Raw genomic sequence first — 57,671 nt, 5'->3', positions numbered from 1 at the left:
TCTGTCAAAACTAAGCCTGTTCCAACATTATGGAATAGATAGTCATTATCCTCCTGATCCGAACGGAAAATATCAATATAATAACCACTAAAATCCGATGTACGAACCAGAACTACCGTTCTTCTTTTCTCTCCCGCTGAAACATCTGCAAAATTCAGAAACGGAGTGAGTGCTCTATCATTTATAAATTTTCCCTGCTCAACGGTTGGCTCCATCGCCTCAATCACTATTTCACCTTCTGAATAACCAGGCAATATCGTATTTGCTCCTGTAGGTGACTGATGATACACATGATCTTTACTCCAATAAGACTCGTAAGCGGCAGCATCCGGTGCCAAAGCATAGCCATATCCATAAAACTGAAGAGATAATCCGTTAGGAGTCAAATGATAACCATTTGTTCCGCCATACAGAGTAGCCATCATCTTATAGGGAGCCTCCCAGTTCTTCATAGTAATAAAACGGTGATGTGGCGAATAAGAAGCTCTCTCATTATTTTCCATCCCCACTGAAGGAATAGCAGCAACATAAGTACATATGCCAGTCCAATCTGTATGCAAACGATTATATTTCCCCAGCAGAAATCCTTTATTCAAAGCGCCCGCAACAGATTCAACACCCTTTTGATTAGCAGTCTGTGAATAATATGTCAATAGATTCTCAAATGTAAGAAAGTTTGCACTTCCTCCTCTTGAATCTCCGAAAACAACCATATTGGCCGCATCATCCATCCAAGGGAAAACTGCCAAAGCTGCTTTTTGTAATATAGGATTATCAGCTATAATATCTACTCCCGAACGTTTCAATAATATAGCCCATTCCAATAACATCTGAATGGTACCAAAAGAATACCCCGGAGACTCCGGCCATAATCCCGTCACCGGATCATACGTCTTCAACATATCGGGGATAGCATCATGATATTCTGTCGATTCACTTGTGAGATAATGCAAATAATATTCCTTTCCTTTGCCATCGGCATAGGCATTATTTTCTTCAAGCACAAGGATAGGACGCAATAACATATTCCAACCATTCACATTCCAATTCCCTGATTTTGCGCCACGAATAAAACCAATATCAATAAAGCGTTTGAATACGGCACCTGCCACATCTTTCGTTTCTTTACCAATTTCTTTCAGGTGGGCATGTGAATTCGTTTTCAGATAATCATAAAGAAAATCATATGCTGCCGCCGCATGTAAAGCAAGATCATCATGTATCTGTTCATAATCATAATAACCACAAATTCCACCCGCTTCCCAGCCACCAGGTCCTCCTGTTGATTTTTCAGGATCAAGAATCGGATTCATATAATACGTACCCACTAACCATGTATTAAAAATATCGGCAGCAAAGCGGGCAAATTTTTCTTCATCTGTCACCCAATAAACAAATGCTGCATTCTCGGCGAGTGTCAGTATCTCTACATTATTACCACGTATCATGTGTCCACTTTCTTTATAAGGCACCAAGACAGGCGATTCTGACGGATTCTGCTTATTAAGCCCAAGCATATCCCCCGTTTCATTATATGGTTGCCGGTTTTCCAAAGGCACATTATAATACTTATTCCAAGTACGCATACCAGGCATACGAACGGTAGGAACAGGAGCATTCCCTTCGCCCCTCTCCCAGTTCTGCTTTTTCAAATAACATTGCGTATAGCGCTCTCCCTCTTTCCAGTACATAGCAAGACGTGAAATAATCCATTGAGGATCTGTCACATGACGATCTACATATTTCTCTACTTTTCCTCGTATCTGTTGGAATGATTCCTTAGCCCATGCTTCATTCGCTATTTTTTGTTGAATAGCAATCTTATCTGATGCAGAAACATATATACAAGGATGATCCTGTGCTTTTAATGCCCACATACTGCCTGTCCAAATGGCTATAAATAATAAAATGTTCTTCATTGAATAATGATTTATCTTTAATAACTAATTTACCGTTCAAGTCTATCTAACCAAAAATACGAATAAAACACCGCCGACACGTAATGAATAAAAATAAAATTATCATCTAAAAAATGATTGTATAACTTAGTTTTCGTTCGTTTTTACATAATATAATAAAAAAGTCCCGATAACTTAATATACTTACAAGTTACCGGGATCTTTTTTTATTATGTTATTTCACAAAAATCAAGCTGCAATCACACTCTTTCCTTCCTGCAGACGTTTTAATCTTAACAATGCTTCAATATAATAATAGTCTGCATAAATAATAGAAGCATCTATCTCGGAATGAGCAGGCCAGTGTCCTACACTATGCAACAGGAAAGAGGGGTTACTTTTTCCACTCTGATAATTATCAGAACTTAGACTCGTCAGCATTTCCACCGCAGCATCCCTGTAACGTTTGCCCGTACCATTCGGAAGATAAGTAGATAATTCGAGCAAAGAGGAAGCCACCACTGCCGCAGCCGAGGCGTCCCGTGGGGCATTCGGAATAGAGGGGTCATCGAAATCCCAATAAGGGACTTTGTCTTCGGGCAGACGTTCGAGATAAACATCTGTCACCTTCTGCGCGAAATCAAGATACTTCGGGTCTTTCGTTTCACGATAGACTACGGTATATCCATAGATTGCCCATGCTTGTCCGCGTGCCCACATGGTGCTGTCGGCATATCCCTGATGAGTGACTCCTTTAATGAGATTACCCGAAATCGTGTCATATACGGCTACGTGATATGAAGTATAATCAGGACGGAAATGACATTTCATTGTTTTGTCGGCATGAGAAACGGCAATATCATACAAATAAGGATTGCCACCATTCTTCGCCGCCCAGAACAACATTTCAAGGTTAATCATATTATCCATGATTGTGTTGTGAGGCCAGTTGCGCGGTTCCACTTCACGAGGCCATGAAAGCATTGTTCCCACTACCGGATTAAACAGAGCAGACAAAGAATCGGCAGTATCCAGAATCACTTTCTTATAAGCTGGATTCTTTGTCAAACGATAACCATTTCCATAACTGCAAAACACGAGGAATCCCAAGTCATGGTCATAGGCGGGAATTTGAGAAAGAAACTCCAATGAGTTCGTGAATTTCTTAGCTTCTTCCAGAATATGTTTATCCTGTGTATATTCGTAATCATACCAGAGCACCCCCGGCCAGAAACCGGCACACCATTCTTCTTTCGTTGCTTTACGGCAGTTCCAGTGATGTTCGTCAGCCATGATATTACGCGGCATCATCGTATAGTCAATTCCGGAATCTGTTTTCAGTTCCGTAAGTGTACGCTGTGCTTGTGCCGCACAGTAGTCCAATGCCTTATTCACATCCAATGTACCGGATGGCTTGTGAGTACACGTACAAAAACCTAACATCACAGCCAGACCTACTACAATCTTTTTCATCTTCGTTTAATATATTCGCGTTAATTCTTATTCTTTATTTCTCTTTGTCGATTACTTAGTCATTCATCAGTTACTTAATCATACACCACTTATTCAGTCATCCGGAACCAGTCTATATCTGCCCATCCGCGATTACCGTCATTCGGAGTTACGCAGAATACTCCAACTTTGGCTCCAATCCATTTGCCTTGTCGGGCTGTGAAAGGCTCTCCCACTGTCGTATATTTCTTTCCGTCCAGACTATAAGCGAATGTACAAACGGCTCCTTTACAAACCTTTACTTGTAAGTAAACTGTTTGCCACTCATTATCTGCTACTCCCGGCATCTTCAGATGTTCCACCGGAAGGTTTGCCAATTCTTTTATCTGTTCGGGATTTTGCTGTTCCGCATCCTTGCAGACTGCTTGTTGCAGAATAAACTGATCTCCTGCCTTACGAATGGAAAGATAACTATAATCCCATCCCATCACAATGATTCCGGTTTGTTCACCGTCCTGCTTGGCAGTAAATGTCAACTTGGTCGTAGCCGTAAACTCTTCAGCCGGAAACTTTTGCATCAACAAGTTAGGAACTTCCCAGAAGTTCACAAATTCTTTTGAGAGGCTGCCTGCATAAAGACGGATATATCCTAAGTCAGTAGTGAACCCATAAGTGTCTTTTTTATTAGCGTGCCATTGCCACTGTAGTCCCAAATGCCGGGTATTGAATTCATCACTTTCCGGTGGAGTAGTTACCGGATATGTCTTTCCCACATTCGGTTTCTTATAAGTAGTCACAGGTTCACCGCAGCCATCTTTATCCTTGTCTACTCCGATTACGGGCCAATCATTTACCCAAGTCATCGGATTCAGATGAATCACACGTCCGTAAGCTCCTTTATCTTGAAAATGAATGAACCATGATTCTCCAGTGTTCGTATCTACCCAGCCGCCTTGATGAGGACCGTTGATATTTGTCTTTCCTTGTGCCATGACAATCTTCGATTCGTAGGGGCCGTAGATATTCTTTGAACGAAGAACCAACTGCCAACCGGTAGCTACCCCGCCTGCCGGAGCAAAAATGTAATAGTATCCATTGCGTTTATAAAGTTTCGGGCCTTCCACCGTATGGTTCTTTCCATCATTTCCGTCAAATACCATCACCGGATCAGAAATAGCTTCCCGTACCTTCGGCATTCAACTCGCAGATCACGGCAATACTATTTACTCCACTACGACTGGCAGCATATGCATATACAAGATACACCTTACCATCTTCATCCCAAAGCGGCGTCGGGTCAATCATTCCTTTTCCAGCCTTTACCCGTACGGGGGTACTCCATTTTCCCTTCGGGTCTTTTGTCTTTATCATGTAGATTCCGTAATCCGGGTCACCCCAGTAGATATAAAATTCCCCGTTATGGAAACGGATAGAAGGCGCCCATACTCCCTTACCGTGCTGTGCCTTATCGAAAAATTCTTCCGGCTCCTGCACCGGTAGTGCATAATTCACCAACGACCAGTTCACCAAATCGTTGGAATGAAGAACAGGAATCCCCGGAATACAATTAAAGCTGGACGCTGTCATATAGAAATCATCTCCGGCTGCACAGACATCCGGATCCGAATAGTCGGCATGAAGAACCGGGTTCTGATAAGTACCATTTCCCTTATCAGCCACCCAGGTCTTAGAAATTTCTTGTGCACCTGCCAATGAACAGCAAGCCATCATTCCTGCTAAAAACAGAATCTTTTTACGCATACTACCTAACTAATAATTCTTTTCTAAATTCAAGTGTTATTCCTAAAAAACAGGTTCTTTCTACCTTATATAAAACTAATCTATCAGAAAACTGAATGTTATCTCTTTTTCTAAAGCAATCTATTTACTGACCTATTTGCTTATATATACGAAGGGGATTAGGTAAATACCTAATCCCCTTCATAACTTTTTCCTAAATATTCTTTTATCCAATAAAATTATTTAGCAAACATCAACGTTCCGAATCCTAATTGGTCATATCCTCCACTGTTAGGTCCGTAATCACCTGCTCCACCATCAGAATATCCACGACCGGCATTTTGGCGCATAAGTTCCACCCATTCTTTCGCATAACGTGCCGGACGATTATGATCTATTGCATAGCGATAAAAAAGTTCCCATGCAGGACGAACCGAACCACGAGTTTCATTGCCACTCTTATGCTCTTCATAAGACATACTTGGCCAAACACCACCCTCACAATTTTCGTAAGTAGTATAAGGCAAGCTGGATACGTCATATTTAAAATTACTTAGATTCCAGCTAGCAGATGCACTGCCTGTTTCTGTCGTACCATAATTATACTTGGCTATATACTCACACATGGACAACGCACGATAATTATCATAAGCAAAAAGGTCTTCACCAATATTCTTCGCCATCTGACAGAATACTCCCATCAGACTGACACACAAGGTTGCATGTCCCTGGTCGCGACCTGATTCCTGACACTGTCCCAGCAATTCTTCACTATCCGGATCTTGATGAACAAAAGGTACGCCATTCACAATGTTACCTGAACCAATGCCATACTTAAAGTATTGTATAGCTTCATTGATCTTAAAATTATCATCAGTCAGAATACCAATAGAAAGAATAGCTGTCATATTCGCTAAATCCCAATTAAGCCAATAATGCAATGCACACTTATTTCCTTCATGAGTACTCAGAAAACTACTGGCAAATGGATAGAAAACATCAACCATCCAAGATTTATATTTTATAAAATCAGAACTAGTCCAACCTTCATAGTCACGAAGAATCTCAGCCGCGTTAGCCAATTGATAAATCTGGATAGCTATCAAATTTTCATTCGGATCTACAAATTTCCCATCTGAACCAACAAGGTATCCTGTACAAGTCTTTGCCCAATCATTTAGAATATCAATACCAGCTTTTGCATATTTGTCTTTATCAGATTCATCGGATATCTTCCAGCGTAACGCTAATTGATAGGCGGAAGCTGCATCTTTCATTAAATTAGTATAATTACTATGATCTGAATATTTATCTCCCCATACATCCGGATTTAAACGCTTCAAAACCTCAACAGGATCGGCTTTCCAGTTATCTTGCGCATGCTTGCTCTGGCATAAATGATCATAGGCACTTTTCCAAGGTGAGGCACCCATACTTACCTTCTCTTTCACAAATTGAAAATCGTCTTCAGTATGCAGCATACAAGGATGTTGAAGTTTAGACGTATAATCTATTACTTCCGGCCAACTATCAATGTCGTTATAACCATCTTCTATTTCACTACAAGCAAGCAGTGAGGTAGAAGTCAGGGCTATCAGCCCTGCTCCTATCATATATTTAAATTTATTCTTCATAATATATTCTTATTTATTTTCGTTATCAACAAACTGCTGTAATTCTTCTACTGTCTTAAATGTCCGAATCCAATATACCGAATACGAGTCACCTGCACCGGAATTAGGATTAACATCAGCGACCACAATATTAAGAATTGTCAATTTAGTCGGTCCGAAAGTACCATCTTCTAAAGCAAATGTTCCTCTCTCAAAGTTACTTTGCAAATCGTAATAATAAACAGCAGTTTTTCCGGTTCCGGGTTCTACTCCACCTAAAATACTATAACTATTGTTGTTTCCTCCAACTGCACCCAGATAAGCTCCATTTGAAGTATCCAGTTTCACATTACCCTGTCTGCTATCATTTACAGAAGGCCTCACCATTTTAATAGCCATATAACGATATTTACCCGGATCTATCCAAACATATTTACTATCATTCCATTGAGCAAATTTTAAATCTCCACGATAATTTCCATCTTGCTTCATTTTAATAATAGCTTTTCCATCCACATAAGATACGCTACAACCATCATCTAAATACCACGGCAGCAAACTACTTGCAAACGAATAACACATACGTCCGGCAGCTACATTCACTGTTATTGACTGGGATATATTGCCATACGATGCAGTAATCGTTGCAGTGCCACTTTCTACTGCACGTACATGTAGCTTTCCTGTTTTGTCTACAGAGACAATCCCCTCATTATCACTACTCCATGAAAGCAGCGTCGCAGTTGCTTCTTGAGGAGTCAGTTTATAATTAATCTGATAATCTTCACCATATCCTAACGCAGACAATTCACCATCATTTATTAGTTCAATACCCGTTATCGGAACAATTACTTTTACAGATATATCAACCGAGGCCACAGCGGGAGCATCCGGATTCATATCATCAGCTGTTACCGTTATTGTTGCCGTTCCCTTGGACAGACCAGTAACAAGTCCATTTTTATCCACACTGGCAACTTCCGGATTACTACTTTCCCATTTATACCGTTGAAAAGTTGCATCAGCAGGAGTTGCATTTACTTTTAATTGCACCTCTTCTCCACCATCTATTTCTTCCGGAGCTTCAATAGAGAGAGATTCAATATACGTAAATGCCTCTAATACTTGAATGGTACGCGCAGGAGTCGCAGCAGATGCACCAAAGCCTATTTCCGGTGTCACACGTATGACGGCTTTACCTATCTTATCTTTAGTGACTATTTTTCCATCTTGAGTAACCGTTGCAACAGATTCATCTGATGAAGTCCAGCTAACCCCCGGATTCGAAACATTTTCCGGATTTATTTTATAAGAGAGTTGCAACTCCTTATTCTTTAACATATAAATCATGTTATCACCCGCATCATAATCCGTCTCTTCAATATCAATAGATGCTATTGTAGTCACTTCATCCATTTTGCCGCCCCAATCCTTATCATCAGAGCAAGAGGCTATACTGCAAGTCATGAAGAATAATGCTCCCCAATATGCTATTATGCTATTCTTTTTCATAAAATAATTCATTATTAAAACATTCAAAGGTTTATTATTACCATCCCGGATTCTGCCCCAAATTAGGGTTTAACTGGATTTGATCAGCCGGTAACGGATAAAGATCATTTTTGCTACCCCAAGCACGACCACTTTCCATAATTAAACATCCCTCTTCATTTCGAGCCATAGAAGAAGCATTGTGCCAAGCTGTTTCAAACTCCGTACCCTCCCATTTGATACCTAATATATCTTTAGGCATTTCAGTAATAGCCTCATTCCAGCGTTTCAAATCGTCAATACGGAAACCTTCGTTGTAAAGTTCTACTGTGCGTTCTCTACGAATCTCCTCTCGCATATCCAAATTATTATCTTCTACAAAGTCATTACTCAATTCCGGCATTTCCGTATTTATACGCTTACGAACTAAATTCAGAGATAGATTCAAATCCGAATCGGAGATCTTACCGTCCCGCTCATAGATAGCTTCTGCATAATTCAGTAATACTTCCGCATAACGAATGATCGGATAATCATAGCCTTCTTGCTCATCTTTCACTTTACGCTCTGCACACCATTTTTGATTTTGATATCCCGAACCTGAACGGACATCACATGTCATCGCATGCTGTGCATCTTCTCCTTCCAAACCTTTCCAGTCAATACGACATTCCGCATCTTTATTTGCCCAATATACAGTTCCATTTGCAAGCAAACTATTCTTCATACGATTATCACGATTTTGGAACTCTGTATTCATTTTCGCATATCTACTCAAATCAGACTTATCTATAGGCAAACCATCACTGCAAAGATATAGATTCACAAATTTACGACTGATATATTGCACATTTTTCAAACAATTGTGAGTTATATTCTTTCCTATCGGTGCAATCGTTTCATCATGGCGACGAGAGAAAATATACTCTTTGTTATCACTCTTAGTCAGATTGGCCGGATTAGATTGAACATTTTCCAATGTAAACAAGTACTTATAAGCCATTTCACCTAAGGCAGCGGGTTTAAACAGTTCATATTGCTTACTGTCAATCACTTTCTTTGCAGCATCCGCCGCAATAGCCAGCAGAGGCTTACCCCGTGTTTCATTATTGCGGAATTTTTGCCATGTACCTTCATAAAGAGCTACTCTTGATAGGAAAGCATATGCTCCCCATCTGGAGATTTTACCGGCATCTTCCGTACCAATCGTTTCCGGCAGTTCGGGTGCCGCTTCCTGCAAATCTTTAATTATATAATCAATAATTTCTCCACGGTCATTACGGGTAGTTCTCAATTCCGGAGAATTAATGTCCAGTGGTTCAGCAGTCCAAATCACATTTCCATATAATTGTACCAAATCAAAATAGCAATATGCACGGAAAAACTTAGCTTCAGCCACATAACGGCTGATTGATTCAGCACCCGAATAGGAAGCCGCATTCTTCAACAGAAGATTACAACGACGAATATGCGCATAATTACTTGTATAATTACCATCCGACGTAGGAATTGAATTATTACCATGACTATATTCGTTGATCGTGTTAGAAGTCATCAAATCCGAGCGCGTATCGGAATGAGGAGCATCATAGACCGCAGTAGAAAAATCACGTGTCCAACCATAAAAGTTATTGGCGAAGTATTCGAAATCACTGGCCGACCCCCACAAATTACCATCAGCCAACTGGTCTTGCGGATCAAGATCCAGGCAAGAGTTTAAAGTCATACCGAATGACAGTAATAAAAGAGCTTTTTTATATGTTTTCATAATTATCATTCAATTAAAATGTTACATTCAATCCAAAAGTTACAGTACGTACAAATGGGAAACGTCCGGCATCCGAAACCTTACGACTTGCTTCGGGATCCCATCCATCATTAATTTTTGAATGTTCCCAAAGGTCTGCGCCCGTAATATACAAGCGACAAGCACTTATGGATTTCAATTTATTCAAGAAAGAAGCAGGTACGGTATATCCCAATGTCACATTCTTCAAGCGTATATAAGAACCATCCTCAACTGACCAGGAAGAAGCCTGATAGTTGTACGTATTGATGGTATTATTATTGGTATATGAAGGATAAAACGCGTCACGATGTTCCGGACTCCATGTATTACCGACTGATTGATTGGAGGTATTCATATAAACAGCCTTCATCGGAATACGCCAGGTTTCATTGCCATCGTTACTATTGCCGCCACCCGTACGGAAGATCGTACGTTTAGCTACTCCCTGAAATACCAAAGACAGATCAAAGCCTTTCCATTCCGCACCCAGATTAAATGAATAAGAGATTTTCGGATCGTCTGTTCCTAAATACACGTAGTCATTATAATCCAATTTACCATCATTATTGATATCCGCGTACATATTGTCTCCCAAACGTATGTCGTTGGTCAGGCCAATAGAATTACTCGATAAGAAACGATACAAATATTTCTGACGCTGTTCTTCTGTCTGAATCTTGCCCGCATAGCGCAAACCGAAAATACTATTTAACGGATAGCCTTGCTGTTGCTCCTTAAATCCTGACGAAAGAACTGTCACTCCTCCGATATCAGTCAGTTTATTATTGGCATAAGAGAATGTACCCCCTACATGGTAACGTACATTTCCTATCTTGTCAGACCAATTCAGATTTCCTTCCCAACCATAAGCTTTAAACTTACCACTATTGGACATACCGGCATTATCTCCCAATATTCCCGGATACGAAACGTTGATCAACATATTATCATTGCGTTTCATAAATACTTCTACAGTACCGCTCAAACGAGAATTCAACAAAGAAAAATCGACACCTACATTGTAGTTTTTAATCCGTTCCCACTCACGCCCTATGGAAGCAATCTTACCATTCGTATCAATAATAGTAGCTTTACCAGCACCCAGATATGCTCCACTTTGAGACTCAAACTTATAGAACTGTGCCCCATCATAGCGGTCTACCCCACTCTGATTACCAACTTCACCATAAGACAGACGGAGTTTTAAATCATTCAGCCATTTAATATTCTGCATAAATGATTCTTGAGTGATGCGCCATCCGGCAGACAGTCCGTAAAAGAAATCCCACCGATTTTCCGGTTGGAACTTGGAAGATCCATCATAACGCATATTCACTTCAAACAGATATTTCTCGTTATAATTATAGTTCAGACGAGAATAATAAGACATTACAGCCTCATGCCATTTGGTTCCATGCTTATCTTTCAAGGAAATTTCTCCGGCACCGTTAATCGTTTCCAAAGAGTTCTGAATATCCTTGACTGAAACACCAAAGTAATCATATTCTTTGAGTTCGTACTGTGTACCAACCATAGCACTCACATTATGTTTTTTCGCAAATGTATTGTGGTAGTTCACATAGCCGGTCATTGAGTAGAAATCAGTGCGGGAGCTGGTTTTTTCGTAAGAGGAATTAGCCTGGTTAGAAACAGACGGTCCTCCATTAACTTCCGTACCGGCGTAATTGTAAGAAGTAATAGCCATCTTCTTTATGTCACGCGTAGCAGTACCCGAATTATAACCGAAATTAGCAACCACATCCAAATATTTATTTATATTGTAGGTAAACTTCTCACTGATATTCACTTCGGACACCTTCAAATTATTATCACCGCCTTTCTCTGCATACCAGATAGGAGACATCCAAGTACCCCATGAATAAGGTTTGCCATCAATAGTGGCAGCCGGAAGACCTGGCTGCGGATATCCCGATGTCAACGTGTTTCCTATCATAGAAGGGGAAACCTGATCCTGACGATTATATGCAATAACAGATTCAATCGTGAAATTATCAAAGACTTTCAGCTTGTTAGTCAAACGAAGATTAAAACGTTTGTTATTGTTATTTCCCCATTTCAGGTTACTGTCATCGTACATAAATCCGGCGGACAAACGATACAAATTCTTTTCCGTACCACCGGAAACTGCCAAATCGTGTTGTGTAGAGGCAGCATTTCCAAAAAGAATATCTGTCCAATTCGTATCCATAAACACAAAGTCTTTTACGTCTGTAAAGGCTGATGTAAACGGATTAGCACTGTGGCTCAAATCAATATATTTCCCCTCATTGGCCAAAGCAAGTTTCGCATATTGAACCCAAGTGTCCGTGTCTGTATATCCGTCATTATAACGAGCTTGCAATACAGCATTAGACCACTCGCCCAAACTCATTAGCTCCGGTTGAAGACCTACCATTTTATAAGTATACGAACCGCTGTACTCCACTTTGGCTTTTCCTTCTTTAGCTTGTTTGGTAGTCACCAATACTACACCACCGGCAGCACGTGAACCATAGATAGCAGCCGAAGCATCTTTCAAAAAGTTGATAGACTGAATATCTGAAGGATTTATATTACGTAACGCATTTACACTCTCATAGGCCACTCCATCAATAACAATTAATGGTTCCGTTGAATTAGCCGAAACGGCACCACGCAATTTCAATCCCCAGCTTTCATCACCCGGAGCCGAAGAGTTTCGCGTAATCATAACGCCCGGAACCTGTCCCTGCATCGCTTGCAACGGGCTGGACATAGTCCCTTTCTCTTTCAGCATCTTATCACTCACGACCGTCACAGCCCCCGTCAACGTTTCTTTCTTTTGAGAACCGTAACCAACCACAACCACTTCATCAAGTACTTCCGTGCTTTCTTTCATTGTCACGTTCAATATAGTTTGATTAGTTGTATGAAGCACTTGATCCTGATATCCGATATAGCTGAATTTCAACTGTGCACCCGCAGGAACATCTATTGAATATTTACCGTCAATATCCGTTATAGTTCCCCCTGCCTGACCGACGACACTTACGTTTACACCAATCAAAGGTTCGCCCGTAGCGTCAATCACAGTACCTTTCACTTTCTTTTGAACCTGTGCCACCACCTGGCCATCGTTCATGTTTGTATCGGCCCATGCCTTTGAAACAGGACAAAGTCCCAGCATTAATCCTAACGCAAACATTGCTGTCTTGTTAGGCCGCGAATTAAAAATTAATCCTCTTCGTTTCATAAAATTAAATTTGAGGTTTAAAAATAGTATTAAATTTTTGTTCTCTAAAATAAGATGAGGCATACAAATACCTCTTTGTAAATTCTGACTCCTTTTCCATAAGCACAAAAGGTTATTTATTAATGAATAAGATTATATACAATTCCGGAAGAATTCGCGCATTTCACGACGTCCCAGAAACAAGTGGTTTTCTACCGTCCTACGGCTAAGATTCAGTTCATTGGCGATTTCCGGGGAGGTTTTGTTTTCAAAACGGTTTAATGTATAAATTAACCGACGTTGTTCGGGCATGGCAGCCAGGCGTGTCCGCTCCATTGTCATCAAATCATCACCGATAACTTTTTCTTCAGTTTCATTGGTAGAGGTGGACATAGTATCATAGATGTAGCTGTCTATCTCCTGTTTCTTATAATAACGACGGATATAGTCGGTTACTATATTGCGGGCAATGGTGAACAGGAAATACTTCACTGTGTCCGGACGGAGCATTTGTTTGTAGTCCAGCAGACGTACAAATACATCTTGGGTTAAATCCTCCGCTTCGTAGCGATGAGTGATACGATAAGTAATATAGGTAAGAATCACCTGATAATATTCCTCGTATGAACGGGTAATGATGTTGTCGGAAGTGTTAATCGTTGTCTCCATAATACTATCTTTTTCGGTTTTGATCACGATGCAAATATAGGGGGGATTCCGGATATAACAGCCGGAAAATAAGGCGGATCAATCTCAACGAATCTAGATAGACTTATTTCAAACTAAAAATATAGTTATCAACAACTTACACTTAACAAAAATAGAGTATCACTTTATAAAATGAGACTCCATACAGTAAAATCGACGCCTTTTTGCTCAACTTTTACTCAATTGCTTTCATCTCCTTCACCCATTCCAATCTTACTATTGTCTCTCTACTGTCTTATTGACTCATCAAAGCTGTTAATGAAGCACAAACATTAAGAGATAAGTTTCATTTCATTAAAGATAAACTTGCTGTGAACTTATAGTAAAGTGACTTTTGATTATGGATAAACTATAAATGCAAGTTGCATTTATAAAATTGCAAGCTTTGTTTTTATAAATGCAACTTGCGTTTATAAAAACAAAGCTTGCGTTTATAGATTACTCTCTATGAAAAGTAACTTTGCAATAGAAGCAAAAGAAGTTTGTAAAGGGAAAAGAACAACTTTTCTATTAACAGATTAGGAAAGATATTACTCTTCTTTGGCAGTTCCGCCTATACTACGGATATATTCATTCGGAGTGACTCCCGTACTCTTTTTGAATGACCGGAAGAAAGAAGCACGCGAACTAAAACCGCAAAGCTCTGCCAATGCAGTCAGTGTATAGCGGGAATAGTGGCTATCCGCTACCATTTTCTTGAATTGAGTGACACGATATTCATTGATAAAATCGTAATAAGACTGATTGAGATACTGGTTCAAAAGATACGATAATGAATGTGAAGAAGTATCCAACGCAGAAGCCAAGTCACCCATTTTCAAATCGGGATGAATATAAGGCTTTTCTTTTTCCACATAAGCTACCAATTTCTTGTGAAGCTCCTTACATTCTTCTTCAGTCAACCGATTGGTCTTATATTTCTCTTCGGCAGGAGTAGAATGTTGTTCAGAAGTTACTTCCAATTGTTCCTCCAGTTGCTCTTTCTGCTGTACCTCCTTTACTGATGCCGAAATTGCAGGAGCAGGAGAAGCAAGTAAACGCCTCAAACGTTTCCACACATAATATCTGACAAGCGCCGCGGTTCCCATCATTAGCAGAACTGAAAGTGCCCATCCCCACCAAGGTATTATGGGGCGTACTGTCAGTTGATAAGTAGCTTCCGACTGCTCATTACCCGGAAGCCGCACACGGAAAGTATATGTCCCGGAAGCAAGTCCATAATAAGAAACTTCGTTTTGCGCAGCCAATAATTTCCAGTCCTTGTCCACTCCCTCCAGTCGATACTCATACAATAAGGCAGACGGCAGACCGTAAGCAAAATCCGTGAAACAGAAAGTCAGATTATTCTGGTTATATTTTAAAGAAGGATCAGTGAAAGGAACCCCATTAGCCAGTATATCTGTAAACACAATCGGGCGATTCTTACCACGCACTTCGTCCACACGTTTCGGATCGACATAAATCAATCCTTTGGTGTTGCCAAACCACAAGATTCCTTTTTCATCTTTATAGGCGGCTCCATTCGTAAACGTAGGGCCCGGCACTCCGTCATTGAAAGTGAAAGCGTCATACTCCTCTCCTTCTTCCTTTATACGCAGCAATCCGTCATTGCAAGCCACCCACAGCCAGCCTTGGTTATCCTCTATCACGGACATGAGCGAATTGTCCGGAAGTGTGGAGAATACAGAACGATTCCGGAAGCGGTCCATCGTTAAAGTGGATGTAAACAAGCTCCCTTTTTCACGAATAAAATAAAGGTTATGTTCGGCATCTTCGTAGATAGTACGCACTTTATCCTGATGCACAAATCCTTCCGGAAACACATTGGAACGTAAATTCCGGGAAGCCGGATCATAAATACACATACCGGTTTCCGTAGCAATCCATCCTTTGCCGGTGGAGTCAAAACTCACCTCATAAACGTTACCTTCCGGCAGCTGTGAGTTGGCACTGGTGAAATGCTTAATCTGCTTCGTCTGTCCGTTATAACAGAACAAGCCTTGTGAAGTACCTATCCAAAGATTTCCTTTTTCATCCGGTTTCACACAAAAAATATGCCCTTTCTGAAATAGTTCTGTATCGCCTTGGGCAAAGTATTTCAGAGACAAGGTCTCCGGATTCAGCACCATCATACCTCCGCCATAGGTGCCGATATAGTATTCGCCTTCATAAAAAGAGATGGTCAAGATCAAATCGGAAGTCAGGACGGGTTTCACAAAACTTTTCACGACGCCGGTAGTCTCATTGATATAAAACAAACCGTCACGTGATCCAATCACCTTTTCATGCCCCCCGGTTCACAAAAGAACGGATGGAGAGGTTTGCCGAGTTAAATAATGGAGGATAAGCGTAAGTCCGGAAAAGACCATTCTGGTAAAGTGAGTAGTCCAGACCGGCCTGAAAATGTCCCACCCAAACAGCACCTCTTTCATCTACGAGCAGCGAGTAAACGGAATTACTGCGAATCCCCTCTTTATCATTGACATCATGATAAAAACGGCGTGTCACCTGTTGGGCTTTATGCGAAAGGAAATGGACGCCATTACCGTCTGTTGCTATATATACGGTTTCTTTTCCATCACTGGAGATATCGGAAATGACATCACAGCCCAAAGATACCACATGGGAGAAGGTCTTCTTTTTTATGTCGAAACGGACGACCCCTTGACTCATCGTACCCAGATAGAGTGTTTCGTCAATCCGGGTCAGGCAACGGAAGTAATCGGCTTCGGGCACGTTCTCATGGAAATGCCAAGAGTCTATTTTACCATCTTTCAGTGAATAAAAGAACAGACCTTGCACTGTAGCCAGCCACAACGCACTTTTATCTTCGTTCAGGCAAATATCCATGATTCTGTTACAGGCGGCGAGCATATTACGGTCTGTCAATACCTGAAGCAACTGACCGTCTTTTTGAATGAACAAACCTTTCTCTGTACCAATATAAAGAATGTTGCCATCTGCCAGCAACGTATTGACAGCGAAGTCTATCTTTTCGGGAACGATTCTCTCCAACTGGTTGTTTACACGATTCAACCGCCAGAGTCCTACACCATTTCCTATCCAAAGTTGATTATTGGCTGTTTCCGTGATACTGTTTACCCGTTTCTTTCTGCCGGACTCCATTCCACGAAACTCAAAATGCCGTACTTTCACACCATCAAAACGGTCGAGGCAATTATCAGTTCCCAGCCAGACAAACCCCTCCGAATCTTTATAAATGGCATTCACCAACAATCCGGAAAGGCCGTCGGACATAACGACATTACGAAACGTGTAATTCTGGGCTTGCAGATTTACACCACAAACCAAATATATTAATAAAAGAATCAGATATTTAATTGTGCTTTTCACCTACAATGGGCTTTTTCATATTAAACATGTGACAAACTTACATAAAAATCTCCAAAAGAGAGTACTTCTAATAAAAAAAGTCATCCCTCCGCATTTGCTATACGCGTATAGACAAATACGAAGGGACGATTATATTTACTCAATGTAGCCTGAATAAATTATCAATCAATCATTTTCTCCACAAAGCAACCTTACAGGCCCTAATAATCCCGCTTCCAGTAACGGATCATTCTTTGTATAATATTTCCACGGGGCAAACAGGATTCGAAAACTGTAATTAGATATATGTAACCACCTGCATACAACGAGAAACAATTGCAGATAAAACGCTGAATATCAGCTATATTTCCTTTTTAACACTTTTCTGTTGTTTTTTGGTGCTTCGACATTTTCCGTATAATTTTGCAACGTATTTCTACCGCGGAGAATGTGCGAGGCTTTATTTTTGCCACGAAATCACAGTCAGTTGACATGGGTTGACAACGGTTCACAAACAGAGACAGGAATCTACCTGACACGTCAGGAATGCCACAGATGTTGAATCAGTTGACAACAGGCAACAATAGTTGACTTCCGTTCACTCCCCGATAGACGTGTTGCAGGGCCAAGGGCAAGCGCACACGAGATACATCAGTGTATAACCTCTAACAAAAGGGAAAGAATGAAGAAGACAAGACGATGTGCATGCTGCGGCAGGGAGTTCACTGCCTACAGCGGAGTGCAGAAGTACTGCTCTGTCGGCTGTGCCGATGAGGCAAAGAAAGAGAGAAAGAAAAGGCATGAGGATTTCCTAAGGGCAGCGGAACCTGTTGTAGGACTGAGACAGCAGGAGTATCTCACTTTTTCCAGGGCGGCTATCCTCATGGGATGCTCGCGCCAGTACGTTTATAAGCTCGTGAATCAGGGCAAGCTGAAAGCCTCACGCATCAGCAGCCGCATGGCAATCATTCGCCGTGCCGACATCGAGTCTATGCTGGAAGGCAACCCATATAATAAGGTGGTGTTCGGCAACAGACCGAAACCCACGAATTCCAGCAGGAAGCTAAGGAAGCAGGAAGCAGAGACTGCCAGCAATGAACCGCTGACCTACATTTCAGGAGAAGAGGTCATTGCCAACTACAAGGTGAAGCCGTCATGGCTCTACACAACCGCCAAACGCAACCAAATCCCCATTTGCAGGATTGGCTGCAGGAACTACTACAGCAAGAGTCACGTGGAGGAATGTCTCGGACTTACGGCTGACATCGCCTCCATCACAGCCTGGCTCACCACTGAACAGGCCTTTGAGGAATACGGGATGAGTGCGACCGCCATCCATGCCTATGCCTACCGCCACCGCATCCCGACCAAGAGGGAGTACGGCATTGTTTACTATTCAAGGACACACCTCGATGAGCTGCGGCAGACGGAAGTACTGGCTGATGACCGCTATTGTACAGTGGAAGAGGTAGCTGAGAAATACCGACTGTCAAAGGCAAACGTCCACCATATCACCAAAGTGCATGGAATAGCGAAGAGAAAAGTCGGTGTGAGAAACCTGCTGCTGCGTGACGATGTGGAGCGTGCAATGGCAGAAAGGGCTGAAAAGGGACTGTAGTTCCCGCCATTTCCCGTTGATAATGCATTTATCTGACAATTATCATCAATAACCGTCATCAACGGCATATCATTCAGTTCCTTTGCACCGTGGAGAAGGTCTCCACCCTGTAATATTCATCAATAATCATAAAGAACAACAATGAGTAATATCTGTAAGACCGTGAACCTTTACACACGGAAAATCAAGGGCGGCAAGATGCTGTCCTACTTCCTCGACTACTACCCCGGCTACCGTGACGAGACCACCAACAAGGTGATGCGCCATGAGTCGCTCGGCATCTACATCTACGCACATCCTAAGACGCAGCGCGAGAAGGACTACAACGCCCGCATGTCGGAGAAGGCCGAAGCCCTGCGATGCCGCCGCTACGAGGAGATAGTGAACGAGCGATACGAGTTCTTCGACAAGAACAAGCAGAACGGCAGCTTCATCGACTACTTCAGGAAGCATGCCGCCAAGAAGAACTCGCGCTACGAGCATGCCTTCCGTCATTTCAGCAGTTTCACGGGCGGCAAATGCACCTTTGCCGAAGTCACCGTTGAGATGTGCAACAAGTTCCTCGAATACCTGCGCACCACGAGCCAGGCTGTCCACACCAACCGCAAGCTGCACACCAACACCATCGCCAGCTACTGGTCAGCCTTCCTCGGCACGCTCCATGCCGCCCACCGTGACAGGAAGATAAAGGAGAATCCATGCCCCTATCTGGAGCGTGTCAAGACCATCCCGACCGACAGGGTGGGACTGTCAGCCGAAGAACTCATCCAGCTGGCGGAGACCCCCTGCGATGTGCCCATCCTGAGGACCGCCTTCCTCTTCTCCTGCCTCACGGGACTGAGGAAGAGCGATGTCAAGCCATTCTCATGGGAGCTGATACAGCCCGAAGCCGACGGCACGCTCTACATCACCGACCGCATGCAGAAGACCGACCAGATTGTCCACAACCCTATAGGAGAAGAGGCACTGGCACTGATAGACGACGGGATAAGGGAGGGGATAGTCTTCCGCGGCTTCAAGGACAGCATGACGCAGGCACCGCTGAAAAGGTGGGTGAAGGCTGCGGGCATCACCAAGCACATCACCTACCATTCAAGCCGCCACACCTTCTGCTCGCTCCAGCTTCATGCAGGCACGGATGTCAATACCGTGAAGGAGCTTGTCGGACACAAGAACATCTCCACCACGCAGCAGTATCTTAACAGTGTTGACAGCAGGAAGAAGGATGCCGCAAACCGCATCACGATAAAGCGCAAAGAAGAGCATCCCTGATGCCGTAATTTGCTTTCGCACACACGGTTTAAGTCTGATTTTCAAGTATGAAATCGGACTATTTGCTAATTTGTCATAAATAACGGCAGATATTTGCTACTTTCTGCGCATACAACCGTCCAGCCTAAGTAACTTTGCACTGAATAACTGTCACCAAGACGTATCATTGACCAATATAAATACATATAGTTATGAGAAATCTGAATACGCTTATCAGCAAAGAGACCTGCCTTATCTACGGTCTCCCCGGCACAGCCATCCTCGCCGTGTCGCTCATCCTCTCCTGCAAGGTCGCCTCTGACTTTGCAGGAAGCACGTTTGTAACCGCAGTGTCCTTCCTTGGCAGTAACGTCCTGCTGTGGATGCTTTATCTGCTCCTGTTCCAGTACATGCCTCTTGACCTCATGAGAATCTGGCAATCAAGGAAACCTCTGTCAAACACGGAAGAGACGGACACGACAGCAGCCAAGCAAACCTCCCAGCCTCCTGTCCAGGCTGTGCCGCCCATAACTATGGAAGAGTACAAGGCGCATTGTTACGACTTTGAGCGCAGGAAGCAGGAGGAGCACCGGCAGCTTGTGGATTCCATCATGGACTATGTGGGCAGGGTGATGTCACCTTTTATGGGAATGCCCGAGATTGACCATATCCGTGGTGAAATCCGCGCATGGTGCGATGACCCTAACTATATTCCACAGCCTGCGGAACTGAAGTGGACGGTTGACCTAAATGACAGGCTTAAGACCATCTCCTTCAAGCATTTCGTCTGGAACATCGCCGTGAGGCTCGGCTTTGACAACGGATATACCGGGGATATACAGGCCAAGTTCATCAAGAAGCTGTTCCCCAATGAACTGGCGGGCATCGAGATTGATTCGCTGAAAGCAAGCCTTTCCAGCTATCCCGACAATGGACATATCAAGCTTGACAGACCTAAACCAACCAGCAATAACGTTTTTCACTTCTAACCACCACCATCTTACCCTAATACATTCAACTTGGACACAGGGAGGCTCTTCGGGGCTTCCCTTTTTCGTTACATGCCATAGTGTCCTGTATTGCTTATTGGTTGCAGTACGACACAAGCTTTTTATGTCTTTCCTCCCTCTTATCCCCTCTTTTTTACCCCTTGTTCCTTAATAGTGCAATTATTCAATGATTATCCGCCGATTGTCATCAACAATCTGTATCACAGGCATATCATTCAGTTCCTTTGCACCACGGTTCTCAAATGAGCCGTCATTTCTTATGGACTATTCAAACATCACATTCAATGACCTTCCGCGGGTCGTCGCCGAGCTTCGGGATGAGGTTGTCGGCATGAGGCAGATGCTCAACCGTCTGCAAGAAGAGAACATACAGAGCAAGGAGAACACCCACCGTCCCATGTCGGTGGAGGAAGCGGCGGAATATCTGAAGATACCGCTACGTACCCTTTATATGAAATTGGGCAACGGAAGCATCCCTGCCACCAAGCCAGGCAAGCGCTATGTCCTCTATCAGGACGAGCTTGACAAGTGGCTGGAGTGCAACCGCAGGAATCCCGTGCCGCTGACTGATGAGGAACAGAATGCCGCCGTGCTTGCATCCAACAGGCGCAAACCAAACAACAGGACATGGTGAGTATGGAGAACAATGTTAAGGAAATCAGCCATGACGTGGCTGTCAGCCTGTGGAAGAAGGCAATGCTCAGCGTGGAGACGGAATGCGAGCGGCAGCCGGAGGTCATCATGGTCAAGGGTGTCTGCATCGCCACACTCGGCAACTTCAGCGCATCCACGGGCAAGGCGAAGAGCAAGAAGACCTTCAACCTCTCCGCCATTGTCGCCGCCGCCCTGTGCGACCACCCCGTGCTATGCTACACTGCCTCATTCCCGGAAAACAAGGACAACATCCTCTATGTCGATACGGAACAGAGCACTTACCACTGCCAGAAGGTGATGAAGCGCATCCTTCGCCTGGCAGGTCTGCCCGAAGACAAGGACTGCAGCCGTCTGCAGTTCCTTGCCCTCAGGAAGAACACGCCAGAGGAACGCCTCGCCATCATCGATGTAGCCATCAGGAGCACGGAACACCTCGGCCTTGTCATCATCGACGGTGTGCGCGACCTCATCCACGACATCAACTCCCCTGCGGAGTCGTCCCGCATCATCTCCAAGTTGATGCAGTGGACGGACGAGTACCAGCTGCACCTGCACACCATCCTCCATCAGAACAAGTCGGACGACAACGCCCGTGGGCATGTGGGTACGGAGCTGAACAACAAGGCAGAGACCGTCATGCAGGTGGAGAAGGACAAGGCGGACAGCAGCGTCAGCGTGGTCGAGGCTGTCCACATACGCAGCATGGACTTCGAGCCGTTCGCTTTCCGCATCAACGACGATGCGATGCCGGAACTCGTGGCCGGCTACACACCCTCTGCCGCCAGCGTGGGCAGACCGAAGAAAGAGCCTTTCGACCCTTACAGGGAAATCCCCGCCCAGATCCATCTCAATGTGCTGGAACGGGTATTCGCCGCCAGTCCCAGCTACGACTATGACGGGTTCTGCCATGCCCTGCAAGACGCTTATCTGGAGGAGGGTGTGAAAATCAACTACAACAAGGCGGTGAGTGTGGTCACCTTCCTGCGCAACAAGCGAATGGTGCTGCAGGACGACAAGAGGAAGTATATCGCCAATCCTGAGGCTCACTATTGAACGCCTTTGATACAAAGTCATGCTGACTTGACTTTATTCCAAGGGCATACATAAAAGTATTTTATAAAGTGAAACATAAAAAAAGAAGTAAACATGAAGAGACTGATTTTCTCAGAAGACATCTTCCACACATTGGCGCAAATGGAAGACAAGGAAGCAGGACAGATGGCAAAGGCTATCGCCTGCTATGCGCACGACGGTACACTGCCGAAATGGAGCAACTCCATACTGATGGCTCTGTTCTCCCTGTTCAGAAAGCAAATCGACATGCAGACCGACTCGGAAGAGAAAAGGCGCATCGTGAACAAGGAAAACGCAAAGGGTAGGAACAGACAGAAGCAAAAGGCGGCGAAGACGATGCAGCCGACAGACCAAGTACCCATGGAAAGCGATTCCGCTACCATTCCCTATGAAGGCAGCGAACCGCAGCCAGTCGCTGCGGAAAGCACGCCCTTTGAGCGAATGACATCAATCTATCCCAAACTCGATTCGCTCGACTCCTGCCTCAGGGAATCGCAGGTGCTGTGGGAGTCGCTTGACGAAAGGGCGAGAAAGGAAGCCATTGGCTATGTCTGCAAGTTAAGGAACAATCCCGATGGAGCGGAAGAACTCGGCTATCTCCGCCAGTATCTTACCGCCAGACCATGGGAGAAGCAATCCGGCACACATGACTGACATATCCGGCATGGCGGTCTTTGACTGGAATAGTGCTTTTGCCACTTGCGGATGCCTCCATTTTTAGCAGTTAGCCATCGATAATCGGTAAAACCATCATAGCAAGAGACAGGACGCGCAGCGTACACCGCATTCCTGCTCTTGCCATTTGCTTGCCAGCGTTGGGCTTGCCCATTGTACAAATATCGCATAGGAGGGGTAGCCTAATACCCCTCCCGCTCTCGGAGCGTCGGGAGGCTGACCACACAATACAGCAAGCTGTGGACAGGTCGATATACACACCACACACATCATTTCACCGTCTCCACAAACCTTATCTCCTTCACGCCCCATCCGTTGAGCCGTGGACTGCTGACAAGCACCGTCCCTGCCAGTCTCCAACCGGACAGCGGGATATGATGGTAGTACAAACAACCTCTGTTGTTGGGAGGGGAGCTGGCGTATTTTGGGAAATGACTTATATGCAAAAACAATCGAGGCGGTTTGATACACCCCGACTGTTATTGATATTGGGTCTTTACGAACTGTCAGAAGTTGTTCAGCTTGTCCTTTGTGATGATGCACTTCACGTCGTCGTGGATTAATCCGCTGCTGTACCAGCCCTCTCCATCCTTGTTGCAAGTCCAGTTGAACCCGACCTCCGTGCCTTTGGATATGGATTTCACCTTACCTTTCACATTCACACCGAAGCCTGTGACATACATACCAGCATCTGGATAATTGTTCACATTGCGCATCTTGATGGCGAGATACCTGTCTTTCAGGCAGCCGGTAACGCCTTCATTCGAATTGCAACCTCTTATCTTCCAGTCGCCGTCGGCAGCACCCTTGCCACAGAACTTCATGTCAACTACAGCATTGTCGGTAAGATGTCCCAATGCGTAGTAGAAGTACATCTTTCCTTTTGTAGCACCCTTCACGTGGTCGTACATGTTCTCGTCAAGACGGAAGAATTTACGGCGGATTCCGTTTATGTCCTCTGCATATATGTAGTCCTTTGCGCTTCCCGACTTGATATGCATGGCTATGGCATCAACGATGACCATATTGCGCTGTTCCGCTTTCTGTCCGTAGGTGTCCATGTATTCTTGCAGGGCATCTTTCATTGCCTGACGGCGAGGATCGGTGGAGTCCAAGAGACTGTACAGTGGTATCAGTCCGCTGTCGGTTGCGGTATCTACTCCCAATGAATAGCCGAGAAGGGCGCAGTTGTTTTTCTCACCTTTCGCACAGCTGTTCATCCAATCATTGACATCCCTGATTGAGGTGTCACCACCATATCTGTGTTCTGCAGTCTCAACATTGGAGTTGCTCCGACACTCCTTGTCTTTTTCCGAGAATGTAACCTCTTCTGTCGGATTTACGGGAGCGACAGGACCTATGGCAGGAATTTTTGCGACCGTGTCCATCTTCAGAAGTTTCTCTATCGAGGTTTCCCAATCGTTCTGCTCACGGCGCATGATGTATTCATACATGCACCCATAGAAAGTTTTGGTGGTGACGTGAGTTCCGTATTTCCTATACAGCTCTATGATGCGCTTATGGTCAGTGCGTTCTGCAGAAGAAGGATTGTTGGTGTCGGTTGCATTGATTTCTTTCCATACGTCTGCAGAGATATAATCTCGGAGCGAATCCTGGATGTGTGGTTTGATGTTCAGGGCATACATCTTGCGAATGATCATCTTTTCTGCATATTCGTAGATGTCCACCTGTTTGGTGCTCTTGCTGAATGACCTGTTCAGGTTGCTTCCAAACGAAAGCCCCCTCACTCCGAGAGAAATCTTGCCGGCAAGACAATTGTTGATGGCATTTGTCATCTCGGAATAATCCTTTCCCGAACGCTCCACATTGTAATACATCTCAATGTCGTCAATCTCAACGAGAGCATTCTGCACGAGCAATCCGTAATCAAGAATTTGTGTCTTGACAGATTCGTTGGTTCCAAGTACTCCTGTGATGTCAACACCACAGCCCAGGCCTGTTTTTGAGACGAGGTTAGCATCTTCTGTGTTAACCGTCTTGAATGTTGTTTTTACTTCGTTACTCATATTGATTTCTTCTCGCTATGCTTGTTGTTGTCAAAGATTACACTTATATTTCTTCGTAACGGAATTCTCGCGTGTTGTATCTTAAATAATTTACCTTAACAACAACAAATTTTTCAACCATACAGCTCGGTATTATAACCTCTGTTCTCTTCGAGTCATCATGAAAGCATTCAAACACATATCCCTTATTACCTAAGAAAGTCATAAAGGGACCATCAACCTTCTCCTGCACAAATTTGGAAATCTCTTCTTTTGTGCTTTCTGGTGTGTATTGCCCGCAAGATGAACTGGCATAAATAATCTCATCCGAATAAAAACAAGGTATAGGTTCCTTGGCTTCCAATTCTATGATACACCCCTTTTCCCCATCTTGACAAATGTAACCAAGTGCTACATCCTTGTATTGTGATGTATATAAAGAATTACCCCAATCCGAATTCTCATTGCCCTTGCTGCTATCAGATAATGTCTGTAGGATTTCGGTGTAATCTTTCCCTCCAATATTATCTATCTGCATGGTTGCGTGATAAAACTTTTCACCTTTCTTAAAAGTCTTTATTTCCATAATCTGAAGTATTATTATCCTTACTCTCTTTACTATTAGGCTTTTCAGGAACCGCCTTGTCAACGTTGATAGTGCAAAGTTAAGACAACCCACACAACTTACGAAACATGGTTTGTAGTTCACTGGATTTGGTTTGTAATTTGGATGTTTACACTGTTTTACTGATGTCTATGTAATATTTTGAGAATGACTTCCTGTATTTTGCACTTACAGACAAATTTGTCTTGCCGATGAAGAGTATGTAGCCGCATCGTCCCGTTATGTGATAGAGATTTACCGCATGAGAGTTATGAATGCGGATAATGTAATCAACTCCACCTGCACAGAGTTGGAGCATTACAGCTTGCAAGCTTCCGCTCATTATCTTGCTTGTTCCATTGACGCAATGAAAGCGCACGTAACTGCCATCTGCCTGAATCCAGACTAAATCCTTCAAGTTTACACATACGTCCTCTCCCTTGCCTTTCAAAAACAGCAACTTTGGCTTTTCCTCACAACCACAATTCATTCCGCCCTCAAACTGCGACATCATGTCGTTTACCAAATACTTATCCGCTACAAAGAGTTTTATTGCCTCACGAAATGCCTTAACCACGAGTGACACAGGCATCAGTTTCTGTATATTATTCATAGTCATTTGTTTTAACCAGAGTGCAAACAAACGACTATCTATGCCTATTGCCAAAGTTAGTTTGTGGTTCACGGAAGTTGGTTTGTAGTTAGCATATACACAAACGCAAAGAAGGCTGCAAATGGCATTTCGTTGCCGCTTGCAGCCTCCTACTATTATTTGTTCTTTTTTATGGGGTCGTGTACTGGATAGTTGCCTGACCATCTCTCCAATTGTCAAAAAGATAGGCACGGTTGATTAATTCATCATACACTGAGCTGTTATACAATATCAGTGTACGAGAAGACGCTTCAGTGCCTGCATTAAAAAGCCAATCATCGAAACACCCATCTGCAGTTACATCCGTTGTGAGCATTTTTACCTTAGACAACTTGGTGCAACTGGAGAACATCATAAAGTAACACCCCTCTGCCAATGTCTCGGCTGTAAGCTCAGGTGCTGTGGTGAGAGAGGTGCAACCGTAGAACATTTGGCGATAACAGTGATCTGCTAGTGTCGTAGCAGGTAATTTCGGAGCGGTGGTGAGAGAGGCGCAATTATTGAACATGCCCTGATAACATCCCTCAGCCAAAGTTGTGGCAGGTAGTTCCGGTGCTGTGGTGAGAGAGGTGCAACCGTAGAATATGCCCTTATAACATTGCGAAGCTAGATTCATGGCAGGTAGTTCTGGGGCAGTGGTGAGAGAGGCGCAACTATAGAACAAGAAATGAAATCGTGCATTGGAGGTATTTGCAGTATTGAAGTTCTCATAGTCAACAAGTGTGCGGATGTCACCCTTGCAGCTAACAGGAATATTTGAATTTCCGAAAGAGATAGATGAATAACAGTAAGGTACTAGAGATGTAGTACCCTGGCTGCTTTTGCCACGCAGACGGAGGTCACCCAATGTGCCTCCAAAGGCAATACCACTGACTGAGTTTGTAAACCGTTGCCAGTTACCATCGCCTACGGAGTACTCGAAATATTCGCCCAATCCCAAAGCAAATGTACCATTCACACTATATGCATCGAAATTCATTCCGAACGTTTGCTGGCTGGCGGCAGAGAATGTGATATATGGCGGAAAATCAATCTCTTTGTCTGTAGTAGCCCAGACATCGTTGATGCTGATGTTGAACGGCTGATTTACGTTCACGCTGAACTTACCATTGATATTGGTTACGTAGTTCGCCTGTACGGGCACGTTGGAGATTGTCTTCTCTGCCTCGCTGTTGTACTTTACCTTGAAGTCGCTCAACGTACGCTCGTTACTGCTTGCCAATACGAAGAAGCTGCCTACTTCTGTTGGCTGTGAGGCTGTACCTGTGATGGTGTTCTGAATGATTATCAGTTCGTTGGCGGTAGCCTCGTTTAATGCATCTCCACCGCTCACATTGAAGCATTGTGCAGCGTTGTAGGTGATGTTTATTCTTCCTGCCTCTAATCTGTCAGTTTCCTTCAATACCACTTTTGCCACGGCACGGTTGAGCGTGACGTTCACGGTTCCGCCATCGGTGACGGTGATGCCTTGCTTGGCATAGAAGGCTTCGATGTTAGTCGCCGAACCCCTATCCAGAGTCACGTTCTTCAAGTCGGTGGCGTTGTAGTTTTCGCTGCCATAGTCAGCCCAGAAGAGACAAGTGTATTTGCCCGGGTCGAGGCGCACGGCAAAGGTGCTGCCGTTGTACTCCGTGGCTGGATACACTACTGTCTTTCCTGCTTCGTCATAAATAGCCATAACGTAACGCAGAGTGCCAATCGCGGCACGGGTCTGTGTCTGTCCATCTGCTGTGAGCGAGAACGTCACTTGTTTCGCAGTGTTGCTTTCGTTCAGCAACTCTTCACTTTGACTGCACGATGCCAGCATAGCTACTATGCCCAGCATCAAAGAAAGAAAATTCTTCATATTACTGATTATTAAATTTTTATTATGTTATTTTCTTGTTCAAAACCATACTTCGAAGCTGCCGTTCCAGTCGGTGTTGATGTGTATTCCGCCGCTGTTGGCACCCGAGGTAAGGAATCTGCCACTGACGGTGGTCAGATGGTTGCGGCGATAGTCTATCTTCACACCGGGGATGCGGCATATCACATTGCCCTTGCCGTCGGAGACGATTACCGTGGCATTGACAAACGACGAGTTGCCATTTACAAATATCCAGTCGCTGCCCAGTTCCAGTTCTTCTGTGCCGGTGTAATGGCTGAGAGAACCTGAGTAGCAGATACCGCCCACGGCATCGTTGGGCTTTTCGGTAGAGACATTGAAGCCAGAGGGGAAGTAGCCCTCATACTGCACACCGACCGTCAGCTCTTCGATAGGCGGGAACTCGTTTGGATTGGTGTCACGCAACCGCAGATATTCCTCTATTTCTTCTTTATCAACAATGATGCGGTATTTCGCCAACGGTCGCTTTAAGTCCATCGTTATGCTTGCGCCTTCGCCCGACAAGGCTATGCCGCTCTCGTTGCCGTAAGCCGCATCCTTGCCGTCGGTGTTTGCCGTGTATGGCTCGGTGAAGATAGTCACGGCTTTCAGGCTCTCTGTATTGTAGAATGTGTCGGCAAGTGGCGTATCAGTATGGGCATAGTCTGCCCAGAGACGCAGGTCGTAGCTGCCTTCCGACAGTTGAAGTTCCAACAGGTAGGTACCGTCGGCTTGCAGTTCGGGTGTGACCACCTTGTGTAGAGCCACTTGGACAGTCCCCTCCTTGCAGACTTCCGCCACACAACGCAGCGTATAGCCGGCTTCGGCTGCACGGACTTTGGTTTGCATCAGGGTAAAGTCTGCCATGTCTGTCTGTGGGAATGTGGAAGCGCACGCTGAGCACCGGCAGAGAGAAATCTCCTCGCGTCAAAGGCAGGGTGACACGGATTATTCTCCATTCCGCCACGTCTACATCCGCTATGCTGGAGAGCAAGTCGGGGTCAAGACCTTCCTGTGCTGCCACCCATTCGTGCAAGGCTGTCAGGGTGGCTGTCTCAGCCGGAGTCTCATCGGCATTGATGATGACTGCTATCGTATAGTGTCCCACCTCTAACGGCAGCAGGGCAGAAGCCACGGCATGCGCATCGACATAATCGTATGTGGCGCATAGGTTGCCGCTGGCGTTATAGACAAAAAGCCTGGTGTGCCCGATGTTGACATTAGGGCACTGACTATTGTCAAGGGCTATAGCCACGCCGCCCTCGTCTTCATGTGGGTCGTCGTTGGCACAGGCTGTAAAGCCTAAGAGAACTGCTACCATGAGCAGCATATTCATGAGGTAATTCATCATTGTCTTCATGGCTGCACCTCCTTTCTTTCCTTTTCTGCCACAACGACACGGCGTGCCTTTGAGGCATCTGGCTCATTACTTTCAATGCCCATTCCATATATATTCATACGCGAAGGGTCTATGCCTTGACCGACAAGCCATGCCTTTACGACTTCGGCACGACGGAGCGATATACGCTTGTTCACGGCAGTACCGCCCACAGTGTCTGTCCATCCCTTGATACTTACTTTCATGTCGGGATTGGATTGAAGTATATTGCAGATCTCTTGGAGCTTGGCAATCTCGCCACTCTTGATGTCAGTCTTATTGAAATCAAAGTAGATGACGGGGAAGACAATCTCCTTTTCCATTGTCTCAATGGTCGTCTTTTCTTCTTTCTTATCAGTCGTTGTCTCCACTTCCGGCTCCTGCGGCTCAGGCGTTTGTATCTCCTCGACAGGAGTTTGCGTTATTGTCGGTACTGTTTCCTCTGTTTGCTTGGTCTTCCTGCGGCATTTGCCTAACGACAGCCCTATACGTACACCGCTTTCCCAAAGGAAATTGCCGTTGTGAATGTCTTCTGTCACACCGTCCATGCCCTTGCCTGTCAGGCAGGTGATGCCCGAATAGATGCCGAGATGCAGCTTGTTCGTCACTGCGTAGGAGGCCTGCACGTTGCCACCAGCACCAAGATGCCAGCGTGTCTTGTCCTTCATCAGGCTGTTGCCGCCAGCAATGGTCTTCACGTCAGCCTTTGTACCCACGGCTGCGAGCATTGGCGAGAGTTCCAGCCTCCATCGGCTGTCACGCAGGGAATGGAAGAAGCCGAGCAGATTCACGTTCAGCCTCACTCCGTATTGTTGCAGCGACACACTGCTTTTCAGGTCGGCATAGTCGGCTCCGCCGAATCCTGCCACGGGTGCGTGATAGGTCTTACCGTCAGCCCCCAACCAGTAGCCACCCTCTGTGCAGCAGTCACGTGCAGAGAGATTGGTTTTTCCCCACTTGGCGGTCAGCTCCGCTGAGAGGACAGGATTGAATCGGTAGCCTCCGAACAGTCCCAAGGCATATCCAGACCTTGTCTTGTCAGCCTCGAACGAACTGAAGGTGCTCACCCCGAAAGGCACGCCGCCCTCTATGCCGCCATACCACGCTGCTGCGGAATTGTCATTTGCCGTACGTTCCAAATGTTTCTGTGCGCATACATTCTGCACAGCCAATATCATGATGAACAAGAGACAAGTTTCAATGACTTTTGGTGTATTCATGTTCAAATTTCAATTATATGTATAAAACGCAAAAGCCTCCCGCCGATGTCCTTGTCTGACACCTGCGGAAGGCTCTATTCTGTATCTATATGTGAACGAAGACGTTACAGCAAAGCTGATACCCCTCCCCTAAATCTCTAAGGTTCAATGGGTTGCAATCAGTTTTTGCTATGTGTGTCATTGTCTTCATGTCTATAATGTCTAATGTGGCGCATCGCTCATTCACAAGCGAATACACCAAGATGCGCTGCAAAGATACAAATTTTCCCTCAAACAAGCATCAAAATGCTTAGAAATTTATTCATATTTGTGACAGTTTAACGTTTAAAGCCACCTTTCCGCTATAATTTCGTTTATAATCAGCTGCAAAGCAAATGCAAATCGAGAGCAGAATCACCAAGCTTGAGTGTTATGCCGAGATGCAGCTTTGCTTATCCAAAGTTATCTCCATCCTTCCACATTCCCCAATCTGGTTTGTATCTTCCCCACTTTGGTTTGTAACTGCCGCATTTTGCACGTCCAAACACCCAACAACTGTTAAAACACCCGTAAAATCATCACTTTTCTCCCCAAACTCTTGCACAACTAAAATAAAAGTCGTACTTTTGCATCGTCAGTCCTCGCCAAGCCTCTTAACAATGCTCAAATCGTGCGAGGCGTTTTTTGTTTATGGCACATCTTATTCCATTCATAAAACAGTTCTCTTCATCAGCAGAACTTGTCACCTTGCTTCGTTCACGAGGCTTGTATATAGAAGACCAGCGGAAAGCCGAGGATTATTTGGATAATATCGGTTATTATCGCTTGTCCGCCTATATGTACCCTTTGCTTAAGACTCCAAAGACTGCCCATATTTTCAAAGAAGGGGCTACATTCAAGAAAGTCATGATGCTGTATCGTTTCGACAAGAAACTTCGACTTTTGATGTTCAATGAGATTGAGAAAATCGAGATAGCAGTTCGTAGGGCTGTAATGCAGATACCCGCAGAAATGACTAACGATCCGTTTTGGCTTACCACACCGACATATTTCCTTGACAGTGCAAAATTCAACGAGACGATGCGAGCCATAAGCGGAGAATATGCCAAGTCCAAAGAGGAGTTTATACAGCATTTCAAGAATACTTATTCTAATCCATTCCCACCGTCATGGATATTAGGCGAGTTGCTTACTATCGGCAACGTGAACGCCATTTACAGGAACATCAAGCAGAACCGCATACGCAAGCGTATAGCCAAAAGATTCGGATTGCAGATGGGGGTCTTTGAGTCATGGATGACCGTCATAGCTGTAACTCGCAACGCATGTGGCCACCACGCAAGGGTATGGAACAAACGGAATGCCATGCAACCTGCCATACCAAGCAATCCTATCGGATGCTGGATTACCCTACCGACCGACTCCATGCGCACCTATTTTGATCTCTGCATCATCAAATACTTCCTCAATATCATATCTCCGGGAAATGACATGCTGGACAAGATGCAGGCACTCTTCGCAGAATATCCCGAAGTTGACCTCGGCGCACTGGGCTTCCCATCAGGCAACTGGCAGAACGAACCATTGTGGAGCACCCGATAACGAAGACAGGAACTGTCGAAAAAGAAAAGATGGGGTGGCTTGTACCCACCTCATCAGCGCATATCGAAACAATTTTTGCCGTCAAAAGACGAAAAGGCCTGCCACCTCACCAACCCATCCCCTTTGCATCACTTGACTTTATACCTCTTGTATATATACAGACAATAAAGTAAAGTTGTCAACCAAGTTCTATACAAGCAGATGAGGTCGTTTCAACCGACACCATCCCTAACATTCCACTTGACTTTATACCTCTTATATATATACAGACAATAAAGTAAAGTTGTCTGTATATCCATATAAGAGAATGCGTATCGTTACAACAGCAACCCATCCTATTTTCTCTTTTCACTGCATCCCTTTATTTCTCTTCTCTTCCCTCATTTTGTCATCCAAACCGCACATTTGCACGTAAAAGCAAGTTAAAATCGTTAAATCTTCACTTTCCGTGAACCCACAAATAGAACCCAATCCACTTTTCTACCGTATTAACTGCAAATAATTGGGAATCAATTACTTCTAAATACGAAAACTGTCCGTATCCTTCTCCTGATTTACATACCAGGAGGGGAATCGCCGGATACGGCCATATTCATCATATTCATACTTCTCCGGCAAATATTCATCGCCAATCAAACGATTGGGATACAGATTGATAACCTCTATTTTCAATTGGTTTTCTCCTGCCTTCAGCCGTTCGGTTATGTCTATCCGATAAGGAGCTTTCCAAACTAAAACCGGAACTGCTCCATTCACGCTGACTTGTGCTATGTTTTCCACACGTCCCAAATCAAGCAGTATTCGTTCAGGGGACTCTTTCCGGACTGTTTTTTTCCATTCTTCCGCAGTTAAAACAAACGTTTTCAGATAAGTTGCCTTTCCGGAGAAATGCTTCACATTAAAATCTGAATGTTTGTGAAGAGATTCCAAAACCGGTAGAATAATCCCGGCAGGTGCCTTACTCCATGCAGGAAATTGTACTTTCCAAGCTCCGTCCAATGTCCGCAGTACCTGATTGCCGGCAGGAATCACCGGTTCCGGCAGCCCCGCCGCGACCTCCGCTTTCACTCTTTCTCCGGACCATGCCGCGGACGCATAAACCGTCTTTGTCTGATCCCCCTCAAAGCTGCCCACATACTGTTCTTCCGCCATTGGCACATCATAGGCCGGAGAACAGATATATGCCGACTTCTTCCCTACGGCGGCAATTCTCCCGTTCAGATAAAGCGTGGGAACACCATCGTCGTACACTACAGCCACATGCGTCCATCCTTCTATCGGTGTGTTGCACTCTAATACGACTTGATTGGCAGAAGCACGTTCATATACCCGCACCGTATTTTGCCCCATGGCAAGTCCGACCGTCGCATGGCCTTTCCCTAACCTTTCCTCTCCTTTATCAGGGAAAATAAGAAAGCCACGTCCACCGGCAGCAAATGTTTCCGGTTTTGCCCATAAAGAAATAGTAAAAGTATTATATATGGGAGAATCAAGAGAGGCAACCGGAACAATCTCTTTAAAACCGGCAGTTTCCCTTTTGACATTTTTATGTGTTTTTGTATAGTCGGAAGCTCTCTCCGTCTCCTTTTCAGAAGGACGGAATACGATAAAGACAGAACCACTTTCAGCAAGGGATAAAGTAACTTTCGTCATTCCATTTTCTTCTTTATAAGAAACGGGAATATCCGTTTCACCTGTTTCCGCATCCCAAAGAGAGGGTTTCATATTACGAATACGGAAAGTGGCAGTCAACATTTCCGGACGGCGGCGATGATTACTGATGAAATAAACTTCCTCTTCCCCCACAGTGCGGTGTATAAAATGGATTTGCGCATCCTTGTTTTCGGAAACAAAAGAGAAATCGGGATGAATCTGTTCCGCATTCAAAACCTTCTGCAAATCTTTCGTATAATAAACAGTCCCGTCATACAAAGCCGATGATGCTTTTGACCATAACTCATCCGCCAAAGCCTTTACTTCCATATCCTTATTGGCATCCATCCCCATGTATCCTTCCGGCTTTTCTCCGGAAAGTACGATGGTAGCTCCTTGTTGAAGCAGTCTTTTTACTTGTTTCAGCAATTCCGGGGAACATTGTTTCATAGGTGTCAAAACCAATATCCGGTAATTCATGTCATGGGGCAATGTCAACCGACCGTCTTCCACAGTGATGCGTTCTAGTATATTCTTACTGCCAATATCCCATCGATAACCATAAGGAGTGGCAGGTTCGGTAAAATCATAATCAGCAATACCGGACGAAATCCCTTCATCTTTAATATACAGTATATCGGCGGCATACAATCCTTGCTGCAAAATAGATGCGCAACGGGCATTGTAGATATTCAGCCCGATTGCCTGTTCGGCCCAAACCGAATTACGATTGAGATGGGTTCCGAAAGGTCCCATTGTCATAAAGGTTCCGGGTGTACCGCCTACATAGGGTTGATGCGCAAACACATGATAGACGAAGCGGTTAACTCCGGTAGTCATCATATAATCTCCTTCGGCTTTCATCGCATACGGATGCTCCGTCAGCTTGCTGTTGAAAGGAGTACCGGTGAAACATTCCGCGCCCACAATCGGACGATTCCATAGATGTGCAGTACTAGCCGCCATTTTTGAAGTGGTTACTCCGCCATATATATAATGTATCCAGAATTCACTCATCGGATAATCCAAATGTTCGGCATATTCAAGGCTTTCAAAGTTGCCGTCACCATAAGGTTCGGCAGCAAATTTCAGCCCGTAACGGGCAGCACGTTCCTTGAAGTGTGCCAGAAAGTTCTCATTAAACATATCTGTCTGTGTACGGCGCATATCATAGAGAAAACGTTCGGTAGCCTCAACGCTTTTCACTACCCGACCGGTCATGGCAAGCAGCCAGGGAGTCGCATCATATCCTTTACGCTGACGAAAAAAAACAGGTAAAGAGGAAGTCCAGTTCTGTTTTCCGGCTTCCCAACTATCCATCATCAACGCAGTCAATGTCTTTCCACACCACGGTTTCAATTTATCCAACAGCGGATCCAGAAAAAGATCGAAATGCCGGTCTAATGCCTCCTTACTGAATTTATCACAATCAAGCCCGCGCCCACTGTCCGGACAAGCCGCCACTTCTTCGCCTGTAGTGGTGGAGCCCAACCGGACTATAGTCCAACGGGAAACGACTTGTCTCTTTCCTTTTTCACTCATTGTCCGAGGGGCTTTCCATTTTATATTCCCATCATTGTCCATGAAAGAAGTAATATCAATCACTTGTTCCGGGTCTATCATTTGTCCGCCGGGCACCCGTTGAGAAGAAAAGCCCGGAGCCACCGGATCTTTCACATAATTTGTTTTAGCAGGCCAGTTTATGATGCGTTCTGATGCGTGTAAATTCACTTCACTCAAGTTTGTGCTACGATTCGTCGTTAAACGGAAATAGCGTCCCTTAACCGGAGCGAAACTTGCCGTCCCCAGAGTGTCCATTGCCCGCAAAGCCGGACTATTCAGGTTGGCAACTTTCTGATAGTTCACTCCATCTTCCGAAACTTCCAATGTCAATACAGGAGCATAATCACGCGGTCCGTCATGCGGGTCAAGCGGCTTCTCCCGATCTCCGCGGCGAACGGTTATCGCTCTTGCCTCAAAGGGTTCCGACAATCCAAAAGTCAAGCTGTTCTTTTGTTTATCCAAGTGGATTTGCGTATTCAAGTCATTGTCTGCGAGCAATGACTTATCCACTTCCTGATTATTCAGAGACACTTTCTTTACGAGGTTTTGAAACAGAGCGGTTTCCGACTCCAGGGCTGGATATGCGAGTACAAAAGCATCTTTATAGTATCCTTGTTTTGCATACGGACGTGGGATTCGAGTACTAATCCATCCTTTTTTATCCAGCGTTGCCAATGTTTCCGTCCATTCAAGCTGTTGCATCGAATATTCCGGAGTTATCCACGGTCCACCCGTCCCACTATATCCGGGGGAATTCTGCAAATACAGTTCCATTCCTAATCGTTCCGCTTCTTTGACTGCATGAATTGTCATTTCTTCCCACTGCGGAGAAGCATAATCTACTGCTCCACGAGGAATGCCCACACCTGTATTGAACATCATGGCAGCGCCGTAAGCATTCCGCTTCATATATTCTAAATCGGCAGTCAGTCCTTCTTTGGTTATATGACCATTCATCCACATCCAGTACGTGCTAGGACGTGCCTGCATGGGGGGATTCATAAAATCATCTTTCTTCAGAACATCAAGGTTCTTATTCACTTGTGCATTCATGCAAAAGCAAACCGCCGCAAATAGCAATAATAAAAATCGTCTCTTCATATTCATTCTAACTTTAGAAACAAATACGAAAGAGTGCTTCCGTTTACTCAACAATAAATGCCTCAACACCTATTTTGTTTAGATAAATAGCATCATATCGAGGCTAATTTGAAAGAAACTCTTCCAAAACAGAATTGAACTCTTCCGGGCGTTCCATATTCATCATATGTCCGCAATCCTCAATCACTTTCAGCTTTCCATTAGGCAGATAATTCAAAATTTGAGGTTCCTTTGAGAACCGGTTGTCAGACGAGTGACCTTCAACAATCAAAGCTGGTACGGCAGGGTGACTCTTCTTCAATTTTTCAATAGCATCCAGTCCCGCTACTACCCGTACTTCTTTGTGTAGCGGTTGCCATGCATCCCATTCGTCAATCATTTCCCACAGAGGCGCACGCATCCGTTCGCGTTGGGTTCCTCCAGATTTCATCAGTCCTTCAAACCACTCCTTCTTCATCACCTCCACTCCTTTCTCTTTCAGGGCAGCTATTTCTTCATCACGTACCTTTGCTTCTTCTTTAGTCATCGGCTCACTGGGCCCTTTCGATTTCCGAATATTTCCACTGGCTAGAAAAGCCGATAACATCCGGTCTGGGAAATACGCCAACATATCAGCAGTAATAAACCCACCCAAAGAAAGCCCGACAATATGTGCTTTTGGAAGATGTAAAGAGTCCATTAAAGTAACCAAATCTTCAGCATGTGTAAATTGATAATCTTCGGTTTGGGAAGAAGAAAGACCATATCCTCTTAAATCATAGCGAATGACATGATACTTTTTCGCAAACACAGAAAACTGTTCGTCCCACATACGATGGTCGAGCGAATGGCCGTGCACAAAGATTACCGGCTCACCCTGACCGGCTTCTTCATAGTATAGAGAGCCGTTTCTTACATTCATACGTCCTTGTTTGACAACCGACGAATTACCTTTCAGTATCTCTGAAACAGTCCGTGAAATGACGGGACTACCGAAGAAAGAAGAGAAACCGTCTTCTTTAACGGAAGAACCTGTTACATGAGAAATGAAGAATCCGTAAACTTTATCATGTTTATTTATCCACGGATAAGCGCCGGCCCATCCCGGTGAGCTAATCTGGCAGGCTTCGCCTGTCTTTTTTATCTATTAATTCACGCCATTCTCCCAATCCGTAGATTCCATTGTGAGATTGTCCCAATCCTTTCGCTACATAATTATCTGAAGGGATTATGGCATCTTTCACTTGATCGGCCTGCATCTCTTTTACTGTTTCTGCTGATATAATCTGCTTGCCATTGTATATTCCATCGTGATAAATCATGGATAGGAAATGAAGATAATCATTCAAGGTAGTACACAATCCGCCCCCCTAACATGGGAGCATGTCCGCCGTCCGTATTAATTGGAGTAAAATGAGAGTTCTTCATTTCCAAAGGGTGTGCCAGCAGTTCTTGGAAAAGAGTTTCAAACTCCTTTCCTATCGCCACTTCCGCCATTCTTCCGGCAATTTGCATGGCAAGTCCACCATATTCAAAACGAGTGCCGGGGGTAAAGACTGTATCTAAAGGGAGAATCTCTGTAACTGCCGAATCCAAATGATTATAATTATCTATACGGGGTTCGGGAAGATACGGACGTACTCCCGATGTATGGGATAATAATTGCCGCAGAAGAATCTTACCTTTGGCATCACCTTTAAATTCCGGTAACCATTTCTCTACCGGATCATCCCATTCCAAATCTGTACGGTCTACCACCGCAGCGATGACGGCAGCCGCTACCCATTTCCCGGCAGAAGCAACATATACTTTTGTATCGGGTGTATAGTCCCGATAGTTTTTCTGAAAAATGACGGTATCATTCTTCACTACACAAACGGATGCACCGGGGTAATATCCTTTGTCTACCCATCCTTGGATAACAGAATCCAAAGATGAGAAGTCATACTGCTTTCCTTGACCGGATGATATTTGGCAAGAACCGGTCAAAAAGAAGATACTTACAAAAGCGGCAATTAATAAACGATTCTTCATATCGTTGTTTTACTATCTATTTTCTGTTTTCAATATTTCCTGTTTTAGCAGGTGCTATTTTGATTATAGCGAGTACTATTCTGATTGCAAATCCCAATATACGACATAGCGCTGGTGATGCAAATCATATAGCGGACGAATCACATCTCCTTGTTCTGTCGTAAACTTCAAATCACTTCCTACCCGCTGCAAAGCACGTTCGGGATGCTTATTATCCAGTTTCAAAGAAGTGCGCAGATGGGCAGGGACACGAAAATCATAGGTATAATAATCATTGTAAAGAGCAGGATTAGAGAAAGGAGCAGGCGCCTGCATACCCTCTGTTCCCCGTTCTCCCGCCAATACTAGCGGACCATATAACAGAGCTGCCTTGTCCGGATTATCCGGAGTAGATTCCAGTTTGATTTGCATCGGATAAGTAGCCGAAATTTGATCGCCATCTTTCCATTCACGGGTAACGGCAATATAAGAGCCCGATTTCTGCTTTACAGATACTTTCTTACCGTTCACCAGCACTTTCACATCTTTGCTCCATGAAGGATAACGCAGATAAACAGTGGTGCGAACGGGATTCTCTGCCCGGAAAGTGAAACGTGTTGTTTCTTCTTGTGGAAACTCCGTTTCTTGACGGATGGTCAGTCCCTTCTCTTTCCAGATTACCTGTGAGGGGATAAACAGATTTACATATATTCCTTGATTGTTGTGATAATAAATGGCTTCTCCAAACTTTGCGTGATTCTCAAATCCACTGCCTACGCAACACCAAAAAGAGTTCTCTTTTGTGCTATACAGTTTATGAGAACCGGAAAGCAAAGGCAGGAAATAAGCCACCATACCCGTTTCGGGATCTTGTTGTCCCAAGATATGATTGTACAATGCCCTTTCGTAATAATCTGCAATAGATGAATCGCCCGTCCAGCAGAAAAGATGGCGGCTAAGTTTGAGCATATTATAGGTACAACAGGTTTCTCCGGTATAACCGGTCAGATGTTGGGATAACTTATTCAGGTCAAAGTAGTGTTCTTTATCACTGCTGCATCCCGGGGCGAAAGTATGATGGTCAATCATGGTATGCCAGAAAAATTCCGAAAGTTTCCGGCTTGTCTCGTTGCAGGTTAATTCGTAGTTGCGGGCTTCGGCTATCACTTTCGGGATAAATGTATTGGTATGCTTCGTTCCCAAGTCATCACGAAGTTCTTTCAACGGGTCGATTACGTCATTGTGGTAGAAATATTCCGCCAGCCAACGATAACGTTCATCTCCCGTGATTGAGTACAAATTGTAGAATGACTCATTGATACCGCCAAATTCATTGCGGATCATAAGCTTACGTGTTTCTTCACTAAGAGGTTTCAGCTTATTGTATGCCCAGTCACCCATTCGGGTGGCGATAGTCAATGCTTTCTTGTTATCCGCATACAGGTATTGGTCTATCAGCCCGGAAAAAAGTTTATGCAGCGTATACCAAGGAGCCCATACGCTTTTTCCCTGGATGTTCCGGTTTATCAATTCTTCAGGCCAAGCACTCAAATATCCGTTTTTTAATGCATTCTGCACTTCTTCCAATCCATTGACCAAGCTATCACCTTTCAGCTTGAATATCTCACTACCGGTAGCTGCGTACATCAAACCAAGTGCCGAAAGCATATGTCCGGTAGTATGTCCGCGAAGTTCGCAATCCAAAGATTCCCAACCACCGAGTTTTTTCACTGTCATATAACCGCCCTCACGTCCGGCAAATACACCGGCATTGGTACGGAAGCTATGCAGCAGGCGATTCACATCTATTGAAGTCATCCAGGCAGAATCCCGAAGCATATTATCACGGAAACGACTTGGCAACAAGCGGACGTCTTTCAAATCAAAACTTTCTGCTTGAAGGGGAGCCACTGTTTCCTTTTTCAACTTTCCCTGATGTTGACCGGGATATACAGATTGAGCTGACACTATACCCGATACTGTCAATGAACCAAACAAGATTGCCGTAACTAAAATTTTCTTATTCATACTATTTCTATCTTTTACCTATAAGATACGAACAAGGTGCCTCAAACACTCAAAGCTACAAAATTATTTAATTAAGCTACAATTCTTTAATTTAAAGCCCACTTTCTTATAAAATTCATCTGAAACGTCCTATCTTTATTCCCCAAATCAAAGAAAGGAGCTACATGGATTTACGTACGGCAAATGTCACAAGATATATTCTTCCTCTGCGTGAGGGAGGTTCATTGCCTGCTTTGGCCGAAGCTGACGATGAATTTAAGTATGTAGTCAAATTCAGAGGGGCAGGACACGGAACAAAAGCGCTAATTGCCGAACTGATTGGTGGGGAGATAGCCCGTGCACTGGGGTTCAGAGTTCCCGAAATAGTTTTTCTGAATCTGGACGAGGCCTTCGGGCGGACGGAAGCGGACGAAGAGATACAGGATTTACTTCAATGGAGTCGCGGACTGAATATGGGATTGCATTTCCTTTCCGGTTCATTGACTTTTGATCCGATAGTACATCAAGTAGATGGGAAAACGGCTTCGCAAGTGGTATGGCTGGATGCCTTGCTGACTAACGTAGACCGTACCATTAAAAATACCAATATGCTGATGTGGCACAAAGAACTATGGTTGATTGATCATGGGGCTTCTCTTTATTTCCACCATTCCTGGACTAACTGGCAAAAACAGGCACTGGTTCCTTTTGTACAGATAAAAGACCATGTATTATTGCCGTTTGCCGATAAACTGGAAGAAGTAGATATCGAATTCAGACAGATATTAACTTCTGATAAAATCCGTGAGATAGTCAATGCTATTCCCGACGACTGGTTGAACTGGACGGAAGGTACAGAAACTCCACAGGATTTGAGAGAGATTTATATTCGATTCTTAGAAGAAAGGATTAAGCATTCCGAAACATTTGTAAATGAAGCGCAAAATGCAAGAAAGGCACTTATATGAATACGCAGTCATCCGTTTCGTTCCTAAAGTAGAACGGGAGGAGTTTATCAATATGGGGATTGTATTGTTTTCCAAACAAGCCAAATACCTGAAATCCCTCTATACGATAGATGAGAACAAACTAAAACTGTTTTCTTCCGAACTGGATATTAATTGCCTGAAAGAAGGGTTACAGGTCTTTGACAAGATATGCATGGGAAATAAAGAGGGAGGAGCTATAGCCAATATGGATATTCCTGACAGATTTCGTTGGCTGACCGCAGTAAAAAGTTCCTGCATACAGGTGTCCCGCCCGCATCCGGGATTCTCCGCTGATTTGGATAGGACTTTGGAAAGATTGTTCAAGGAATTGGTACTCTGACTCCTTGAACAATCTCTTTGTCAAACTAACGGGCAGTAATGTAAAAGCTTCGCTCCACTGCTTCAGCAGTCTGCACTTTAGGTTCCCCGCTACGTCCATATTGCCAAGCTACCACTGTCACCTTTACCGGAAATTTTGCACGCGGAGGAATTTTAGTCAATACCAATTTATCCCCCTTTATTTCTGCCGGTCCTTCTTTTACATAATAGTAAACCGGAAGACCGGAGTCAGCAGTTCCTTTCAAAGTTATTTCTTTCACTGAAGCCTTTACATCGGATAGTTTCGGAAAAATAATACGTTGGGGTATTCCTTCCTTATTCCGGTAAGGAATACGAATTTCTACCTGCTGAACGGCACTCCGGTAGCTATGATCCTGTTTTACGGAAGCCATCAGACAGATACTTCCTGTACGTTTAGGATTATCCAATCCCATCCGATAGAAACGTACAGTAAAAGTTGTATCATTCACCACTTCCACCGGACCGCAGATTCTCGACATTCGAATGGGACGTGTACTGTGTTTTTGAGAATATTCGTTCCTTAACGTATCTGTGTACACAGCTTTCAAATGAAAAGTAACTCCGTCCGCCTCGGGTTGAAAAGAAGGAGACATACGTACATGGGATTTCGGATTGAAAGTAATCAGTTTTCCTTTTTGCTCAAAGCCGATGTACTGCTCTGTCTTTCCACGCTCATTGGCGTAATATTTTTCTGTGGCATCTGCCATTTCTTTATCAAAATACCAAAACGCATGGGTCTTGTCTCCTTTATACTTATCATAGGAAGCGGCTTCGGCTGTAGGCTTTTCATTCTTTCGCCAGCGGTCTGCCAGCCATCCATTCTTTGCTTCTACCGGAATTAACAGAACCGGAGTATTCGATGGAGAATGGTTTGGCAACCGATATTGCACTGCCTTTTTCAGAAAGAGAGAAAGATAATCAATCAATTCATCGGATATATCGAAATGTCCATGTCCTGCATCTGCAAGGAATGAAAGGGGAGCATTCGGATATTCACGGCGATAATCGAAGGAAGTTATCAATCGGTCTTCCCACCATTCGTCCTCCCCCATTACCATTAATGAAGGAATACCTTCAATCGTATGGTTTCCCCAATCCAAATTTGCACTTCCGTAGCCTGTCAAATGAGTTCTGGGAGAATCACCGTGAATAGAAAGTACGGCCAATGTACGTTCGGGATTCCAAGCGGCAAAGTTCCACGGATAAGTAGCCATTGCCGAGTGTCCGATAGGGATGACCGGGGCAAACTCCAGTTCTGTATACCCGCTTATTTCAGACAGGTTCTTCATCATTGTTTCAAAGATTTGCTGGGTACCTTTTGTCACGTCCCATCGTTGGTCTATTCCGGGAGTGATCCATATCTCTGCAATCCCAAGTTGTGCCATATTTTTCCGGAATCCGGGATGTTCGAAAATTGTCTCTTCGGTCATATTATGTTGCCCGACGATGACGGCACGGACTTGTTTGCAGTTTTCCGGTATCCACAGACAAGCAGACGGGTGGGCGTTTGTTTCTTCTGAAATCAGCTCTTTTATTTCTACTGACCACTGCCAAGGAGCTGCTGCAACTCGGGTAGTCTGCATGAACAGAGATAACAACACAACAAGAAAATATTTATTCATAATGCTTCTTTTAATTGATTTAACTTCCTATATTACGAATATGGAAAACAAAACACTCAAAAAACGACTATATATATGAAAGATTTAATGCAAAGACAGGGTTATCCGTGAAAATGGTAGCAAAAGCCGTAATTTATATAAAAACAGTTTACCTTTTACAAACTAACTTTGCATACAGGAGATAAAGATAATAAAAACATTAGAATACGATTTTAATTTAATAGGATTGATTATGGAAAAAGTAAAATTGAACAATGGCATTGAAATGCCTATTTTAGGTTATGGTGTCTATCAGGTTACGCCTGAAGAGTGTGAACGTTGCGTGTTGGATGCAATCAGTGCAGGTTATCGTTCCATTGATACGGCACAAGCCTATCATAATGAGGAGGGTGTAGGAAATGCAATCAGTAAATGTGGCATTCCGCGTGAGGAACTGTTCATCACTACAAAAGTATGGATTTCAAATGCCGGTTACGAAAAGGCCAAAACTTCTATCGAAGAATCACTGCGTAAATTAAAAAGTGATTACATCGACCTGTTACTTATCCATCAGCCATTCGGTGATTATTACGGAACCTACCGGGCTATGGAAGAAGCATACAAAGCCGGTAAAGTTCGTGCTATCGGTGTCAGCAACTTCTATCCCGACCGCTTTGTTGACTTGGCGGAATTCTGCGAAATCACTCCTGCCGTCAACCAAGTGGAGACACATGTTTTCAACCAACAGATAAAGTTACAGGAAGTCATGAAGGAATATGGCACTAAAATTATGTCATGGGGTCCGTTTGCTGAAGGACGGAACGACTTCTTTACCAACCCGACTCTCCAGGAAATCGGTAAAGAATATGGCAAATCAGTGGCACAGGTCGCACTACGTTATCTGATTCAACGCGATATTATCGTGATTCCTAAATCGACTCATAAAGAACGTATGATTGAGAATTTCAATGTTTTCGATTTTTCTTTAACACCGGATGCTATGGCGGCTATCGCTGCACTTGATACTGCTAAGACACTTTTCTTCTCTCATAATGACCCGGAGATGGTGAAGTGGTTGATTAATTATAGTAAATAAGGAAATGAAATCCCCTTTACTCCTTTTGCTACTTTCATTACATGAAAGACAAGGTTAAAGGGGATGGTCTCATTAATTGCGCTCATTATAAAATACTACGAATCAGCTATTGAAAATAAACTATCATTCATTTCCGCACGGTTATGAGTGAAATTATAAATAAGGAATTAGGCACGGATTACACGGATTTCACGGTTTTAGCGTAGTGAGTGCGCAAAGCTACCGTGTAATCCGCGTAATCCGTGCCTAAATTTATGATCTGTTTAATTCAAAACGGTACGGTTTTACTCTAATTCAACTACTGATTTACATAAAAAACAATTTATTTTTCCAATAGAGTGAAATGCAATGCGGCCCCGCCACTTGCTTTTAGCTTCAAAACAAGTTTATCTCCGGCTTTTATCTTCTTATGAGTAGTGCGTACTTTCGTTCGTGTATTCAGCTTGTCATCATCTTCATAGAGATGAAGCATATACTTCTTTCCCGGTTCCAGAAAATCCGTAGTCAATGTAATTGTGCGGGCTTCCGTATTTGTCATTGCTCCTACAAACCAGTCATTCCCCGAACGACGTGCCTGAACGATATATTCACCAATTTCTCCATCTAACGCACGGCTGTCATCCCATACACTCGGAATGGCTTTCCAAAATTCCAGTTCTTCTTCTCCTTGGTAGAATTCCGGTCTGTCATACCAAAACATAAATTGCAAAGGACTGTAATACACTGCTGCCATAGCCAACTGATGTGCTTTCGTATTCTTCACCCGGTTATTGAAATAACAAAGCGTATAATCTCCTGCACCTGCCAGATAGCGGGTGAAAGGAAGAGTCGTATTGTGTGTGGCATCCGGCATTTCTTCATTACCACGAATACCCTCCTGCGTCATCAGGTTAGGATAAGTACGACTGAATCCTGTCGGACGATATTCGTCATGAATATCTACCATCAGACCGTATTCTCCACATTTACGGATTGCATCATGCAGCCAAGTACTCCAACGCTGATTACCAATCTGTACAAAACCGAACTTGATACCTTTCAATCCCCATTTCTTATACAAAGGCAACAGGGTATCCAACTGCTGCACTAATGCACGCTGATTGACATACACCATAAGTCCGATTCCTTTCGATCCGGCATATTTACATAAAGCAGGTATATCAAGGTCTTTATCAGGAGAGACAGTAGTAGCATCCGAACTCATTTTCATTTCCGGTCCGTACCAGCCGGCATCCATATGCACATACTGAATGCCGCGCTCTGCTGCAAAGTCGATGGCTGCTTTTACTCTATCTTGTTTCAAGTCGCCCGAACGGAATACTTTCCCGGGTTTGATCCAAGAAGTATCAGCCAGTTTGCAAGCCGGATTCAGATTCAAGACAATATCATTATTATTAATTAAATCGACCGGACGTTCGCCAACCATGATTACACGCCACGGAGTACTGTAAGGAGAAATAATATCGACGCTACTATACAGACTTGTCTCCAAAGTGGAAGGTTTATCTGCCGATAAACGGAATTTACCACGGGCATAATCCACCATTTCCGCTTCCAACAGGGCTACGGATAATCCGTCAGGCAGTTTCAAAGTCAAAGGACGCTCACTCTCCTCTTTGCCCCATCCTTCCAACGGACGAAGTATGCAAGGTCCTTGTGCCCAACGCTCGTAATATGCCATCGTTCCTTCAGGCATTGTGAAGCTGGTCTGCTCACCGATGATATGCAAGAAAAGTCCGTTTGTCGTTTCCGGAAAATGATAGCGGAAAGCAACTCCTTCATTATAGGCACGAACGATAATGTTCATAAAGTAATTCTTACGCTTATCATAGCCACCGTCTCGGTTGCCATCCCCTTCTCCCTTCTTGAATTTCAAAGTCATCTCATTGTAGCAGTCACGTACTTCCGCACGTTCGCCATATACAGGCTTCCATGTTGCATCCGCCTTTCGTTGTTCAGTCCCTGTCAATTTCAGATTTTCACACCAAAAATGACAAGTATCGTTCGGAACACCCAATGCCGACTCAAACAGTTGATTCTCAATCAGAACTCCTAATTTACTTTCTTCAATCACCGGACGGTTCTTATAAGTCAATGTATAATACATTTGTGCATTATCCTCTCCCACCGCACGCTGATAGAAGGTAAAGCGGTAAGCTCCATCAGGAGACATCAGTTCCTGGCGGGTTTCTGTCATCACATCTTGCGCTTTTACCAATGCCGGTATCACCAACAACAAAAGCAAAATTCTTTTCTTCATTCTTCTATTTACGTTCATGTTTATTCATCTTTCCTATTATATACGAACGAGAAAGATATTATACTCAATATCAAATATACGATAAAAAATAAAATATTATTTTTAGTTCTATTATTTAATAGTATCTTTGTTTAGATTGTAAGCAGAACAAGATATGAAAGTAGAAGAACCCATAGGTGAATATTATTCCCAGTCATATATCAAAAATATAAGACGTAAAATTATTAAGTCCATCAGAGAAGAAGAAAATGTTGATGTACTAAAACAGTATATGCAGCTTCAAAAAGAAAAAGGGGGACAGATTAATCTTTCCAGAAAGAAAAGGAGAGAATTGTTCGATAGCCAATCCTTAATAGGAAGTATTGATTCTGAAATTCCTTGGGAAGAGATGAGAGATAATATTTTAAAAGAAAAATATAACCTAGAATGAGAGTCTTTTTAGATACCAATATATTAATGGAATCCATAACCAACCGTTCACATTCCGCTGAAATCTCCCGCATATACAATCTATATAAAACTGGAGTTGTCGACTGCTATATTTCTCAAGGTTCTTTATATACAATTACATATCTTGTGGAGGCATACTTAAAGAAAACAAATTCTTTATCCAAAGAGCAACGTTTAGATAAGCTACGTAATATACTTAATAACATATTATTAATGTCGGATATTTGCGACATTTCAAATGAAGAATTAAACAAAGGCATATGGGATGCTAATTTTACAGATATAGAAGATAGTTATCAATATCAAAATGCAATAGCCGAACAATGTGAATACCTAATAACTCTGAATAAAAAAGACTTCTATACCAACAATGACCAAATAGAGATTGTAACTCCCGAAGAATTTATAAGAAAAATATCATCTGAACTTTGATATTATTCCATCTGCTCTCTATATAAAGTCGGTGTCATTCCTGTCACCCTTTTAAAGATGCGGTTAAAATGTACAGGTGATTCAAATCCGCAAGTAGCACTAATTTGAGATATATTCATCATACTACTATTCAATAGTTTACAAGCATATCCGATACGCATATCAAGTACATACTCTTTGAATGTCTTTCCTGTGTTTTCTTTAAAGTATCGGCAGAAAGCAGCAGGGTTCATCGCTGTGTAAGAAGCAATTTCATCCAGACCGATAGACTCGGTATAATGTTTATTCAAATAAGCAATCACCTTTTCCATTCTTTCATTACGCATGATGGAAGGAGATGGGGTATAATGGGAAGTAGTCAGATATTTCCTGTGATTATTGGTAGCCATCATCTGTAAAAGTGAAAGCAACAGGATGATTTGCTCCGCTCCCCTGGCAGAAGGTATCTGTTTTAATAGCTTGATAATTTTCCCTGAGTGGACAACAGTGAATTTAATCCCCCTGCAAGCATCTTCCAATAAATTCCTGATAGGAATAAACTGGGAGTATTGAGAAATAGAATAATGCATAAAATCTTTCTCAAACTGAATATTCACTCCTTTTACTTTCAGTTTGGATTTTTCTCCATTATCGGATTCTTCTCCGTCATCCGGTGGGCTTTGCATACTATGAGGCAGCTCGGAACCGAAAAGAATCAAATCACCTTTTGAATAAGAGATAATGCTGTCACCTACCAGGCAATCCCCCTCTCCCTTCTCTACATAGATAATTTCATACTCATTATGAAAATGCCACGGATACGTAAAACGCGGATATTCATAAAAGCGGGCACGGACGGGATTGGAAGTCGTAATAGTCAACTTCTCATTCATTATCTTCTTCATAAATCTCCTTTCTAAACTACCTTTGCAAAGATAGGTAAATATCTTGCAAAAATACGCATCATAGCATGTATAAAAACCCGCTATTTTTGCATCAATTCATAAAAACATTTGATAGAAACCATGAACGAATTATTTAGTATTGCCGGTAAAGTTGCTGTTATTACCGGAGCAGGTGGTGTACTGGGTGGAAATATTGCCCAACACTTTGTACAGCAGGGAGCAAAAGTAGTCGCTATTGACATTCGTCAGGAGCAACTAGACAACCGTGTGGCTGAACTTAAGCAATACGGTGACGATGTAATCGGTATCATCGGTAATGTACTTGACATCGCCAGCCTGGAGAAAGTAGCCGAAGAAATCGTAGCCAAATGGGGACAGATCGATATTCTATTGAACATTGCCGGTGGCAATATGCCGGGAGCTACCCTTGAGCCGGATCAGCACTTTTATGATATGGATATCTCTTGCTGGGAAAAAGTGACTAATCTGAATATGAACGGGACAGTCTACCCATCTATGATATTCGGTAAAGTAATGGCAAAACAAGGCAAAGGATGTATCATTAATGTATCCTCAATGGCAGCATACAGCGCTATCACCCGTGTACCGGGATATTCGGCTGCGAAAACTGCCGTAGCCAATTTCACTCAATGGCTGGCAAGCGAAATGGCACTTAAATACGGTGATGGTATCCGTGTAAACGCCATTGCACCGGGCTTCTTTATCGGCGACCAAAACCGTCGTGTGCTCATCAACCCGGACGGTTCACTGACAGATAGAAGCAAGAAAGTATTGGCTAAAACTCCTATGAAACGTTTTGGTGATATTAAAGAATTGAATGGCGCCGTGCATTTCTTGTGTAGTGAAGCCGCTAGCTTCGTAACCGGAGCCATGCTACCTATCGATGGTGGTTTCAGTGCATTCAGCGGAGTATAAATAATCGCTCCTTAATAAAGAAAAGAAACTATGATGGAAAAAACTTGGAGATGGTTCGGCAAGAAAGACAAGATTACCTTGCCGATGCTCCGACAAATAGGGGTAGAAGGGATTGTCACTGCCCTGCATGATGTACCGAATGGTGAAATATGGACAGTAGAAGCTATTAACGATTTGAAATCATACATCGAATCGTATGGGTTACGCTGGTCGGTAGTGGAAAGCCTTCCTGTTTGTGAAGCAATCAAATACGCAGGAGCGGAACGTGAACAGTTAATTGATAACTACAAAACAAGCCTTGCCAATTTGGGTAAATGCGGCATAAAAACAGTTTGTTACAACTTCATGCCCGTTATCGACTGGATACGTACAGACTTGCAATACCCTTGGCCGGACGGTACCAGTTCCCTGTATTATGACCGCATCCGTTTTGCTTATTTCGATATCCGAATCCTAGAACGTGAAGGAGCTGAAAAAGATTACACTGAAGAAGAACTTCAGAAAGTTGCCGAGTTAGATAAGGTTATCACAGAAGCAGATAAAGACGCTTTGATTGATACCATTATCGTCAAGACACAAGGTTTTGTCAACGGCAATATCAAAGAAGGAGATAAAAATCCGGTTGCCATCTTCAAGCGGTTACTCGCTTTGTACAAAGATATAGACCGCGATACTTTGCGTGAAAATATGCGTTATTTCTTATCTGCAATCATGCCTGTATGCGAAGAATATGAAGTTAATATGTGCGTACATCCGGATGATCCTCCATTTCAGGTATTAGGTTTGCCACGTATCGTTACCAATGAAAGTGATATTGAATGGTTCCTGAATGCCATAAATAATCCTCATAATGGATTAACTTTCTGTGCAGGCTCTTTGAGTGCAGGCGAGCATAACGATACACGTGAGTTGGCTAAGAAATTTGCAAAAAGGACTCATTTCGTACACCTGCGCAGCACGGCTGCCATGCAAAGTGGAAACTTCATTGAAAGCTCCCATCTTACGGGAAGAGGACATCTGATTGACCTTATCCGTATCTTCGAGAAGGAAAATCCGGGATTACCGATGCGTGTAGACCACGGACGAATGATGCTGGGAGATGAAGATAAAGGCTACAATCCGGGATATTCTTTCCACGGACGTATGCTGGCTCTTGCACAAGTAGAAGGAATGATGGCTGTGGTGGATGATGAGAAAGAACGACAGATTGTATTATAATCTTGCAGTACTGATACAGTACAGAGCTTCGTCAGAGCAATAACCAAGTTATTTGTTTCAAGGCGGGAAATATTTTGTTTCACGGTGTGAAACAAAGTGTTTCCCGCCTTGAAACTGATGGTTTCCCGCCTTGAAACTTTAGTTCCAAAGGCTCGAAACTCCAGTTCCAAAAGCGGAAAACTATAGTTTCTAAAGTTGGAAAATTCAGTCTCAAAGACAAGAAACGACCATTCCTCCGGGCCTTTAGTTATGATCATATGTGAGGGTAAATTTTACCCTCACACTACCCTCACCTTTACCCTCACCCACGAAAGTTCGATGGATAAAGGGATTGAGAGCCGGGTGAGAGTGTGAGGGTAAAATCAACACAATCTTTTATTTGTTAGCTACTTTATCCGTATCTTCCCTACAAAATCTTTTTTATCTATATTCAGTTCTTCCAAAGAGGTGATCCGTTTGCCGTTCAACACGATGTTTTCAAACAAAATATTCTCAACCTTCCTATTCTTATCATAACCTTCCATCAAAGAAGGATTGATATATTTCCCGATACATGAAATATTACGGAACGTTATGTTTCTGACACCTCTGCCGGGCCCTGTGTTATATTTTTGGTTATACATCACCCGAAGATGAAATAACTGTCCTTCCTGAATATGCTCCACACGAATATCCTCAAAAGTAATGTTTTGTGCCAGATTGTGATCTCCTACGTTGATAGTCATGCAGCCTTGATAATCACGATCGTCCTCATCATGTTCCAAGATATCGATATTCTTGAACAATATATCTTCTAAAACTTCATCTCCTGTTTTCGTATTTCCATGTGTACCGATATTGATGGGGTGAGCAATATCCGCCCATAGTGTAGAATTAAGTACACGGATATTACGAGAATCTCCATAATAATTCCAACGATGCGTATAGATGGCTATACAGTCGTCTGAATTACGAAGAAAAACATCATCAATCACTACATCCGAGCAGGACATAAAATCCAATCCGTCACTCCAGCCCTGATAACTGAATGATTTCAGGTTTTTGATAGTGATTCCTTGCGATTGCCCACCGGAAACAGTGTAGTGACGGGAGTTGACGACTGTAATTCCATCAATCAGTACATTCTTGGAGTATGCCACCGATATTCCCTGCTGCGGTTCAAGCAACATACCGTGTCCGAGAATCTTTACATTCTCTACACTGTCGCAAGTCAGGCAACCTTTCAGCACCGCTCCACCTTCCAGATAGACAGTCGTGTTGGAAGGAATACGGAAGCATTTGCCTGCCACATCAGTGGGTTCGTGTATACCGGACTCAAAATACATCACATTCGGATCATTCTTATCAGGCACATTCTCAATGATCGGATTGGCAAACACATGCAGATTATTCAAACGGTCACCGTTGAACTCTACAGAGAGCTTTTGCGGTTTATCCAATGTGAACAGCAGAAAATTTCCGTCTATCTCCGGCTGAATGCCTTTGGATAACGGACGCACTACTGCTGAACGGAGTTCTCCGTTATTCTTTTGCACCAGCACTTCCACTTTACCGGAAAAATCAAACTGTACCATGGTTGCATCCGACTTGGTATCCATATCCACCTTTACATTATATTCATAAAGGTCTACCCAATCTTTTTCACCCACTTGACGTACCTTTACTGTGTAGTCGTCGTTGTGACGGGCATAGTAGATACCTTGTGGCACCGGATAGATGACAATTTCTGCCTGTATAACTCCTGAAGTCATTACAAGTAAAAATGTAAACGCTATTCGTATCAGTCTATTCATTTTAAGTTGTTCATTTATTTTGCATACATCAATGTACCAAGTCCAAGTACATCATATCCGCCGGAATTAGCATCATAATAACCGCCGCCTCCTTCTATTCCTACATATTCGGTAGCAATCTTAGTGTATTTGAGATTATCATCCGAGATGTTTTTTACCCCTTTGTAATGATAGTAAGGCAACGCCCATATCGCACGTTTGATCCATTTACCGTCACCAAGTGCTGTTTGCTCTTCCGGAATCGGATATCCCCATTGACTCTGTTTTTGCCATATATAAGTAGTATATGGTACAGTCTCATTGGTATAATTACAACAAGCGGCATATTCGCAAGCCCGCATGAACAGATTGTCATCATAGGCAAAGAAATCGTCTCCCTGACTCCATGCCAACTGGCAAATAATTCCCATCAATCCGACACACATCAACGTGTGCCCTTGGTCACGTCCACTCTCCTGCCATTGAGCAAAGTTATAGTCCGGTGCATAATCGTGATAGATAGCACGACGTAAACGTCCGTTTGTATCACCAGTCTGCAAATGGTCGATACCTTCGTTATAAATATCACGACGATCGGTAACGATGCCGATAGCCATTTTAGCCGCTATATTACAAAGACACCAGTTAGCCCAATAATGTAACGCATTCGTATCGTGATGGCGTTTCAGAAAATCGTCATTGGCAGGATAGAACACTTTAAGTAACCAATTCTGGAAAGCTGCGAAGTCCGCACGGTCCCATCCTCCATAGTCCCTCAATAATTCACCGGCAATAGCAAATTCATAACCATAAAGTCCTGCGGCAAGTGATAAATTCGTATTACCCGTTACACCGACGCAAGTCTGTACCCACTTATTCAGATTCTCCACCGCTTTTGCCGCATATTCATCATCTTGTTCAATCTTCCAACGAAGCGCTTGCTGATATGCGATAGTAGCCCCTCTGGCTGCATTCATATAATTTTCATCACCGGAAATTCCACGTTTAATCCATTCCGTAGGATAAGTATCTGCCGTCTTCTGCGAAAACTGACTTTCTACTAATAATTGATAAGCACTTACCCAAGGCTCTTCTCCGGCAGCTTTTTTATCCCGGATACGCTGGAAATCTGCCTCCGTATGCAACCCTTCATGCAGCATGGGTTCTGTTGACGGTTTAAGTTCAACCTGTTCCAAATTTACGTTATTATCAGGAAGGGGAATTTTATTCAAATCAGTTTCCACATTGACACCCGGAAGGTCAATGCCGTCACCACATCCTGCCAAAAACAGGGTAGCGAATACTGCAGCTATGTAATATATCTTTTTCATCATACTTTTGGTTTAATGGTACACCGCATCTACCATTGATTACGGTGTACCCAATTATAGTTTATTGCTCTACTAACTCTAATTTGAAATTATCTATCTTAGCCCGTCCTTGTTTTACTGTAATCGTACAAACAAAACCAATGACCACATCGGTAGGCTCTTCCACAAGAATATCAACGACTACATCACCCGTACCGGAAATAGAAGCGTTTGCCAGACTCTTACTTGGTATATCACTAGTATTTGCCATCTCATTGCCTTTACAAACCGCAACATAACCGGTAAAACCTCTGCCGTCATATTCATAAACGTGTGCCGTCAACTTATATTTTCCTTTTTGAAGATGAGAAGTCTGATATACCTTACCATCATTTTTAGGATTGTCAAATCCCCAATCTGTTTGTAAAGCCAAACCTGCGTCACTTCCATCACCATATTTCGTTTTAAATGCCAAATCAACAGCAGCACCTCCTTCACCGGCAGTCAAGTTAGAGTTCTGAACTATCCAATAAGCGGCTTTTGCCCACTCTCCTTTTTTATGGAATCCATTATCTCCACCTTCTTTTACATAGTCAAAAGGCTGTTTATAATTCATAAGTACATATTGAGAAATATCTCCATCCGCCGGCAGAGGTTGTAATATATCACTCTCTACGGGCTGTGTAATGCCTTCAAACACCATTGTTACTTTTCCACCATTGAAACCTTGCGGAACTGTTACTGTTATAGCAGTCGTAGTAATCTCTTTAACCGCAACAGGTACGGATATTCCCTCAAAAGTAACTGTAACAGAATTCTTATCCGTTCCAAAACCTTTTCCTGTAAATGTTATTTCCTGTCCGGCTTTTACTAATGTACCATAAGGATAAATATACGGTGTTTCAACGGAAGTGATTTCCGGAGTTTCCCAAACTTCAAATGTGCCCGATTCGCCCATCTCTATTTCCCTACCCTGAATGATCAGTTTAATCTTCACCGGAGCTTCAGATGAAACTCCTTTTGGAACATTCACTACAATATTACCTTTATCATTCAGTGTCACTTTATCACAAACTGTTTCTCCGAAAAAGACCTGAATATTTTCAGCTTTCGTACCAAAGTTCTGACCAATAATCGTTACTTCCGCATTAATATATCCGGCTTTCGTTGAAATGCCTGTTACTGTCGGCATCGGTAATACCGTATATTTCAACTGTGTCCCAATAGTTTCAAACGGAGTGATGACAGTAATTGTATAATCTCCGGCTTCCAACGAAACAGGTACAGTGAGTGGAATACTCTTATCTGTCAAATTATCAGTATCTATTGCAGCTTCTACAGGTTCTCCGCCAGCTTTAGAGAAAGTGACTTTCAAAGGCTCCAACCCCTCAACAGACCTATCCAGCAATTCTTGCACAAGATTGGTTCCTGTTATTGCAAATTTACTGCCTGCAAAACCAGATGGAACCGGTTCGCCTTCCTTAGGAATATCAAGCGTTGCATGCTTCAACACTGTGAAAGGATAAGATGCTAAATCAATCGTTTGTTCTGCCATAACAAGTGTCATGACTCCACTGCCAGCTGTCTCGGGAACTTTGGCTGTAAATTCGGTATCAGTAGGCGTACCCACAATCTCCGCCTTTTCTGTGGAAGTTCCAAAAGTCAAGGTGTATAATGCTTTAGAAGAAACGAATTCTTGTCCTTCGAAAACAATACTGGCACCCGGAAAACCATAGGAAGGTTTCACTACACTAACACCCGGCTTACCAAGTACACGATAAACAAGATCAGTCTCTACACGTTGTCCGAAGACTTCAACGGTTATCTTTCCGTTTGTTGCAGATTCCGGCACTTTCGCAAGAATTGCATCGTCGACACAGGAGACTACTGCTGCCTCCTGGGAACCGATAAAAACTTTCACATCTTCTGTTCTGATACCAAAATCACTGCCACTAACGGTAAACTCATTCCCAACATATCCTTCTACAGGATCTATCTTTGTTACAGTTGCCACAGGATCAGTGTAACTCATTGGAACAATTTCTTCGTTATCCTCGTCACAAGCAGCCAATGCGAAAAGCGAGAGGAAAACGGGAAACAGATAGTTATATATTTTCTTCATAATCTTAATTATATTATCACGATGAATTACTCTTTTTTCTTTTTCCACATCATTCAAGAATCAATTTCAATTCTGTTACCTTAAAGTATGAATTGCCTTTGGCCAGAGAAGTAAGGAATCCAATGACAACATCCGTTGTCTCCGCCACTTCAAACGAAGGTGTCACCAACGTACCCGAATCATCATTTGTACCAGCTTTATCATAGACCACACAAACTCCATCTAATTGCTCAATATCAGCCACATCCGGTATATCACTCTCACTATTTCCTTTAGCTATTAATGCAGAAATAAAATTCCCCGCATCATTTACTACCAACGAATAGGCATAAGTAACTTCCAATCTATACTTACCAGGACGGAGCGTAGCAACTTGCCACATTTTCCCATTCGCATAAGCTTCCTTGTCCCATCCATTCTGGAACGCTAATGTGAAGCCCTCTGCTGCTTTATACTGCATTCCGGTAACAGTAGTATTGTTTTTTGCATTGAAAGATGCCTTATTCTGATTCCATACTGCCGGAGTCCACCATTCACCGTTCTTCCAATTTTCGTCATTTGCCTTGGCAAACGGCTGCTTGTAGTTTTGGAGGTAAAGCACTGTCACATCACCCTTTGAGTTAGGATTAAACATTGCACTACCTGTCATTGTATATCCATGAATAGTTACAGTCACATTACCTGTCTTATAATCTGCAGGAGTTGTCGCAACAATAGTAGATTCATCCACCAGTTCAAATTCAGCCGGCGTTCCGTTGAAGCTGACAGAAATATCAGATGGATCCGCACCAAAGTTCTCACCTGTTATAGTAACCCTGTCTCCCGTATCAGCTACCCCCTCACCGTCTTCACTATCAGAGGTCACTGTAATGACACGTGGTGTCGGCAATACTGTATAATAACCGATATTCTCCACCTTTTTATTATAAATCTGTAAAGACAGATTGCCTGTTACTGCTGTTTCCGGCACTTCCACTACCAAACGGTTATTTTTGCAATCGAGCACTTTATTTGATTGAGCTTCACCGAAGAAGACCTTCACAGCTTCTGCACGGTCACCAAAATTGGTTCCCGTAATAACTACCTGTGTAGTGACATATCCG

The 57,671-nt window shown here is 43.5% G+C and carries 37 protein-coding genes and 3 pseudogenes (2 of these 40 running past the window's edge); 14 read left to right on the top strand and 26 right to left on the bottom strand.

Annotation, left to right across the window (positions count from 1 at the left end):
• From NXV01_RS13940 to NXV01_RS13900, 9 genes and pseudogenes are all read right to left on the bottom strand, one after another.
• Positions 1–1,919: the 5' portion of a hypothetical protein gene (locus NXV01_RS13940; protein WP_259022699.1), read on the bottom strand. It extends 727 nt beyond the left edge of the window; only the first 1,919 of its 2,646 coding nucleotides appear in the window; the start codon lies at positions 1,917–1,919; its stop codon lies off the left edge, out of view.
• Positions 1,920–2,147: 228 nt separating this feature from the next.
• Positions 2,148–3,371 (bottom strand): glycoside hydrolase family 88 protein, encoded by a 1,224-nt coding sequence (locus NXV01_RS13935; RefSeq protein ID WP_259022698.1) that lies wholly within the window; start codon positions 3,369–3,371, stop codon positions 2,148–2,150.
• Between the two features lie 89 nt (positions 3,372–3,460).
• A pseudogene (locus NXV01_RS13930) lies at positions 3,461–5,111 on the bottom strand (glycoside hydrolase 43 family protein).
• 218 nt (positions 5,112–5,329) lie between these two features.
• Positions 5,330–6,724, bottom strand: coding sequence for an alginate lyase family protein (locus NXV01_RS13925; protein WP_259022697.1), 1,395 nt, complete (start codon positions 6,722–6,724; stop codon positions 5,330–5,332).
• Positions 6,725–6,733: 9 nt separating this feature from the next.
• Positions 6,734–8,215, bottom strand: coding sequence for an Ig-like domain-containing protein (locus tag NXV01_RS13920; protein ID WP_195358745.1), 1,482 nt, complete (start codon positions 8,213–8,215; stop codon positions 6,734–6,736).
• A gap of 37 nt (positions 8,216–8,252) precedes the next feature.
• Positions 8,253–9,962 carry a RagB/SusD family nutrient uptake outer membrane protein gene (locus tag NXV01_RS13915; RefSeq protein ID WP_259022696.1) on the bottom strand — a complete coding sequence of 570 codons (1,710 nt, stop codon included), beginning with the start codon at positions 9,960–9,962 and terminating at the stop codon, positions 8,253–8,255.
• Between the two features lie 13 nt (positions 9,963–9,975).
• Positions 9,976–13,278 (bottom strand): TonB-dependent receptor, encoded by a 3,303-nt coding sequence (locus NXV01_RS13910; RefSeq protein ID WP_258980066.1) that lies wholly within the window; start codon positions 13,276–13,278, stop codon positions 9,976–9,978.
• A 69-nt stretch (positions 13,279–13,347) separates the two neighbouring features.
• Positions 13,348–13,863: a sigma-70 family RNA polymerase sigma factor gene (locus tag NXV01_RS13905; protein ID WP_258980064.1), complete on the bottom strand. Its 516-nt coding sequence runs from the start codon at positions 13,861–13,863 to the stop codon at positions 13,348–13,350.
• Positions 13,864–14,432: 569 nt separating this feature from the next.
• Positions 14,433–17,256 (bottom strand): annotated as a pseudogene (locus NXV01_RS13900) (two-component regulator propeller domain-containing protein).
• Positions 17,257–17,917: 661 nt separating this feature from the next.
• Here NXV01_RS13900 and NXV01_RS13895 point away from each other — a divergent pair.
• From NXV01_RS13895 to NXV01_RS13870, 6 genes are all read left to right on the top strand, one after another.
• Positions 17,918–18,853, top strand: a complete 936-nt coding sequence (locus NXV01_RS13895) for a helix-turn-helix domain-containing protein (RefSeq protein ID WP_259022695.1) — start codon at positions 17,918–17,920, stop codon at positions 18,851–18,853.
• 141 nt (positions 18,854–18,994) lie between these two features.
• Positions 18,995–20,125: a site-specific integrase gene (locus NXV01_RS13890; RefSeq protein WP_259022694.1), complete on the top strand. Its 1,131-nt coding sequence runs from the start codon at positions 18,995–18,997 to the stop codon at positions 20,123–20,125.
• 191 nt (positions 20,126–20,316) lie between these two features.
• Positions 20,317–21,093, top strand: a complete 777-nt coding sequence (locus NXV01_RS13885) for a hypothetical protein (RefSeq protein ID WP_259022693.1) — start codon at positions 20,317–20,319, stop codon at positions 21,091–21,093.
• Between the two features lie 280 nt (positions 21,094–21,373).
• Positions 21,374–21,748: a helix-turn-helix domain-containing protein gene (locus NXV01_RS13880; RefSeq protein WP_259022688.1), complete on the top strand. Its 375-nt coding sequence runs from the start codon at positions 21,374–21,376 to the stop codon at positions 21,746–21,748.
• On the top strand, positions 21,742–22,821 hold the full coding sequence (locus NXV01_RS13875; RefSeq protein WP_409012932.1) for an AAA family ATPase: 1,080 nt from the start codon (positions 21,742–21,744) through the stop codon (positions 22,819–22,821). The genes NXV01_RS13880 and NXV01_RS13875 overlap by 7 nt, the downstream gene beginning before the upstream one ends.
• A 93-nt stretch (positions 22,822–22,914) precedes the next feature.
• A complete protein-coding gene (locus tag NXV01_RS13870; protein ID WP_259022685.1) occupies positions 22,915–23,496 on the top strand; it encodes a DUF6291 domain-containing protein in 582 nt (193 codons plus the stop codon).
• A gap of 96 nt (positions 23,497–23,592) precedes the next feature.
• On the opposite strand, the gene NXV01_RS13865 is transcribed toward NXV01_RS13870, so the two are convergent.
• The 7 genes from NXV01_RS13865 to NXV01_RS13830 form a co-directional block, all read right to left on the bottom strand.
• Positions 23,593–23,910, bottom strand: coding sequence for a hypothetical protein (locus NXV01_RS13865; RefSeq protein ID WP_259022684.1), 318 nt, complete (start codon positions 23,908–23,910; stop codon positions 23,593–23,595).
• 113 nt (positions 23,911–24,023) lie between these two features.
• Entirely contained in the window at positions 24,024–25,544 is a 1,521-nt protein-coding gene (locus NXV01_RS13860; protein WP_259022683.1) for an MACPF domain-containing protein, read from the bottom strand.
• 43 nt (positions 25,545–25,587) lie between these two features.
• On the bottom strand, positions 25,588–26,109 hold the full coding sequence (locus NXV01_RS13855) for a hypothetical protein (protein WP_259022679.1): 522 nt from the start codon (positions 26,107–26,109) through the stop codon (positions 25,588–25,590).
• A gap of 148 nt (positions 26,110–26,257) precedes the next feature.
• Complete coding sequence (locus NXV01_RS13850; protein ID WP_259022678.1) at positions 26,258–26,740, bottom strand: LytTR family DNA-binding domain-containing protein; 483 nt, start codon at positions 26,738–26,740, stop codon at positions 26,258–26,260.
• 169 nt (positions 26,741–26,909) lie between these two features.
• Positions 26,910–28,625, bottom strand: a complete 1,716-nt coding sequence (locus NXV01_RS13845) for a FimB/Mfa2 family fimbrial subunit (RefSeq protein WP_259022677.1) — start codon at positions 28,623–28,625, stop codon at positions 26,910–26,912.
• A gap of 39 nt (positions 28,626–28,664) precedes the next feature.
• Positions 28,665–29,492, bottom strand: a complete 828-nt coding sequence (locus NXV01_RS13840; protein ID WP_309569319.1) for a DUF6562 domain-containing protein — start codon at positions 29,490–29,492, stop codon at positions 28,665–28,667.
• Between the two features lie 507 nt (positions 29,493–29,999).
• Positions 30,000–31,241: an OmpA family protein gene (locus tag NXV01_RS13830; protein WP_259022674.1), complete on the bottom strand. Its 1,242-nt coding sequence runs from the start codon at positions 31,239–31,241 to the stop codon at positions 30,000–30,002.
• A 669-nt stretch (positions 31,242–31,910) separates the two neighbouring features.
• On the opposite strand from NXV01_RS13830, the gene NXV01_RS13825 reads away from it, so the two are divergent.
• Positions 31,911–32,822, top strand: a complete 912-nt coding sequence (locus NXV01_RS13825; protein ID WP_259022673.1) for an Abi family protein — start codon at positions 31,911–31,913, stop codon at positions 32,820–32,822.
• A 519-nt stretch (positions 32,823–33,341) separates the two neighbouring features.
• On the opposite strand, the gene NXV01_RS13820 is transcribed toward NXV01_RS13825, so the two are convergent.
• From NXV01_RS13820 to NXV01_RS13805, 3 genes and pseudogenes are all read right to left on the bottom strand, one after another.
• Entirely contained in the window at positions 33,342–37,139 is a 3,798-nt protein-coding gene (locus NXV01_RS13820) for a glycosyl hydrolase (protein ID WP_259022672.1), read from the bottom strand.
• A gap of 103 nt (positions 37,140–37,242) precedes the next feature.
• Positions 37,243–39,152: pseudogene (locus NXV01_RS25900) on the bottom strand (alpha/beta fold hydrolase).
• Between the two features lie 75 nt (positions 39,153–39,227).
• Positions 39,228–41,159 carry a glycoside hydrolase family 127 protein gene (locus NXV01_RS13805; RefSeq protein WP_259022671.1) on the bottom strand — a complete coding sequence of 644 codons (1,932 nt, stop codon included), beginning with the start codon at positions 41,157–41,159 and terminating at the stop codon, positions 39,228–39,230.
• A gap of 164 nt (positions 41,160–41,323) precedes the next feature.
• Between NXV01_RS13805 and NXV01_RS13800 the strand changes: the two genes are divergently transcribed.
• Both NXV01_RS13800 and NXV01_RS13795 read left to right on the top strand, forming a co-directional pair.
• Positions 41,324–42,106 (top strand): HipA family kinase, encoded by a 783-nt coding sequence (locus NXV01_RS13800; protein ID WP_148366046.1) that lies wholly within the window; start codon positions 41,324–41,326, stop codon positions 42,104–42,106.
• Positions 42,084–42,467: a DUF3037 domain-containing protein gene (locus tag NXV01_RS13795; RefSeq protein WP_195649006.1), complete on the top strand. Its 384-nt coding sequence runs from the start codon at positions 42,084–42,086 to the stop codon at positions 42,465–42,467. Before NXV01_RS13800 ends, NXV01_RS13795 begins: the two co-directional genes overlap by 23 nt.
• Before the next feature lie 25 nt (positions 42,468–42,492).
• Here the strand turns inward: NXV01_RS13795 and NXV01_RS13790 are convergent, their stop codons facing one another.
• The gene (locus tag NXV01_RS13790; RefSeq protein ID WP_259022670.1) at positions 42,493–44,109 is read right to left on the bottom strand and encodes an alpha/beta fold hydrolase; all 1,617 of its coding nucleotides are present in this window, start codon (positions 44,107–44,109) and stop codon (positions 42,493–42,495) included.
• Positions 44,110–44,341: 232 nt separating this feature from the next.
• Between NXV01_RS13790 and NXV01_RS13785 the strand changes: the two genes are divergently transcribed.
• Positions 44,342–45,184 carry an aldo/keto reductase gene (locus NXV01_RS13785; protein ID WP_259022669.1) on the top strand — a complete coding sequence of 281 codons (843 nt, stop codon included), beginning with the start codon at positions 44,342–44,344 and terminating at the stop codon, positions 45,182–45,184.
• Positions 45,185–45,506: 322 nt separating this feature from the next.
• Here the strand turns inward: NXV01_RS13785 and NXV01_RS13780 are convergent, their stop codons facing one another.
• On the bottom strand, positions 45,507–47,462 hold the full coding sequence (locus NXV01_RS13780; RefSeq protein ID WP_259022668.1) for a glycoside hydrolase family 97 protein: 1,956 nt from the start codon (positions 47,460–47,462) through the stop codon (positions 45,507–45,509).
• A 136-nt stretch (positions 47,463–47,598) separates the two neighbouring features.
• Between NXV01_RS13780 and NXV01_RS13775 the strand changes: the two genes are divergently transcribed.
• A complete protein-coding gene (locus NXV01_RS13775; RefSeq protein ID WP_195649002.1) occupies positions 47,599–47,874 on the top strand; it encodes a hypothetical protein in 276 nt (91 codons plus the stop codon).
• Entirely contained in the window at positions 47,871–48,326 is a 456-nt protein-coding gene (locus tag NXV01_RS13770) for a PIN domain-containing protein (protein WP_259022667.1), read from the top strand. Before NXV01_RS13775 ends, NXV01_RS13770 begins: the two co-directional genes overlap by 4 nt.
• Before the next feature lie 2 nt (positions 48,327–48,328).
• On the opposite strand, the gene NXV01_RS13765 is transcribed toward NXV01_RS13770, so the two are convergent.
• Complete coding sequence (locus NXV01_RS13765) at positions 48,329–49,210, bottom strand: AraC family transcriptional regulator (protein ID WP_259022666.1); 882 nt, start codon at positions 49,208–49,210, stop codon at positions 48,329–48,331.
• 120 nt (positions 49,211–49,330) lie between these two features.
• Between NXV01_RS13765 and NXV01_RS13760 the strand changes: the two genes are divergently transcribed.
• Together NXV01_RS13760 and uxuA are read left to right on the top strand one after the other, a co-directional pair.
• Positions 49,331–50,146, top strand: coding sequence for an SDR family oxidoreductase (locus NXV01_RS13760; RefSeq protein ID WP_117935118.1), 816 nt, complete (start codon positions 49,331–49,333; stop codon positions 50,144–50,146).
• A 30-nt stretch (positions 50,147–50,176) separates the two neighbouring features.
• Complete coding sequence (gene uxuA / locus NXV01_RS13755) at positions 50,177–51,364, top strand: mannonate dehydratase (protein WP_259022665.1); 1,188 nt, start codon at positions 50,177–50,179, stop codon at positions 51,362–51,364.
• 386 nt (positions 51,365–51,750) lie between these two features.
• On the opposite strand, the gene NXV01_RS13750 is transcribed toward uxuA, so the two are convergent.
• The 4 genes in view from NXV01_RS13750 to NXV01_RS13735 are tightly spaced (at most 58 nt apart) and all read right to left on the bottom strand, a layout consistent with a single transcriptional unit that may run on beyond the window.
• On the bottom strand, positions 51,751–53,157 hold the full coding sequence (locus tag NXV01_RS13750) for a glycosyl hydrolase family 28 protein (protein WP_195649000.1): 1,407 nt from the start codon (positions 53,155–53,157) through the stop codon (positions 51,751–51,753).
• 14 nt (positions 53,158–53,171) lie between these two features.
• Positions 53,172–54,470 (bottom strand): alginate lyase family protein, encoded by a 1,299-nt coding sequence (locus tag NXV01_RS13745; RefSeq protein ID WP_148366028.1) that lies wholly within the window; start codon positions 54,468–54,470, stop codon positions 53,172–53,174.
• Positions 54,471–54,528: 58 nt separating this feature from the next.
• On the bottom strand, positions 54,529–56,568 hold the full coding sequence (locus NXV01_RS13740; protein WP_259022664.1) for an IPT/TIG domain-containing protein: 2,040 nt from the start codon (positions 56,566–56,568) through the stop codon (positions 54,529–54,531).
• 49 nt (positions 56,569–56,617) lie between these two features.
• On the bottom strand, positions 56,618–57,671 hold the 3' portion of the coding sequence (locus NXV01_RS13735) for a DUF5013 domain-containing protein (RefSeq protein WP_148366024.1). The gene runs 140 nt beyond the window's last position; only the last 1,054 of its 1,194 coding nucleotides appear in the window; the start codon falls outside the window, past its right edge; its stop codon occupies positions 56,618–56,620.

Source organism: Bacteroides sp. BFG-606, assembly GCF_024788145.1.
In the GTDB taxonomy this organism is placed as follows: Bacteria; Bacteroidota; Bacteroidia; order Bacteroidales; family Bacteroidaceae; genus Bacteroides; species Bacteroides vicugnae.
This window is presented reverse-complemented; position numbering and strand designations above follow the sequence as displayed.

What these genes read in the sequence shown, in the direction of transcription:
- NXV01_RS13910 (WP_258980066.1), bottom strand. Translation starts at nt 13,278, where the DNA reads ATGCCTCATCTTATTTTAGAGAACAAAAATTTAATACTATTTTTAAAC.
- NXV01_RS13800 (WP_148366046.1), top strand. Translation starts at nt 41,324, where the DNA reads ATGGATTTACGTACGGCAAATGTCACAAGATATATTCTTCCTCTGCGT.
- NXV01_RS13765 (WP_259022666.1), bottom strand. Translation starts at nt 49,210, where the DNA reads ATGAAGAAGATAATGAATGAGAAGTTGACTATTACGACTTCCAATCCC.
- NXV01_RS13855 (WP_259022679.1), bottom strand. Translation starts at nt 26,109, where the DNA reads ATGGAAATAAAGACTTTTAAGAAAGGTGAAAAGTTTTATCACGCAACC.
- NXV01_RS13830 (WP_259022674.1), bottom strand. Translation starts at nt 31,241, where the DNA reads ATGAATACACCAAAAGTCATTGAAACTTGTCTCTTGTTCATCATGATA.
- NXV01_RS13820 (WP_259022672.1), bottom strand. Translation starts at nt 37,139, where the DNA reads ATGAAGAGACGATTTTTATTATTGCTATTTGCGGCGGTTTGCTTTTGC.
- uxuA (WP_259022665.1), top strand. Translation starts at nt 50,177, where the DNA reads ATGATGGAAAAAACTTGGAGATGGTTCGGCAAGAAAGACAAGATTACC.
- NXV01_RS13850 (WP_259022678.1), bottom strand. Translation starts at nt 26,740, where the DNA reads ATGAATAATATACAGAAACTGATGCCTGTGTCACTCGTGGTTAAGGCA.
- NXV01_RS13880 (WP_259022688.1), top strand. Translation starts at nt 21,374, where the DNA reads ATGGACTATTCAAACATCACATTCAATGACCTTCCGCGGGTCGTCGCC.
- NXV01_RS13805 (WP_259022671.1), bottom strand. Translation starts at nt 41,159, where the DNA reads ATGAATAAGAAAATTTTAGTTACGGCAATCTTGTTTGGTTCATTGACA.
- NXV01_RS13790 (WP_259022670.1), bottom strand. Translation starts at nt 44,109, where the DNA reads ATGAATAAATATTTTCTTGTTGTGTTGTTATCTCTGTTCATGCAGACT.
- NXV01_RS13840 (WP_309569319.1), bottom strand. Translation starts at nt 29,492, where the DNA reads ATGCAAACCAAAGTCCGTGCAGCCGAAGCCGGCTATACGCTGCGTTGT.
- NXV01_RS13780 (WP_259022668.1), bottom strand. Translation starts at nt 47,462, where the DNA reads ATGAACGTAAATAGAAGAATGAAGAAAAGAATTTTGCTTTTGTTGTTG.
- NXV01_RS13745 (WP_148366028.1), bottom strand. Translation starts at nt 54,470, where the DNA reads ATGATGAAAAAGATATATTACATAGCTGCAGTATTCGCTACCCTGTTT.
- NXV01_RS13740 (WP_259022664.1), bottom strand. Translation starts at nt 56,568, where the DNA reads ATGAAGAAAATATATAACTATCTGTTTCCCGTTTTCCTCTCGCTTTTC.
- NXV01_RS13885 (WP_259022693.1), top strand. Translation starts at nt 20,317, where the DNA reads ATGAGAAATCTGAATACGCTTATCAGCAAAGAGACCTGCCTTATCTAC.
- NXV01_RS13770 (WP_259022667.1), top strand. Translation starts at nt 47,871, where the DNA reads ATGAGAGTCTTTTTAGATACCAATATATTAATGGAATCCATAACCAAC.
- NXV01_RS13825 (WP_259022673.1), top strand. Translation starts at nt 31,911, where the DNA reads ATGGCACATCTTATTCCATTCATAAAACAGTTCTCTTCATCAGCAGAA.
- NXV01_RS13775 (WP_195649002.1), top strand. Translation starts at nt 47,599, where the DNA reads ATGAAAGTAGAAGAACCCATAGGTGAATATTATTCCCAGTCATATATC.
- NXV01_RS13895 (WP_259022695.1), top strand. Translation starts at nt 17,918, where the DNA reads ATGAAGAAGACAAGACGATGTGCATGCTGCGGCAGGGAGTTCACTGCC.
- NXV01_RS13875 (WP_409012932.1), top strand. Translation starts at nt 21,742, where the DNA reads ATGGTGAGTATGGAGAACAATGTTAAGGAAATCAGCCATGACGTGGCT.
- NXV01_RS13870 (WP_259022685.1), top strand. Translation starts at nt 22,915, where the DNA reads ATGAAGAGACTGATTTTCTCAGAAGACATCTTCCACACATTGGCGCAA.
- NXV01_RS13845 (WP_259022677.1), bottom strand. Translation starts at nt 28,625, where the DNA reads ATGAAGAATTTTCTTTCTTTGATGCTGGGCATAGTAGCTATGCTGGCA.
- NXV01_RS13925 (WP_259022697.1), bottom strand. Translation starts at nt 6,724, where the DNA reads ATGAAGAATAAATTTAAATATATGATAGGAGCAGGGCTGATAGCCCTG.
- NXV01_RS13860 (WP_259022683.1), bottom strand. Translation starts at nt 25,544, where the DNA reads ATGAGTAACGAAGTAAAAACAACATTCAAGACGGTTAACACAGAAGAT.
- NXV01_RS13915 (WP_259022696.1), bottom strand. Translation starts at nt 9,962, where the DNA reads ATGAAAACATATAAAAAAGCTCTTTTATTACTGTCATTCGGTATGACT.
- NXV01_RS13920 (WP_195358745.1), bottom strand. Translation starts at nt 8,215, where the DNA reads ATGAAAAAGAATAGCATAATAGCATATTGGGGAGCATTATTCTTCATG.
- NXV01_RS13750 (WP_195649000.1), bottom strand. Translation starts at nt 53,157, where the DNA reads ATGAATAGACTGATACGAATAGCGTTTACATTTTTACTTGTAATGACT.
- NXV01_RS13785 (WP_259022669.1), top strand. Translation starts at nt 44,342, where the DNA reads ATGGAAAAAGTAAAATTGAACAATGGCATTGAAATGCCTATTTTAGGT.
- NXV01_RS13890 (WP_259022694.1), top strand. Translation starts at nt 18,995, where the DNA reads ATGAGTAATATCTGTAAGACCGTGAACCTTTACACACGGAAAATCAAG.
- NXV01_RS13935 (WP_259022698.1), bottom strand. Translation starts at nt 3,371, where the DNA reads ATGAAAAAGATTGTAGTAGGTCTGGCTGTGATGTTAGGTTTTTGTACG.
- NXV01_RS13795 (WP_195649006.1), top strand. Translation starts at nt 42,084, where the DNA reads ATGCAAGAAAGGCACTTATATGAATACGCAGTCATCCGTTTCGTTCCT.
- NXV01_RS13760 (WP_117935118.1), top strand. Translation starts at nt 49,331, where the DNA reads ATGAACGAATTATTTAGTATTGCCGGTAAAGTTGCTGTTATTACCGGA.
- NXV01_RS13905 (WP_258980064.1), bottom strand. Translation starts at nt 13,863, where the DNA reads ATGGAGACAACGATTAACACTTCCGACAACATCATTACCCGTTCATAC.